Origin of the sequence: Mycobacteroides sp. H003, from assembly GCF_001440135.1 — a bacterium.
In the GTDB taxonomy this organism is placed as follows: Bacteria; Actinomycetota; Actinomycetes; order Mycobacteriales; family Mycobacteriaceae; genus Mycobacterium; species Mycobacterium gwanakae.
The window spans coordinates 286,757-342,639 of record NZ_LJYL01000034.1; the positions used below are offsets into that span (position 1 = coordinate 286,757).

The following is a 55,883-nucleotide window of genomic DNA, read 5'->3' on the forward strand; positions in this document are numbered from 1 at the left end:
GCGCCACCTCCGGCGAACCGTCGATGGTGACGGCCGCAAAACCTCTCAGGTTCAACGCGATAGGCAGCTCGGGCACCAGCGAGTGCGTACGCACGAATCGCCGCAGTGCCACAGACGCGACCGGCTCCAGCTCCTCGACCGGGCCGATCTCCGGTGCCACCAACTGGGCCGCCAGACGCTGATCCCCTACTCCGACACGCACATGGCAGTAGTCGCTGTCTCCGGGACGCCGCTCCCACATGCGGCGGCCACCGGCCAATGTCCACAGCGCGGCAGGGTCCGGGTTGTTCCAGAGCAGCGCCTTGCGCTGGGCCGCACCGGTATCGGTGACGTTCTTGCGCACCACTTCGAGGTACCGCAGGTAATCCTTGCGATCCTCGTTGATCTCGCTGGTCTTGGCTCCCTTGCCGCCGCTGTTGGACACCATGCTGACCATCGAGACCATCATCATGATCGGGAACAGCATGAACATCGGGCTGCGCATCATCCCGCCGCCTGCCCCACCACCGAAGCTTCCCGAGGTGACGAAGAAGGCGATCATGCCCACCATTGCCACGACCATGACCAGCGGCATGATCTTCGCGATGATCGGCGACGGGACCGGCCGCGGAATCTCCGGCGGCGGCTGCACATTGACCTCGCCGCCCGGGACACGAGGCACCGCAAGCCGAGGCCGACGAATGAATATTGTGGTGTTCACCCCGTGCTCACCCTGGCCCTCCGGTTCCCCCGCGTCACATCTCGTGGCAATCTGTGGCACCCACGCTACCGCCCAGCCCACGGCGGGCTACAGGATAGGGCCGTTATATCCGGTGCCGCAACGAATTCGCTCACAAGATCGCTGCAGCCGCTGGTCGCGTGGATGGCGTTCGCCCGGATGCACCGAACCGCTGGCGGCGCTCAGCAGCGTTCGGCTAGTGTGCATGCGCAAAGATCAATGACCGTGGGGGCAGGTAGGGGGCACAGCATGACACATGCGCAGTCGGGCGCCGAGCAACGTTCGGCGGTACTCGAACTGTGCCGCGTTTCCATCCAGGCTGAGCGCACCCAGGTCGACCTGGCGCTGCCGACGAGTGTTCCGCTGGCCCTTTTGGTCGGCTCGATCGTCGACATCATCAACCAACATGTAGGCGTCCCCGAGCTGACCAGCCCGGAGGACGCCGTGGAAACGCACTGGCGTTTGTCCCGGCCCGGTCAGCCACCGCTGCAGATGTCCAGCACCCTTGGTGAGCTGGAGGTCCGCGACGGTGATCAACTGATTCTGACCGCGTCCGATGTGGCCGCACCGGATCCGCTGTTCGACGACGTCTTCCTTGCTGTCTCTACCTTCCGGACCGTGTCGGCGCATCCGTGGAGCCGGACTGCCGCCCGGATACTCGGCGCCTCCGCGTGCGGCCTGGCCGCGGTGCTCGGTGCCACGGCGCTGTTACGCGCCGGAGCCACGAATCCCGGCCTGCTTCTTCCCATCATCGCCGTAGCGATCGCATTGGTGGCCATCACCGCCGCGGTGTTCGCGAACCGGGTCTATGACGATTCCCTGGCCTCGGTGATGCTGAGCCATTGCGCTGTCGGCTTCTCGGCGGTGGCCGGAGCGCTGTTCGTACCGGGAAAGTACGGCGCCCCACACGTGATGCTGGCGCTCATGGTGGCGATGGTCGTATCCATCCTCGCCATGCGTGCGACCGGCACCGGAACGATGTCCCTTGTCGCGGTCGCTTCGGCATCGCTGCTCGGGTTCGGAGCGGCCCTGGGTTATGTACTTTTCGAGCCTCCGATCTACAGCCTCGGCGCTGTGCTGGGCTCAGTCGGCATCTGCGCGGTGGCACTGTCCCCGCGCGTGGCCATGGCGCTTGCCCGACTACCCCTTCCCCCGGTACCCACGCAGGGCGCACCCTCACGTCCTGAACATTCGACGGCGCCGATAGAAGCCATCGAAGGTCTCGACGGACTCGATACCGAGGGTGATGACGTCGAGGACGCCACGGCACTGCCGCCGCTGCCCGACCTTCGTGAGAAGGCGCTGCGGGCGCACGCCGTACTGACCGGATTGGTGTGCGGCACATCCGCCGTCACCGCGGTGGGCGCCATGCTGGCCGCGCTGACCTTCCCCGGAGCCGGTGATCATCACCCCACCGGTGCGCACCGATTCAGTGGTGTGGTGCTCGCCGGATTGATCGCGCTGGCGATGATGCTGCGGGCACGCTCGCACGCCGATCTCGCACAGACCGTCGCGATCAACCTGGGCGGCTTGGCCATTCCGGCAGCGGCATTCGCGTTCATCGCGGTCGCGTACCCGACGGCGGCGGTGTTCACCACCGTGTTTGCGGCGATCGCGGCCGGTTCGGCCATTGCCCTCGGCTTCCTGGTGTCCGCTCGCAAGTACTCACCGGTGGCCCGCCGCACGGTGGAGATCATCGAATACATCGCGCTATCGCTGATCGTTCCGATCGCCGTCTGGGTGTGTGGCGTGTACAGCGCCGTGCGGGGATTGAACCTGCCATGAACCTGGGCGTGGCCCGCCGCGTCGCCACCGCTGCAGCCGTTGTGATGTTGGCGATGGCATCGCAGCTGGCGACCGGTTCGATGCACATGCTGGCGACCGCACGCGCCTTCGCACCACTTCCCGTCGATCCGAGCATGCTTCCCGGCCCGCGTCCCGCCGCTCCCATCGAGCCCACGGAGCAGAAGGAACTGTGCCGATTCCCCGGCATTGACCCCAAGCGCGACCTCAACAAGGTGCCCACGCAGCAGCGCGGGCTGGATCTGCCGTTGGTATGGCAGCTATCGCGCGGCGCGGGCCAGACGGTCGCGGTGATCGACACCGGTGTGGCGCGCAGCCCGCGGCTGCCACCACTGATCCCGGGCGGCGACTACGTCTTCGAAGGCGGCAACGGCACCCAGGACTGCGATGCGCACGGCACCATCGTGGCCGGAATCATCGCCGCTGCACCGGATCCCACGGGGGCGAGCGCGTTCAGCGGTATCGCACCCGACGTCAGCCTCATCACCATTCGCCAGTCCAGCGCCAAGTTCGCGGTGAAGAACAAGGGCGGCGGGGGCGACAGGGACGATCCCTCGAAGATCAGTGGCGTCGGAAACGTCGACACCCTGGCCATGGCGGTGCGTACCGCGGCCGACCTGGGCGCCACCGTCATCAACATCTCCGAGGTGGCGTGCGCCTCCGCCAAACAATTCCTGGATGACCGACCGCTGGGCGCCGCCCTGCAGTACGCGGTGGACGTCAAGAACGTCGTGGTGGTCGTCGCCGCGGGAAATGTCGGCGACGGCCAGTGCAAGAACCAGAACCCACCACCGGATCCGGCGCGGCCCAACACCCCGGACTGGGATGCCGTCCTGGAAACGGTGAGTCCGGCTTGGTACAACGACCTCGTCCTGACAGTGGGCTCGATCGGCCCGGATGGGCAACCCTCGAAGTTCAGTCTCGGCGGCCCCTGGGTCGACGTCTCGGCGCCCGGTGAAGACATCGTGTCGCTGGACCCCAATCGCGATGCGCTGACCAACGCCTACATGGGCGAGCAGGGCCCGGTACCCATTCAGGGCACCAGCTTCTCCGCGCCGGTGGTCAGTGGCGTTGTCGCGCTGGTGCGTTCACGCTTCCCTCAGCTCAGCGCGCGCGAAGTGATGGACCGCATCAAGAACACGGCGCACCGCCCGCCCGGCGGCTGGGACCCTTATCTGGGCTACGGCGTGGTGGACGCGCTGGCCGCCGTCAGCGACGACCTGGGTACCACCAGCGACCTCGCCCGGGCCAACGCGGCCAAGAAGCTGCAGCTGCCGCCCGCACCCGCGCCGCCCGACCCACGGCCACGCCGTGTCGCTCTGATCGGAATAGCGGTCTGCGCGGCATTTCTCGCCGCGGCATTGGCGATGCTCGCACCGGTTCGCAAGTTGCGGCAGGGCCGCGACAACTCCACCGAATAGCGGCGGTAACACGCTCTTTTAAGCAGGCGGTGTGCTCGATGTGGACGGATTGATCGCCAAACCTGTCTTGTCCGGCGGCATTCCGTCGTGCACGACGAGTGCGTCTTCCTTGCTCAGTCGAGGCCCCGGCGGCAGCAGCCCGACGACCGGCCACGGGGCCGGAACGGGTTCAACCGTGAGCCCCAAAGACTTGGCGGCCTCCAGATTCCCGATGCCGAAACGCACGCCGGTATCGAGGATGAGATAGAGCGACTCGGCACGCCCGGTATCGCCACCCAGGCCCGTGGACCGCACGAATGCGCTACGCGCGGGCGGAATGTAGGCGGTGTCGAGGTTGGGCCCCTCCTTGTCGGCCTGCGCCAGCACCACCGGTACCTGATCGGTCTTCAACGGCAGCGAGTTACCCATCAAAAGCTTGGTCGAGGCGTGCTCTTGCGTCTTCTCCTGCCCGGGCTTCCAGCTGCTGCACAGCACCGACTTCTCCGGGACGTCCACAATCTTTCCGGCACGGTCCGGAAATGTCTGTACGGCAAGCACATTGAGGCTCTGGTGTCCCGAGATCACATCCGGAGCGACGGAGACGATGTCTTGTGCGCCCTGGGAGTCGGAGAACCGGATCAGATCAGCGGTGACCTCGTTGACGCGTTGCACCCCGCCCGAGAGCACCACGTAGTACTCGGCAGAGTCCGCCCGGCTCATCTTGATGACCGACCCCACGCGAACACCACCGGTGGTGATGGGCGAAGGACCTCCGGCGTCGGGGATGGGCGGCGGAGCGATGGCCGGAACCTCGGGAATGGCGTTGAGCACGTTCATCGATATCGGCCGGGGTGTCACACCTTCGAGACGCAGCGCGCGGGTCACCGCGGGGTTCGTCAGATCCACCGCGGCGCGCTTGCCGTCGTAGAGCAGATACATCTGGCTGTTCACGGTCACCAGGGCGTACCTGTCCTTCGGCATCTCCTGGTTGCCGTTCTCGAGGGTCACCTTGCCCGCGATCACCGTGGAGGTGACGGTGGAACTCGGCGGGGGCGTCGCGACATCGCACACCGTCCAGATGGTGTCGTCCCCGGTCAACGGACCCGGAATGGAGGCCGGCGCACCGGGAATCCCCACCAGCGGGCCGCGACGCGCCTTGGCCAGCTCCGAGTCCTTGACCGGCTTGGGATTCTCGTTGTTCCCGGAGATCAACCGGGCCGATGCCAAATTGAGCGCGGGGTGAAGCGTGTCCTGGATCCGGACGTAGACGGCACCGGTGTCCTTGGCCATGACGATGGGCTGGTCGCCCAGCGGCATGTTGGGCCGAAAGAACGCCAAGATCGCACAACCGGCAACAACAACGGTGGCCAGCACGATGCCGACCATGAGCGAACTGGACTGCGACCGCATCGGGTCGTGGATCATTCGGACGTCACGGCGAACCAGTGCGTGCTCCATACGTCGCACCAGGAACCGGTACCCGCTGACCTGCAGCCGGGTTGTCGGTTGTCGCGCCATCGTCCCCCCTCCAGGAAATCTGCGAAACTCGGATCTACGACCTAACGATGCCTCTAGGCCTGCCCCCGGATCTTGTCAGATCCTACGTACCGGCCACACGGCCATGCAGCCTATTGCAATACTGGGCAACCACGATAGGTTGCGGGTGGCAACCGCGATGCCCGAGTCGGGTCGGCGCGGCATGACGGTGGGACAGAAGGGGGAACGGTGACCTCGAGCGGGGCGGCTCCGGAACAGGTGCGTCGGGCCACGATGCCCATCCAGATCATGGTGATCTCGCAGCTGCTGATCCTCGCCGCAGTCCTGGTTTCCTTGCTGTTCGGCTGGCCGTGGTGGGCCGCGTTGTTGATCGCGATCGTGGCCTTGGCGCTCGTCCTCGGCCGTTGGGGCGGTCAGACGGTCAGGCATTGGGCAGTTACCGGATTCAAGTATCTGACGGGCCGCACTTACCGAAGCTCGGGCAGCATCGCCGACACCCCCAGCAGCCAGGACAGCTGGACCGGAACTCGTTGGGAGAATGGCAAACTCATCACGGTGCTGGAAGTCAGCGCAACCCAACGCCACCCCTCCGTCATCACCCCGGACCACTGCGCCACCGACTCACTGGTGCCCCTGCGCGTACTGCGGGAGTGCATGCATCAGAACGACATCGAGCTGGAGAGCATCGACGTCATCAGCAACGGCCAACGCACCGCACAGGGCACGGTCCTGCGCGGCGGGTACGACCGGCTGGTGGGCCCGCTACCTGCCGTCGCCATCCGCACCGTCTGGGTGGTACTGAGATTCGACCCCGGCGCGAACGTCGACGCGGTCTTCCGCCGCGGAGGCAGCCGGCGCGGCGCGGAACGATGTGCCGTCATCGCCACCGCACGGGTCCGCCGGGCATTGGCGGCGGCCCACTGCGCCAGCACCATCCTGCAGGCGGGCCAGATTCACCGGATCAGCGCCGAAATGCTCCGGCAGTACGCGGGCGCACCCATGCATGAGGAGTGGGGCGGGCTCATGCTCATCGACTCCTACAACGTCGCGATGGGAATTGACCCGTGGTACATCACCGATGCCACCCTCACGGGACTGTGGGCGCGGCCCACGCTGGAGACCACCGTGACGGTTCGGCTGCGCCCGGCCGCGAAGGGCCGCACATCGGTTGGCGCACTGGTGCGGTGGGCAACCGACGAACAACTTCCGATACGCCATTCCACGGGCATGACCTCACTGAACGGGAGTCAGCGCGACGCGTTCTTCGCCGGACTTCCCGTGGGGGCCATCGGGTTGGAGTACCTGACCCGCAGCATCGAGATGAGCAACGAGGAACTCGACGGCATTCATCTGCCGACATCGGGCTGCGGACAATTGATCGGCTCGGATATGTCCGGCCGCGCGATCGCCGCACGATTGTCCGGCCAGGGCGTTCACACCGTGGTGGTCCGCGCCGAACTCTACGTATGCCAACAGGTGGTGCTCAGAGCGGTGGCGATCGGAGCACTTGTGGTCGTGTACACCGACCGTCCCCACATGTGGGATGTCATGGTGACCTCGATCGGCGACGCCAACCGCATCCAATTCGCCAGTGGCCCGGGCTTTATCGACCCTCGATGCACGCTGGCCGTGGTGGACGGCATGCAGCCGACCGCACTTCCCAGCAACTGCACGGCACTACACATCATCAGCAGTGAGTACGACGCACTTCCGGCCCGGCCGGATGTCATCATCGACCAGCCCAATGGCTACGGCGACCACATCCTCTTGACCGCCGGTGGCGAGACCATCCAGGTCCGCCTCGTGACGGTCAGCGATGAGTTGGCCTACCTGGGCCGGCCGATACAGGCTTTCGCACAGTAGGAGTTCGCGGCTTCAGGGCTCGTCGCGCATGCGCTCCCGGTAGGCGGCCACATGCTGCCGGTTACCGCAGTTTCCGGTGTCACAGAACATCCTGGATCTGTTGCGCGACAGGTCGATCAGGACGGCATCACAATCCGGGGCGGCACAGGTCTTCAAACGCCGCTGTTCGCCGGTGCGCACCAGGTCCGCGAACACCATGGCGGTCTCGGCACCGAGGCGGTCCGCGAGCGGCGCGTCGCTGGCCGCCATGTGCAGGTGCCAATCGGGTTCCTCGACATGCCGGGTGAGCCACGGCGAGGCGTGGGTATCGGCCAGCAACGCGTTGACCTGCCGAACCACGTATTCCTCGTCGTTGATATGCGCCCAGATATCGCCCAATCGGGTCCGTAGCGTCTTCACGGCCTGCAGCTCGGCCTCATCGCCGTCACGCCTGCCGGTCCAGCCGTACCGATCCAACAGCGGCGGCAGGGCGTCCGGATCAGGGAGCAGTTCCCGATCGTTGCGGGCGGTGTTGATCAGCTCAGCCGCAGATTTCAGCCCCTGCTCCGTGTCATGAGTGAAAAGCATTTGACACCTGACATCCTTCACTTATACCGTCATGACCGTATTCGATTTTACTCATGACACGCGGGAGGTGCGGTGAACGACAGGGCCACTTTCCGGGCGGGCGTGATCCTCGCCCTCGCCTCAGCCGCCACCTTCGGATTTTCCGGCCCCTTCGCCAAGTCACTCATGGCGGCAGGCTGGTCTCTGACAGCCGTCGTCACCGCGCGCCTGGCCACCGGCGCCGCGGTCATGGTCGTGGCCGCCTGCATCGCGGCACCCGGATGGTTCTCCGAAGCTAGGCGCCACACCAAAGTCGTTGTGCTGTACGGGATCATTCCCGTGGCGGGTGCCCAGTTCTGCTACTTCGGCGCCGTCCGGCACATGTCGGTCGGCGTGGCGATGCTCCTGGAGTTCCTGAGCCCCATCCTGGTTATCGCCTGGACCTGGCTGTCCACCCGGCACCGTCCACACACCCGGGTACTTGCCGGCGCGGCTCTCGCGCTAGTTGGAATGCTGTTGGTACTCAACATCTTCAGCGGATCCCGCGTAGAGCCGGTGGGGGTGCTGTGGGGATTGGGCGCGGCGGTGTGCGCTGCGTACTACTTCATCTCGTCACACCGCGCGGGCGGCAAGGCGCAAGGGCTGCAACCGATCACGCTGACCACCAGCGGGCTACTCGTCGGCACCATCGCGGTCGGCGGCTTCGGGCTCACCGGGATCATGCCGATGACCTTTTCCACTCAGGATGTGCAGGTCGCGGGCTGGCATGCACCGGTCTACGTGCCCATCCTCATTCTCGGAGTGGTCACCACCGCGATCGCCTATCTCACCGGCATCGCCGCCATCGCCCGACTCAAGCCAAGCTATGCGTCGTTGATCGCGCTCACCGAGGTACTGTGCGCGGTAATCGCGGGGTGGGTGCTGCTCGGGGAAACCATCGCACCCATCCAGTACGTGGGCGCCGCGGTCATTCTCGCGGGTCTGGTTCTGGCACATCGGGGCGCGGATACCTCGGCGGATGCCGAATCCAGCGCAGCCGGGCTCTCGGCTTCTTTACCTGCGGGATTGAAATCACATGGCAGTGACAGCGAATTATCCGTAACCTCAGTGTGTGACGCTAGAGCCGAATCCACGCCCAGCCAGTAAGTTGTTCGCCGCCGCCGCACGCGCGGCGGTTGTTTCGGTTGCGGCAATCATGATGACCACGGGTCTCGCGGTCATCCTCCCCGCCACCGCTTCGGCGGCCTGTCCCAACGTCGAGGTCTCCTTCGCCCGTGGGCGTTCCCAGCCGCCAGGCGTCGGAAACATCGGCGACGGATTCATCAGCGCGCTGCGCAACCGCGTCAAAGACGTTGGTGTGTACGCGGTCCGGTACGACGCCAACACTGACGTCAGCGGCGGAGCGAACGACCTGAGTGCCCACCTGCAATCGGTGGCCAACTCATGCCCCAACACCAAGCTGGTGGTGGGCGGTTACTCCCTCGGCGCCGGTGTCGTCGACACCGCGCTGGGTTTCCAGGGTCCCGTCTCGATCGGGGACTTCTTCAACTTCACCAATCCGGTGCCCCCGGAGGTCGGTGACCGCATTCGGGCGATCGTCACCTTCGGCAACATCGTCAACCGCTTCGCCCCGATCCAGAACCTTGCGGGCGCCTACTCCGATCGCGTCCTTGACCTGTGCAATGACGGCGACCCGGTCTGCATGGCGGGCGACAACGAGAGCTGGAAGTCCCACACCACATACCCGCCGGCACTCTTTGCGCAGGCTGCGGACTTCGCCGCCGCCCGGGTGAACTAGCCTCGCCTGGGTGACTGTTTCCCAGATCACCCACCGTCAGCTGTCGGTCAATGGAATCGACATGCACGTCGCCGAACAGGGCGAAGGCCCGGCGGTTGTTCTGTGCCATGGCTTTCCCGGGCTTTGGTACACCTGGCGCCACCAGCTGGCCGCGCTGTCTGCAGCCGGATATCGGGCCATCGCGCCGGATATGCGCGGATATGGACGCACCGCGGCGCCGCGGGACGTAACCGCTTATGACCGCAGCACCACGGTCAACGACCTCGTCGGCCTGTTGGACGCGCTCGATCTGCACGATGCGGTGTTCTCCGGACACGATTTCGGGGCACATCTGGTGTGGGACATGCCCGCCTGGGCGGGCGATCGAGTTCGCGCACTGATCCAGCTGTCGGTACCGCGCACCCGGCGACTCCCGGTAACACCGAGCGTTGGATTCAATTACCTTGCCTCTCAGCACTTCACACATCTGGAGTACTTCCAGGAGCCGGGCGTGGCCGAGTCCGAGCTGGATGCGCAGCCAAAGACATTCCTGGCCACGCTGTTCCACGCTCTCAGCGGGGCCAATCGCTATCTGGATTGTTGGGACCACCCGGCACGCGTGGGCGACAAACGTAACGGCTACCTAGATGTCCTTCCGAGTCCCCCTCCCCTGCCATGGAATTGGCTTTCCGAGCAGGATCTCGACTACTACGCGGCCGAATTCACGCGCACGGGATTCACTGGTGGCCTCAACTGGTACCGGGCCGAGGATCTGGTGTGGTCCCAGAATGAGCACCTGCACGACAGACCCATCGGCGTACCGGTGACCTTCATCGCCGGATCGGCTGATCCGGTCCTGGAAATGCTCGGCCGCGACCCCATGACGGCCATGGCCGATCTCGTTCCCGGTTTGCGGTCGGTGCTGATCGTCGAGGGGGCCGGACACTTCGTGCAGATGGAGCGGCCTGACGCGGTCAACACCGCGATGATTGAGTTCCTGGGGTCGCTTCCGCCCAGGTGACATGGCCCATACCGCACCGATATGACAACTAGATTGACTTACCCGTAGCATTCCCGTGTGACGACGTACAGTGCTGTTTCACCTGCAATCGCGCACGTCCGCCGGTGGGGATTTCCGCTCGCCGCTCTGCTCATGTTCATCAGCCTGGTGACCATCTCGCAGCCGGTGACCGCGACCGCCGACCCGTGCGCCGCCGTGGACGTCTCCTTCGCTCGCGGCCGTGATGAGCCGCCCGGCCTCGGCCGCGTGGGTCAGGCATTCGTTGACACCCTCGGCCCCAAGGTTGGCAGCATGAACGTCTACCCCGTCAACTACAGCGCCGGACTGCTCTCCACTGGAGAAGGCGCCGATGACCTGCGCGCACACCTCAGCGACGTCGCATCATCCTGCCCGAACACCAAGCTGGTGATCGGCGGATACTCGATGGGCGCGACCGTCGTGGACGACGTCGCCAACAACCCGCCGCCGGACGTCGCCGGCCGGATCAGGGGAATCGCGACCTTCGGAAACATCGACCGGCGCGGCGGTGGCATGACCGGTCCCCTCGCCGGACGGTGGATCGATCAGTGCAATCCCGGCGACCCGGTCTGCCAGGAGGGCGGCCGCTCGTGGACCGCGCACCAGACCTACGAGCAGACAAATCTGCCCGCTCAAGCTGCGTCTTTCGTGGCGGGCAAGCTCTAGAGAAAGGGCACACAAGACCTCGCTGACCCGTAGCATCGTGGTGTGACCACGCATCAGCGGGGCACGAGGGTCGGCGTTGTCCTGAGTTATCTTGTCGCCCTGACGGTGTTCGCGCTGTCGGCGGTGAATGTTGTCGGGCTTGTCTATGCGGTGCCTCACGCGTCGGCAGATCCGTGTTCGGACGTAGACGTCTCATTTGCACGGGGTCGCAAGGAGCCAGTCGGGTTGGGCCGCGTGGGCGGTGAGTTCGTGGACTCCCTGACCCCGCGCATCGAGGCAACCGGGGCCAGCATGAACGTCTACCCCGTCAACTACGACGCCGGCATCTTTTCGGCCGGCGGCGGGGCCAATGATCTGAGCAATCACCTGCAAGCTGTGGCAGCCAGTTGCCCCCGGACCAAGCTCGTCATCGGCGGGTACTCGATGGGTGCGGAGGTAATCGACACGATCATCGGTGTTCCGAACGTGGGCATCGGGTTCAACCGCCCCCTACCCCCCGCAGTGGGCGACCGCATCGCGGCTATCGCGACGTTCGGCAACGCCACCCACCGTACGGGCGGCCCGCTGAGCGGTATCGCCGGCGTATTCGGCTCGCGGGCAATCGATCTCTGCAATCAAGGAGACCCGATCTGCATGGCCGGTCCCAACAACAGCTGGGACGCCCACACCTCGTATGAACGCACCGGACTTCCCGCCGAGGCCGCGGCGTTCGTTGCCTCGAAACTCAACCGCCACGGCGAAGCCGAGCCCAGCCAGTAGTCAGTCCTTCCGGACTCGAACATCACGCGTGATCAACACGCGAGCCGCCATCTCGTCATCGGGCGGATAGTCCACACCGACCAGTGTCAGACCACGCGCCGGTGCAGCCGCGAAATCGCTTGAACGCCTTTCCTTCTTGAGCAGGTCCGCGCACCACTGCACCGGCCGCCTGCCCTCCCCCACTACCAGCACCGCACCCACCAACGACCGCACCATCGACCAGCAGAACGCGTCGGCGCTCACGTGCGCGGACACCTGATGTCCATCGACCGTCCAGTCGAACCGCTGCAATTCACGGATCGTTGTGGCGCCGTCACGATGGCGGCAGAAGGCCGCGAAATCATTCAGCCCCAATAGTTTCCGCGAAGCCTCGGCCATCGCCCCGACGTCCAGCGGGCGATGCCATCCGACGACATCGTGCCGCTCTAGAGGCAGCACTCCGAACGGCGCCGTGGAGAACCGGTATTCGTAGTGCCGCCGCAGGGCCGAGAACCGCGCGTCGAAATGCTGGGGGGCACGCCGTATATCGAGCACGCGCACGTCTTTGGGCAGGAAACGCGACAGCCGCCGGATCAGCCTGCCGAACTCAGGCGCATCCGCGGAGCGGGATCTACCGAGGATTTCTGGGAGCCGAGCATGCGGGATGTCGAGATGCGCTACCTGGCCCGTGGCATGTACGCCCGCGTCGGTGCGCCCGGCGGCGTACAGCGAGACCGGCTCGCCCACGATCGTCGTGAATGCCGCACCCAGCACCCCGGCGACCGTACGTTGGTTGACTTGAGTGGCCCATCCCGCGAAATCGGTTCCGTCATAGGCAATATCGAGCCGTAAACGAACCAGCCCGCCACCGTCTCCGGTAGCGGGCTGGTTCTCAGGTGTGACCAAAGGTCATTCCTTCTTGTCTGCGTCCTCGGCCTCGGGAGCCTCAGCCGTGTCGGCTGCGGCATCCGCCGCGCCTTCCGCCTCGGCAGCCGCATCGTCTGCAGTGTCGGTCTCGACCTCGACGACATCCTCAGCAGGAGTCTCCTCGACCTTCGCCTCTTCGGCCTTCTTGGTCGAAGCGACCCGGCGAGCGCGGTCGGCCTCAGAGGTGACCGTCTTCTCCTTCACCAGCTCGATGACCGCCATGGGCGCGTTGTCGCCCTTACGGTTCTCGACCTTGATGATGCGGGTGTAACCACCATTGCGATCGGCGTAGAACGGACCGATCTCCTCGAAAAGGGCGTGGATGACGTCCTTGTCGCGGATCTTCTTGAGCACCTCGCGCCGGTTATGCAGACCACCCTTCTTGGCGTGGGTGATCAGCTTCTCGGCGTAGGGCCGCAGCACGCGGGCCTTGGTCTCGGTGGTCTTGATCCGGCCGTGCTCGAACAGCGCGGTGGCCAGGTTGGCCAGCAGCGCCTTCTGGTGCGAAGACGACCCGCCGAGACGGGCACCCTTGGTGGGCTTTGGCATTGCGACTATCTCCTATTCGGGGCCGGCCCCCGTATCAGGTAGGACCGGGACGGATTGTGTTTAGAGCTGTTCGGTTTCGGCGAAGTCCTGATCGCCATCGAAGTCGTACGAGCCGGTGTCCGACCATGTGCCGGTGGCAACGTCGTATCCGGCGACCTCGGACGGATCGAAGCTGGTCGGGCTGTCCTTGAGCGACAGGCCGAGCTGATGCAGCTTGATCTTCACCTCGTCGATGGACTTCTGACCGAAGTTGCGGATGTCCAGCAGATCCGACTCGGTGCGGGCAACCAGCTCACCGACGGTGTGCACACCCTCGCGCTTAAGGCAGTTGTACGACCGGACGGTCAGGTCCAGGTCCTCGATGGGCAGCGCGAACGAGGCGATGTGGTCTGCCTCGGCCGGCGACGGCCCGATCTCGATGCCCTCGGCCTCGACGTTGAGTTCACGTGCCAGACCGAACAGCTCAACCAGCGTCTTGCCGGCCGAGGCCAGGGCGTCACGCGGGGTGATCGAGTTCTTGGTCTCGACATCCAGCACCAGCTTGTCGAAGTCGGTGCGCTGCTCGACGCGGGTGGCGTCGACGTTGTACGTGACCTTGAGCACCGGCGAGTAGATGGAATCGACGGGAATACGACCGATCTCGGCACCCGAGGCCTTGTTCTGCACGGCCGGGACGTAGCCGCGACCGCGCTCGACGACGAGCTCGATCTCCAGCTTGCCCTTGTCGTTCAGGGTCGCGATGTGCATGTCGGGGTTGTGCACGGTCACGCCGGCGGGCGGAACGATGTCACCGGCGGTGACGGCACCCGGTCCCTGCTTGCGCAGGTACATGGTGACCGGCTCATCCTCCTCCGAGGACACCACGAGGCTCTTGAGGTTGAGGATGATGTCGGTGACGTCTTCCTTCACCCCGGGAACGGTGGTGAACTCGTGCAGCACACCGTCGATGCGGATGCTGGTGACGGCCGCGCCCGGGATGGACGACAGCAGGGTGCGCCGCAGCGAGTTGCCCAGGGTGTAGCCGAATCCCGGCTCCAGAGGCTCGATGACGAAGCGCGACCGGTTCTCGGCCAGCGTCTCCTCGGACAGGGTGGGTCGCTGAGAAATCAGCATTCTTTTCTATCTCCTTCTCGGCACCCGCTATTTGATGCCGGTCAGTGGGCCTGTAGCAGGATCGCTACCGGCGATTACTTCGAGTAGAACTCGACGATCAGCTGCTCGGTGAGCGGCACGTCGATCTGCGCGCGCTCGGGGAGCTGGTGCACCAGGATGCGCTGGCGCTCGCCGACAACCTGCAGCCAGCCCGGGATGGGCCGCTCGCCGGCGGTCTCGCGTGCAACCTCGAACGGCAAGGTGTTCAGCGACTTTTCCTTGACGTCGATGATGTCGTACTGCGACACCCGGTAGCTGGGCACGTCGACCTTCACGTTGTTGACCGTGAAGTGACCGTGCGAGACCAGCTGACGCGCCTGACGGCGAGTCCGGGCCAGGCCGGCGCGGTACACGACGTTGTCGAGACGGCTTTCCAGGATCTGCAGCAGCTGCTCACCGGTCTTGCCGGAGGACCGCACGGCCTCGGCGTAGTAACGGCGGAACTGCTTCTCCATGACGCCGTAGGTGAAGCGGGCCTTCTGCTTCTCCTGCAGCTGCTGACGGTATTCGCTCTCCTTGATCCGCGCGCGGCCGTGCTGGCCGGGAGGGTAAGGACGCTTCTCGTACGCGCTGGAGCCACCGACGAGGTCGACGCCCAGACGACGGGACTTGCGAGTGACGGGTCCGGTATAACGAGCCATTAGTTCAAGCCTCCCTTAGACCCGGCGCCGCTTGGGCGGACGGCAACCGTTGTGCGGCTGCGGAGTGACATCGGAAATCGCGCCCACTTCGAGGCCGGCGGCCTGCAGCGAGCGGATGGCGGTCTCGCGGCCGGAGCCGGGACCCTTAACGAACACGTCGACCTTCTTGACGCCGTGCTCCTGTGCCTTGCGGGCGGCGTTCTCGGCAGCCAGCTGCGCGGCGAACGGAGTCGACTTACGCGAGCCCTTGAAGCCGACGTGGCCCGAGGACGCCCACGCGATCACGTTGCCCTGCGGGTCGGTGATCGAAACGATGGTGTTGTTGAACGTGCTCTTGATGTGCGCGGCGCCGAGGGGAATGTTCTTCTTTTCCCGGCGGCGGGTCTTCTGCGCCTTCTTGGGGCCGGAACCGGCGCCCTTCTTCGGTGGTGCCATCGGGGTTACCTAGCCTTCTTCTTGCCGGCGATGGTGCGCTTCGGGCCCTTGCGGGTGCGCGCATTGGTCTTGGTCCGCTGACCGCGCACCGGCAGGCCGCGACGGTGGCGCAGGCCCTGGTAGCAGCCGATCTCGATCTTGCGGCGGATGTCGGCCTGCACCTCGCGGCGCAGGTCACCCTCCACCTTGAGAGAGGCTTCGATGTATTCACGCAGCTGCGTCACCTGATCATCGGTCAGGTCCTTGCTGCGCTGCTCGGGGCTGATGCCCGTGGCGGCCAGGATCTCCTTGGAGCGGGTCCGGCCAATGCCATAGATATAGGTGAGCGCGATTTCCATACGCTTATCGCGCGGTAGGTCGACGCCTACTAGACGTGCCATGCGGCAGTTCCTCTTTCATTCAACGAAGGTCTGTTCCCAGTCCGCCCCCTCTAGGTTGGGGCCCCGGCCTCCGTTCCGGGGGTGTCTGTCCGGCGTACCCGGTCAGTGGTTCTGGGAGGTCTTCATTCAGTTATGTAGCTGGTCAGCTAGGTCCTTGCGGACGTTCTGACTAGCCTTGCCTCTGCTTGTGGCGGGGGTCCTGGCAGATCACCATGACCCGCCCGTGCCGGCGAATGACGCGGCACTTGTCGCAGATCGGCTTGACGCTCGGGTTGACCTTCACGTTCCCAATCCTGTTCTTGTCGTTACTTGTACCGGTAAACGATCCGACCGCGGGACAGGTCATAGGGAGATAACTCCACTACCACTCTGTCCTCAGGCAGGATGCGGATGTAGTGCTGCCGCATCTTGCCGCTGATGTGGGCAAGTACCTTGTGTCCGTTCTCCAGCTCAATGCGAAACATCGCATTGGGCAGGGGTTCGACTACCCGGCCCTCGACCTCGATGGCTCCGTCTTTCTTAGCCATATCCTCCGCGATTCTTATTGCCTGCTCCGGCTATCGCCGGCATGGACACGGCAACACTCACCGACCTCGAACGTGAGCCGGTGACAGGAAAATCCAGGACAGGGCACGCAGACAGTCGGCACGTAAGCCGCACCGTTGGTCAAGGATACCCGCGTAACGCCCCCAAACCAAACCGGCGAACGGGCCGTCAGAACCGCCCGGAGGTCTTACGACCAGGTGACTCCCGACCTGCTGATATGCGGAATCGCCGTGGGTCGCACCAGACCCGCCGTCAGCCAGGCGCCGGCGATCCAGATATGGGGTGCGGATTTGGCGGCCATCGTCCGCCTGGCCCGCATCGAAACGTCCGAACCATCCAGGACTCGCTGCGCCCGCACGGACAGTATCCGGTTACGCACACCCGAGCGCCGCCGCTCGCGAGCGCTGCGGTTGATCGCCAGCCAGGCGGCGGCGAGATCGCTGGGCTCCCCCAGCGCCTCCGCAATGGCCTCGGCGGCCGCGGCAGCGTCGGCCACGCCCGAGTTGAGACTGCGGCCCCCCAGCGGGGCGAACTGATGGGCGGCCTCACCCGCGAGCAGCACCCGACGGTTCACGTCGGTGTAGCTGCTGGCCACGCCCTGCACGGTCTGATGCACCTCGACCGACCTGATGTGGTCGGCGTACCAGGTATCCCCGGTGAGCGCCGTGACCCAGGAACGCACCAGTTCGGTCGACGGCGTGGCCTCATCGTGGGGCAGGAACTGAACGTCAAGGCGCAGACCGTCCGGGTAGGGCAGCCGGATGGCGTGACGTCCGCCCAGATCGGGATGGTGGTACTGGATCTGCACCGGCAGATCGAGCGTGACACCGTCAGGATGCGGTTCGACGTCGATCACCGCGGAAGGGGGCGACGGCGGGCGCTCGGACATGCCGATGCCCAGCGCCTGCCGAATGGCCGACCTGGAGCCGTCGGCGGCGATGACGTAGCTCGCGCGCAGCCGATCGCCGCTGGAAAGCGTCAACCGAGCGCCGGTGTGGTCGGTGCTGATGTCGGTGACGGCAATCCCGCAGTGATACTCCACGCCCAAATTCAGCGCCTCGGCCAGGCTCTCTTCTTCAATGGTGCGCTGCGACAAGCTCATTCCCCATGCCGCGGGGTTCCACGGACCGGGTATCCGCGAGGGGGCGTATGAGGACATGACGAACACCGGGCGGCCCTGGTAGAAGGTCTGGACACCATGGACCGCGAGCGCGGACTGGCGCAGACGGGCACCCAACTCGGGTGCCACCCGGTCGTATCGCCGCAATGTCGAGTGCCCGACGAACGTCGCGCAGTTCCGGTGGCGCTGGCGATCTTTCGAGCCGGCCGCCTCCAGCACAACAACGCGAATTCCCCGGCGCGCCAAAAGCGTGGCAGCCAGCAACCCCACGGGACCGCCGCCGACGATCACGACCGCGTCATCGGTGATGTCCCGATGCGCGTCCGTCGACACTGCCGCGAGGTGAGCCACCCACTGACGGTACCGCGCCAGGGCACACGAGCGCCTGTTCAGCCCGGCAACACATAGCCAGCGGGGCGGATACATGGTACCTATGTCGGTAGTGGCGAACATCGCCGTCGGCAACGGGGAGAGGGTCGAGTGGACGGTCTGACAGTCGGATATCTGGCGGCCTTCGCGGTCGGTGGAATCGCCGTGCTCTCGGCTCTGCTGCTTACCGACATCGGCCATGGCGACGGGATGCCGTTTCTGAGCCTGACCTCGGTTTCCGCCGCCCTGACCGGCGCGGGCGCCGGTGGATTCATCGGCTCGGCCCTGGGCATCGCAACGCTGCCGACAGCAATCATTGCAGCCGTGTGCGCGGTTGCGCTGGTGTCGATCCTGCAACTTTTCTTGACGTACCTGCGGCGTCAGCAGGCGAATTCGCATTCGGGGCGCGTGTCCTACATCGGACGGCTCGGCACCATCACCCTGGAGGTGCCTTCCGGCGGCGGCTGGGGCGAGGTCGCGTTCACCGATGCCGATGGCAACCGGGTGCGCTCGCGCGCGATCACCGATGAACCCGGCGGACTGGCCAAGAACGCCACGGTCTACATCGCTGACGTGGACCACGAATACCTGCACGTCGTTGGCATTCCAAACCAAACCTCTAAGGACCCCGCATGAGCTCACTTCTGATCATCGTCATCATCGCCGTCGCGGCGCTGGTGCTCTTCGTGGCGCTGCCGCTGGTCTACGTGCGCAACTACGTCAAGGTGCCGCCGAATGAGGTCGCGGTGTTCACGGGCCGTGGCCAGCCCAAGGTGGTGCGCGGTGGCGCGCGGTTCAAGATGCCCGGCATCGAGCGGGTGGACATCATGTCGCTCGAACCGTTCAACGTGAACATCAACCTGCAGAATGCGTTGTCCAACAACGGTGTTCCCGTTAACGTCGAGGCCGTCGGGCTGGTGCGCATCGGTTCCAACGACGAGGCAGTGCAGACCGCGGTGCAACGCTTCCTGACCTCCGACCTCTCGGAGTTGCAGCGCCAGATCAACGAGATCCTGGCCGGTAGCCTGCGCGGCATCACTGCCACCATGACCGTCGAGGACCTGAACTCCAACCGTGACTCGCTGGCACGCAGCGTCGTCGAGGAGGCAGGCGGTGACCTCGCCCGCATCGGCATGGAGGTCGACGTCCTGAAGATCGCGGGCATCTCCGACCGCAACGGGTACCTGGAATCGCTCGGCCAGCGCCGGATCGCCGAGGTCCGCCGCGATGCGACGGTCGGCACCGCCGAAGCCGAACGGGACGCGCAGATCCAGTCCGCGCAGGCCCGCCAGGCGGGTGCCATCGCACAGGCCGAAGCCGATACCGCCATCGCCACCGCGACCCAGAAGCGCGATGTGGAGCTGGCCCGTCTGCGCGCGCAGACGGAGGCCGAGAACGCTCAGGCGGACCAGGCCGGTCCGCTCGCCCAGGCCCGCGCCGAAAAAGATGTCGGTATCGCCCGCGAGCAGGCGGAAGCCGCGCGTGTGCAGGCCCGCACCGAGGTGGAGCAGCGTCGTACCGAGCAAGCCCAGGCCGCGTTGCAAGCCGATGTCATCGCCCCGGCCGAGGCACGTCGTCAGGCCGATATCGCGATCGCCGAAGGTAGCCGACAGGCCGCGATCCTGAAGGCGCAGGCTGATGCCGAGGCCGAGCGGCAGAAGGGTTCCGCCGAAGCCGACGCCCGCAAGGCAGCTGCCGACGCCTACCGCATCGAACAGCAGGCGGCCGCCGACGGCACCAAGGCCAAGCTGATCGCCGAAGCCGACGGCACGAAGGCCAAGCTGATCGCCGAGGCCGACGGCGTCAAGGCCAAGCTGTTAGCCGAGGCCGACGGTAAGAAGGAGGTCGCCGCAGCACTCAACGCCTACACGCCAGAGGCCGCCCGGCTGTTGACCCTGCCGGACATCCTGGCGTCGGTGGTGCAGGCAACGGAGGCCGCGTCGAAACCGATCGGCGAGATTGAAAGGCTGTCCATCATCGGGGGCTCCGGTGACGCCCAGGACGCGCTGGGCACTCTTTTCGGGGTGAGTCCGCAGGCAGTGGCCAAAGTGATTGAAAGCCTCAAGGTTTCGGGTATCGATGTGCCGGAGCTACTGAACCGCACACAGCAGGCCAAGGAATACACGCCCGCTGCCCCGGCACCCGCGGCGCATCCGGAAGAATCGGTGGAGGAATAGCGACACCTCCTGCGAAGTTGGGACGCAGCATGGGCGAATCGAACCTCACCAAGTACGGGATATGGAAGGGCGGCCCGGTCACCCCGGAGCAGGCCAAGGCCATCGAGGATCTCGGCTACGGATCGGTGTGGATCGGGGGTGTGTTCACCTCGGATCTCGCGTACGTAGAGCCGCTGCTGGAGGCGACCGAGAATCTCACGGTCGCCAGCGGCATCGTGAACATCTGGACCTCTCCCGTCGACGAGATAGCGGCTTCGTTCCACCGGATCGAGGCCGCCTATCCGGGGCGGTTCCTCCTGGGAGTGGGTGCCGGGCATCCGGAGGCCTCGGCCGAGTACCGCAAGCCGTACGACGCCCTTGTCGAGTACCTCGACGGGCTGGATGCCGCGGGCGTACCCAAGCAGCGCCGGGCATTGGCCGCGCTCGGCCCCAAGGTGCTCAGGCTCTCGGCCGATCGCACCGCGGGCGCACACCCCTATCTGACGACGCCCGAGCACACCCGGGAAGCCCGGCAGATCATCGGCCCGGACGCACTGCTCATTCCCGAGCACAAGGTGGTGCTCAGCACCGACGCCCAGAGCGCACGCGAGATCGGCCGCCGCACCGTCGACTTCTATCTTCAGTTGAGCAACTACGTAAACAACTGGAAGAGACTTGGTTTCAGCGACGAGGACGTCACCTCGCCGGGAAGTGACGCCTTCATCGACGCCGTAGTGGCGCACGGAACGGCCGAGGAAATCGCCGCACGATTGCACGAACACCTCGACGCCGGCGCGAACCAGGTACTCATTCAGGTCCTGGGCGATAAGGGGTTGGTCGACACATTGACCTCGTTGGCGGACACGCTTCGGTAATCCCCCACTAGGGTTAGTGCATGCGAATCTTGGTGACCGGCGGCGCCGGTTTCATCGGAGCCAACTTCGTACATGCGACCGTCCGTGAGCGCCCCGATGTCTCGGTGACCGTTCTCGACGCGCTGACTTACGCCGGTACCCGCGAGTCGTTGACTCCGGTCACCGCGTCGGTCGAGCTGGTACAGGGCGATATCTGCGATGCCGAGACAGTGGATCGGCTGGTCTCCACTCACGATGTGGTGGTGCATTTCGCCGCAGAGACGCACAACGACAACTCGCTCGCGGACCCGTCACCGTTCTTGCACAGCAACATCATTGGCACCTACACATTGCTGGAAGCAGTGCGCCGCCATGATGTGCGGCTGCACCACATCTCCACCGACGAGGTGTTCGGCGATCTCGAGCTCGATGACCCGAATCGGTTCACCGACACCACTCCATACAACCCGTCGAGCCCGTACTCGGCGACCAAGGCCTCGGCGGATCTGCTGGTGCGCGCCTGGATGAGATCGTTTGGAGTGCGCGCGACGATCTCCAACTGTTCCAACAACTACGGGCCGTATCAGCATGTGGAGAAGTTCATTCCGCGGCAGATCACCAACATCCTGACGGGCCGCCGTCCGCGCCTATACGGGGCCGGGGCGAACGTCCGGGACTGGATCCACGTCGACGATCACAACAGTGCGGTGTGGCGCATCATCGAGGACGGCGCCATCGGACGCACCTATCTCATCGGGGCTGACGGAGAACGGGACAACCTGTCGGTGTTGCGCACCATTCTGGAACTCATGGGCAAGTCGCCGGACGACTTCGATCATGTCACCGACCGCGCGGGCCACGACCTGCGTTACGCCATTGATCCCACCCCGCTGCGAGATGAATTGGGCTGGACACCAAAACATCTCGACTTCACCAGCGGGCTGGCCGAGACAATCTCGTGGTATCAGGACAACGAGGATTGGTGGCGTCCCATCAAGGATGGCGTGGAAGCTCGCTACGCGAAACAGGGGCAGTGACGTGCAGATTCGTGAGTTATCGGTGCCCGGCACCTTCGAGATCACTCCGGTGCAGCATCACGACAGCCGTGGAGTGTTCCTCGAATTGTTCAAGGGCGCAGCGCTTGCCGAGGCCATCGGCCACCCGTTCGACCTACAGCAGGCCAACTGCTCGGTCTCGGCAGCCGGTTCGCTGCGCGGGATCCACTTCGCCGACGTGCCACCCGGGCAAGCCAAATACGTCACCTGTCTGACCGGTTCCGTATATGACGTGGTGGTCGATATCCGTGTTGGTTCACCGACATTCGGCGCGTGGGACGCTGTGCTGCTGGACCCTCGAGACCGCCGGGCGGTCTACGTGCCCGAGGGTGTCGGCCACGGGTTCCTCGCTCTCGAGGACGCCTCGACGGTGGTCTACCTATGCTCCGCCGGGTATGCCCCGGGCCGCGAACATGGCATCAATCCGCTGGATCCCACGATCGCGATCCAATGGCCGACCAGCCGACCCGACGGCACCGAGCTTTCGCTAGTTGTCTCCGAAAAGGACAGTGCTGCACCATCATTAATCGATGCCCAGGAGTCAGGTCTGCTTCCTGTCGCATCCGAGGTGCAGGCCTTCCTGGCGAAGCTTTCCGGCTGATCGGCGAATCTTCCCACGCCACCGCGTGTTTGCTAAAGTCCGTACATGACGCAACCGCCTTCGGGGCCGCCGCCCTCGGATCCCGGGCCACCGGATTTTCCGCCGTATCCGACTCCGACAGGCCCCGGGTACCCGCCGGTCGGACCACCCCCAACGGGTGGATATCCGCCCGTTCCCCCGGCAGGGCCTGCGGGTGTCGAGCCTTATCCGCCCTATCCCCCGGCGAACCCGGCGGGCGGGTACCCACCGCCACCTCCGGGATACCCATCGGCGCCCTACGGTTATCCCGCGGCGGGCGCCTATCCCCCCGTGGAAAGTGCACGGAGCACCAATGGATTTGCCATCACGGCGCTGATTTTCGGCATCATCCCCTGCCTCGGCGGAATCCTGGGCATCATCTTCGGCATCCTGGGCCTGAACCAGATCAAGCGAACCGGTCAGAACGGCCGCGGGTTGGCCATCGCGGGCATCGCGCTCGGCTCCCTGTGGGTGATCGCGTCGATTATCGTGATCGCGGCGGGCATCAACGACAAGCCCAAGCGTGACGATTCCGGACACGTCACCCAGTCCGGCGATATGGATGTCACCCAATTGCGCGTAGGCGACTGCGTGGCCGATCTGGGCGACAAAGACTTCTACACGACGACCAAGGCGATTCCGTGTGCGCAGCCGCACAAGGCAGAGGTGTACGCACTGTTGCCGCTCTCCGGGAGCTCCGTGCCCCCACAGTCCGTGCTGGACGAGAAGGGTAATGAGGGCTGCAGCACCGCGCTGGAAAGCTACTCCCCCAGCGCATTCGAGGACGACGGGGTCGAGATCACCTACCTCTACCCGACCAAACGTTCGTGGGCGCAGGGTGACCACTCGATCGCCTGCGTGGCCGTCTTCAGCACGGAGCGCACGGCGTCCATCAAGGGCAAGTAGCTACGGGCGCAGCGTCAGGATGCGGGGGCCGTCCTCGGTGACGGCCACCGTGTGCTCCCAGTGCGCGGCCCGCGATCCGTCGGTGGTGACCACGGTCCAATCGTCGGCCAGCACCCGGGTCTGAGTGGTGCCCAGCGTGAGCATCGGTTCAATGGCGAGCACCGACCCCACCGCGAGGAGTGGCCCCTTGCCGGGGGCTCCCTCATTGGGCAGGAACGGGTCAAGATGCATCGAGCGACCGATACCGTGGCCGCCGTAGCCATCCACGATTCCGAATGCCCGGTCGAACTGCTTCTCAGCCGCCCGGGTGCCCAGCTCGATCGCATGGGATACGTCAGTCAGCCGATTTCCCGGAATCATCGCCGCGATACCGGCCTCCATGGACAGGCGGGTGGCTTCCGACAGCGCCTCGTCGACAGGGATGACCGTGCCCACCGCAAAGGTCCACGCGGAATCCCCGTGCCATCCATCCAGGATCGCGCCACAGTCGATGGAGACCAGGTCACCGTCGGCCAAGACCGCTGTCGCCGAAGGTATTCCGTGGACCACCTGGTCGTTGACCGAGGAGCAGATCGAGGCTGGGAAGCCGTGATAACCCAGGAACGACGGCACCGCGCCGGCGTCCCGGATCACCGACTCGGCGACCTGATCCAGCTCCAGCGTCGAAATGCCCGGCTTCGCGGCGTCACGAACGGCGACCAATGCGGCGCCCACGATGGCGCCCGCGGCGGCCATGGCATCGAGTTCTCCGGCGGTGCGCTGCTCCACCGTCTTCTTGCGGCCGAAGAGACCCACTAACGACCCACTACCGACTCGCCGCTACCGGCCCAGAGCCTGCGATGTCCGCGCGAACACTTCGTCCACGGTGCCGACGGCATCGATGGTCTGCAGCACGCTCTGGTAGTACTCCAGCAGCGGTGCGGTCTCGGCGCGGTACACGTTGAGCCGGTTGCGGATGATGTCCTCGGTGTCGTCGGCGCGGCCGCGGCCCAGCAGCCGCTGCACCAGCTCTTCCACCGGCACCCGGAACTCCAGCACGGCGTCGATCTTGACCCCGCGAGCCTCTTCCATCGCGGCCAGCGCATCAGCCTGATCCACGGTGCGCGGGAACCCGTCGAGGATGAAGCCGTCGGCGGCGTCGGCCTCGTCGAGGCGCGCTTCGACCATCTTGTTGGTGACCTCGCTGGGCACCAGGTCGCCGGCGTCCAGGTACTGCTTGGCCTGGATTCCCAGCTCGGTGCCTTCGCTGATGTTCGACCGGAAAAGGTCTCCGGTGGAGATCTGCGGAATGCCGAACTTCTCCGAAATCAGTTGCGCCTGCGTGCCTTTGCCTGCCCCGGGCGGGCCGAGTAACACCACTCTCACTTCAGGAACCCTTCGTAGTTACGCTGCATCAACTGGCTTTCGATCTGCTTCACGGTATCGAGGCCGACGCCGATCATGATCAGTACCGCAGTTCCACCAAACGGCAGGTTCTGCATACCACCGGAGTTCCCGATCTGCAGGAACAAGTTCGGCAAGATCGCGATGACACCCAGGTAGATCGAGCCCGGCCACGTGATGCGGTTGAGCACGTAGCGCAGGTAGTCAGCGGTCGCACGGCCGGGGCGAATACCGGGGATGAAGCCACCGAACTTGTTCATCTCGTCGGCACGCTCGTCGGGGTTGAAGGTGATCGACACGTAGAAGAACGTGAAGAACACGATCAGCGTGAAGTAAATCGCGATGTACCAGTAGTTGCTGGGATCGGTCAGGTAGGTGCTGACGAATCGATCCCACCAGCCGGTCTTGTCCTTCCCACCGCTGCGCACGAGCTGAGTGATCAGACCCGGGATGTACAGCAGCGAGGAGGCGAAGATGACCGGGATAACACCGGCCTGGTTGACCTTCAGCGGCAAGTAGGTGGAGGTACCGCCGTACATGCGCCGACCGACCATGCGCTTGGCGTACTGGACGGGAATGCGGCGCTGGCCCTGTTCGACGAATACGACACCGACCACGATGAGCAGCGCAGCCACACAGACGGCGGCAAAGGTGACACCACCGCGGCTGTCGAGGATGGTCTTGCCCTCGGCAGGGATCCGGGCCGCGATGCCGGCGAAGATCAGCAGCGACATACCGTTGCCGACTCCGCGTTCGGTGACCATCTCACCGAGCCACATCACCAGGGTGGATCCGGCAGTCATCACCAGAACCATCACGCTCAGCGAGAAGATCGACTGGTCCGAGACGATCTCGTCCTTGCGGTCACAGCCCTGCAGCAGGTTTCCGCTGGCACCGAGCGCGACGATCGAGGTGGACTGCAGCAGCGCCAGCGCGACCGACAGGTAGCGGGTGTACTGCGTCATCTTCGCCTGGCCGGACTGGCCTTCCTTGCGCAGCTGCTCGAACCGGGGAATGACCACGGTGAGCAGCTGAACGATGATGCTGGCGGTGATGTACGGCATGACGCCGACCGCGAAAACCGACAGCTGCAGCAGCGCGCCACCCGAGAAGAGGTTGATCAGCGAGTAGATCTGCGCCGAGTCGCCACTGCTGACCTGTTCGACGCAGTACTTGACGTTGGCGTAGTTCACGCCGGGAGACGGCAGGGTCGCACCCAGCCGATAAATGATCACGATCCCGATCGTGAAGAGGATCTTCCGCCTCAGGTCAGCTGTCCTGAGAGCAGAGACAAAAGCGGAAAGCACACATCCTCCTGCGCATCCTGCAGCTCGCCATGTGATCTGCTAGATGAATCAGCTGGTGATCCCAGCGTTGGGTAACCGTTTCGGCGGCCGTCAGGGCACGCCCGGGCCGGATACGAGACTAACAGTTCGCTACATACCGGTGGAGAAGACGGTGTCCTTCTGGTCGGGGATGACGGTGCCATCGGTACGCAGCAGCGGCCCCGTACTGCCATCCGGGTTGGTCCGGCCGTCTGTCGCGCATAGGTACGGCTCCATACGCTGGGGATAGGGGTCGATGAACATCGGATTGATCAACCATTTGCCGTCGGCGTTGTCATAGGCCCGGCACATGAGTTCGGTCTTGTTCCGGTTGATGACGAGGTGGGCAGCGGTGGCGTCGTCGACGAAGGTGACATCGGTGGTCGAGTCGCCGGCGGCAAGAATCTGCCGTTTGTTGACGTCGTAGGGCTCGAAGGCGGCGGGGCCCTGCACACCGAAGACCACCTGGTTGGCCCAGCAGCGTTTGCCGTCGACGTAGGTGATCACCGTGTCGGCACCATCGGGTTGTCCGCCGCAGCCCTTGACGTGCGGGGTCTGCCTTCCGTTGGCGTCATAGACGCTGCGCACTCCGATCACCTGATTTGTCGGAATCCCGATTTCCGGTGACCACACCTTGGCCACCACCTCCGAGGACGCCGAGATCACCCAGGTACTGACGCCATGGGCCTGCAAGGTGGCAATGAGGTCCTTGATCTGCGGGTAGACCCGCACATACCCCGGCACGGTGGTGGTGCCGATGGTCTGAGTGGCTCCGATCGGCGCATCCAGGTTCTCGCGCTTGGCCGCCTGCGCGAATTGCGCGACCTCGTCGGCGGTGTAGCCGGCGGTCAGTGCGACTGTCCACACGTACGCGCCGTTGCTCCAGCGCTGGTTGTATCCGGTGAAGGCTTCCTGTTCGTCATGGGTCTTGCCTTCGCGGATCGCCAGGATCTCGTCGGCGCATGCCGCGTTGGTCGAGGTGGGCAGCGGCCGGCCGGCGGGGGTTGCGGTGCCACATGCCTCACGCAGCGCGGTGGCCGCCACCTCGGTGATGTGACGGCTGGTGGAGTGCCAGTCTCCCGGTTGGCGGATCTTGTCGTGCCGCAGCATCCAGGCCAGGGTCGCATCGGAGATGTCGTTCTTGACTTCGGTGTTGTCCCAGTCGAAGAGCGCGATCGCCTTGGTGGGGCGCTTCCAGGTCCCGGTGCACGTGCTGTTGGCGTCGATCGCGGCCTGGAGCCGTTCCCTGACCTCGCCGTACCAGGGCAAGGTGGGGTCCAGCTGGCGGCATCCCGGCGCCGCGGACGCGGCGGGAGCACCCACATTGCATGCCGCAACGGACAATACGACGGCAGCAATCCACCTCATGGCATTCACCGGCCGAAATTACCACCGCGCGTCCGTGATTCGGGGCTGGTCACCGAACGTTCACCGGTATTTCCCGTGTGGCGAGACCGAATCTGCGCGGCTCGCTGCCAAATGCGTTCTCGCAGTTGCTCGATATCGGCCGGATGCGGCGCCGACAGAACGTCGGCTCGTGCCTGTTTCGCGATGGCGACCTCACGGCGATAGTTCAGGAAGATCTGAATCTCGCCGTCGCGGTCGGCCAGATACTCGTAGTCCGTGTGCCATGGCTCCGTGATGCGCATCAGTTCGGCGTAGGTGGCCCACTGCCGCAATGTCTGCGGCCCGCCCGCCAACACCAGCACTCCACCCATTCGTCCGGCGCTCTCCCACCCGGTCGGTGCCGGCGTGTACGGGTACTCCCGTTGCCCGGCGGGCAGCTGCCGCCACGCCCGGAACTCAGCGGCCCGGCTGTCGAGTCCATGGGTGCGCCAGCGCACGGTTCCGTCGGGCGTGGTCGGCGGCCGCCGACGCAACGCCCTGGCCGCCTGCCGGGTGAGCACGGTCAGATGCGACGGCAGCAGCACAATCGGGTCCGCGGGCTCGGCATCGAACGGATTCGGATCGAGATGTGCACGGTCGATGAGCACCAGCGTGCCGGGTTGCCGCTGATAGGCCAGACCCCACAGCAGCCGTGCCAGCATCTTGGCGCCGGGCTCATCGGATAACACGTGCCAAGTTTCATGAAACCGGTTGGTGGAGAGGCGCACATCGGCCTCAGCGCGCAGCGTGATGATCGTGTAGGACCTTCCGTCGAGCAGCACGGAATGCCGGTGCAGCTTCATCACGCTGCCCGGTGCCGCGGCCGCGCGTGGCCGCACCGCTGTATCGGCCACGTTCACCTCCTGATCTCTCGGCCGCCCACTGTGCCGGAACAGCAAACACCCCGATCCGGGGCGCACGCAACCGAATTTGCGCAGGCCACGGGCCCGGGGGTGCGCAATCCCGGAGCGCGGCGCACTATGGTCGGGGCACCCCGACAACCTCTAAGGAGCCTCGATGACGCGGACCGATGACGACAGCTGGGATCTGGCCTCGAGCGTCGGGGCGACGGCGACGATGGTGGCAGCCCAACGAGCGCTGGCCAGTCGCGTACCCAATGCGCTGATCAACGATCCCTACGCGGAGCCGCTGGTGCGCGCCGTCGGCATCGAGTACTTCACCAAGCTGGCCTCGGGTGATTTCGACCCCGAGCAGATGGCCGGTTTGGTGCAGCTGGGCATCACCGTGGACGGCATGGCCAACGGAATGGCAAGTCGCACCTGGTATTACGACACCGCCTTCAAGTCCGCGACGGCGGCCGGAGTGCGCCAGGCCGTCATCCTGGCGTCCGGACTCGACACCCGGGCCTACCGCCTGAATTGGCCGGCGGGCACCACGGTGTACGAGCTCGATCAGCCAGATGTGATCGCGTTCAAGACCGACAACCTGGCAGCACTGGGAGCATCGCCCAGCGCCGAGCGCCGGACTGTAGCGATCGACCTGCGCGACGACTGGCCATCGGCCTTGAAGGCGGCCGGCTTCGACCCCGAGCAGCCGACGGTGTGGTCTGCCGAGGGACTGCTGATCTACCTGCCGCCGGAGGCACAGGATCGGTTGTTCGCGTCGATCACCGAGCTCAGCGCGCCGGGTAGCCGCCTCGTGTGTGAGCAGGTGCCCGGCCTGGAGACCGCCGATTTTTCCAAGGCACGCGAGCTGACTCGTCAATTTGCCGGAGACACACTGGATCTGGATATGGAATCGCTCGTCTACGCCGAAGAACGTCAAATGGCGGCGGACTGGCTGGCCGAACACGGATGGTCGGTGGTCACCGAGGAGAACGAGGCACTGTACGCACGGCTCAACTTGGAGCCGCCGAACCCATTGCTGCGCACCATATTCCCGAACATCGTGTACGTCGACGCGACGCTGGGCTAGCTCGCCACCCGCGAACGCAACCGTGTCCACCAGGCCCGCCTCGGCGCCTCGGGTTCGTCGGCATCGGAGCTCTCAAACGGAACCCCTTTATAGACGGCCAGATACACGTCGATCGTGGTCACGATGACGATCATCAGCACCGGGCCCAGCATGATTCCCCAGAAGCTGAAGGCCGCGATACCCGAGAAGACCGCCAGCAGCATCAGGGCGGGATCCAGACGTGCTCCGCGCGGTACCAGGAAGGGGCGCAGCACATTGTCGATGTTGGAGACCACCAGCAGGTGCCAGGCGATGACGAACAGTCCGCCGACCGGGTGGCCGAAGAAGATCATGCCGATACCGAACGGAATCGTCACGATACCTCCCCCGAGCGGGATGATCGACAACGCGGTCAGCAGTATCGCGAAGAAGAAGAAACCCTGCCGGAACCCGGCGACATAAATCGACGCGGCACCGGCTACACCCTGCGCCATCGCAATCACAAACTGCCCCTTGACCGTTCCGCGCACCATCGCACCGATCTTGTCGAGGTACAGGTCGGTGATCTCCTCCCCCAGCGGATTGAGCTGCCGCAGCAGGTTAAGCACCTTGTCCTGCTTGACCAGGAGTGAGACGAACACGTACAGGAAGATGATGCACGCCGCGACCGCCGATGCGACGCTGCCGACCGCGCTCTGCAGCACCTGCAGCACCCCTTGCCCGACGTTCTCCGCCAGCGATGCGATCGACTGCCGCAGGCTGTCCGGGGTCAACTGCACGTGCACGAATGGGATCCGGGCCAGGACGTCGTTGACCACCGCGAACGCCCGTTGCCCGAGTGCGGTCATATCGGTGTCGTCCACCCAGTTGGAGACACTGTCGACCATGCGGGTGATCTGTACGGTCGCAACGTAAACCAGCCCACCGACCGGGATCACCACCGATCCCAGCGCGCACAGCAGCGTCAGGGTCGCGGCCACACCCGAGCCGAATCGCCGGCCCAGGCGCCGGTACACCGGCGTGAACAGATACGCGGCTACCCCGGCGACCACGATCAGGATGAAATAGCCGCGCAGAAAATAGATACCCACTGCGATGCCCACCGCGGTGAGGACAGCGAGCACACGTCTCTGAAATACGGTCAGTTCGGTGTTCACACCACGCCCTTCCGCCGGCAGCTGCACTCGACACGTTAGTCGGTGTCAGCCCCCGTCCCGGCGAAACATGCTGGTGCGGTGCGACTAGAAGCGGTAGTCGCCCAACATCATGGTCTGGGCGCCGCCAATGGATCGCTGGGCGCGCTGCACCGTTTCCAAGGCCAATTGCGCCACCCGCCCGAGCACCGCATCGGTGACGGCCGCGGCGGCAGGCTGCGAGGACGCCCGCTGCCGCAGCATCGCCGTCAGCGGTGAACTCGGGAAGCTCGCGATCCGCACGTCGTCATCGGGATCTATGTCCGCGAGCTTCTTGGCCTTGGCCACCGCCTCGCGGAACCCGCCGAGTTCATCGACCAGGCCATGTGCCAGCGCATCCCTGCCCGACCAGATCCGGCCCTGCGCAACCGCTTTCACGGCGTCGACACTGAGGTTTCGCCCGTCCGCGACCCGCTGCACGAAATCTTCGTAATGCATGTCGATCTCGGCCTCGACGAGATCGCGCTGCTCGTCGGTGAACGGTTCGTTACTCGACCACGCATCAGCGTTGGCGTTGGTGCGCAAGGTGTCCGAGGCAACCCCGAGCTTCTCCTTGAGCCCACGGGTGATGAACTTTCCGGTGATCACCCCGATGGATCCGGTGATGGTGCCCGGATTGGCGAGGATCGCGTCTGCACCCATGGCCACGTAGTAACCGCCGGATCCGGCGACCGCACCCATGGACGCCACCACTGGCTTGCCCGCCTCACGCGCCCGGATCACTTCTCGCCAAATGGTTTCCGAGCCGTTGACCGAGCCGCCGGGGCTGTCCACACGCAACACGATGGCGGCCACCGAATCGTCGGCGGCCGCGTCGCGCAGCGCCTCGGCGATCACGTCACCTCCGCTGGCCGGTCCGGGCGGAAAGAGCCGTGGCCCGCTGCGGCCACTCACGATCGGTCCCGCCAGGGTGACCACGCCGATGGTCCGCCGCGACGGCCGCCCGGGCAGGGCGGGCAGGCTCGGCACCTGTGGCCGGGTGGCCCGGGCGTAGCGCGCCAGATACAGCAGCGGGGGTTCCTTATCGGCGTGCACACCGGTCAATTCACCGATGCGCGCATACGCCTCATCGCGATATCCGATGCGGTCGACCAGGCCTGCGGTCACCGCATCGGTGCGCCGCAGCGGCGCCCGGTCTGCCAGGGCGTCCACCTCTGCCGGGTCGAGCTTGCGCGATGCGGCGACACCGTCGCGAACCTGTTCGGACAGGCTTTCCAACAGCCGCCCGTCGGCTTCCCGCTGCGCCTCGGTGTAGCCGTCCTCGGTGAACAGGTTGGCCGCCGATTTGTACTGACCGCGCGTGAGGAACTGCGCCTCAACCCCGGCCTTGTCGAGTGCACCGCGCAGGAAGGTTCCGCTGGCCGCGAATCCGATGAGTCCCACGGTGCCGGATGGTTGCATCCACACCTCGCCGAAGGCCGACGCCAAGTAATAGGCCAGGGTGCCCGGGTAGGTTTCGGACCACGCCACGCTCGGCTTGACCGCGCTGAACGCCTCGATGGCGGCCCGAAGCTCTTGGACGGCTCCGGCAGCGGCGGGCGGGATCTGCACCCGGGCGATGAGACCGGCCACCCGCGGATCGTCGATCGCACGGTGGATGGCGGCAATGGTGTGCCGCAACGACAGCGGCCTGCTCGCTCCGGAGAAGACCAGGCCCAGCGGATCGAAGTTGGCGGTTTCCGGCGGCACCTCGAGCAGATCGAGTTCCAGGATGCAGTCCCGGGGTACTCCCCGGTGACGTGCGGTGTCGACCTTGGCCAGCAGGTCGTTGACGTCCGTGGGCGTGGTAAAGGCGAACATGCTTTGAGCGTACCGACGAATGCGGCAACGCTCGCGGCTACAAATCCGTGCTGCTGTTCTGCTCGGCGCGTAGGGTCTGAACCATTCGCTGGCGGAGGGGCAACGATGACACGTGTACAGAAGACAACGGCCAAGAAGCTGTTGGCTCAGGTCGCTGCGGTACTCGCGGTCACCACGGTATCGGGGTGTATCGACACGTCCGGGTCGCGCGAACTGACCCCATCGCAATCGACATCATCGACGACGGCCGCCCCCGCCCGCAGCTATCCGGGTTTGTTTCCCGAGTATCGCGGCAAGTTTCACCCCAACCACACCGATCTGGGTGGGCGGAACAATGCCGAGCTTGCCGGTCTACTGCCTGTGGCCGCGGACTTTCCTGGACAAGGGGACACTCGCCCACCGGATATCGCCGCCGATGACGGCTCCGGACTGGGCATGCATGGCCAGACGGACGGTGAAACCCGCCCGCCCGAATGCCTCTACACACCGTTCGGTAAATCCTTCTCGAGGACACCGGACGGCTCGGACTGGAACCTTTACTACGCGGCATCGACGCTGCACGAAACAGATCCAGCCGGTGGCCGCATCGTCGTCACGGTGAATCGTGAACGCGAAAACACCGACGTATTCGCACTGACCACCGACTGGATCAAGAAATGCGGCCAGTACGACAGGGCGTTTCCGACCTTCGCCAAGCCGGAGGTGCGTAATCGGCACGTCACCGACACCTTCGCGCCCGGACCGATCGTCGAGGGAGTGCAGACCCACGTCTACACCAGCACCAGCACCGACCTTGATGACACCTCCGCCGATAAACAGTCGTCGGGGGTGCGCGGACAACGTGTGCTGCTCGCCAGGGTGCGCTCGGTGGTGTTCGAGGTGGAAGGCACCGATCCGGTGGACGCGGGCCTGCTGGATCAGCTGATGGCCACCACCATCGCCAACGCCAAGCATGCGCCGCCGCCCGCCGATCAGAACGCCGGACGATTGGCGGCGCTGCCGGCCTGTGACACCGTCGCGGCCCAACCCGGAAATCCACAACCGGATCCAGCGCTGGATTGCACAATTCGCACCTCGGACGGCAGCGGGGTGATCTTCGAGGTGCTGGGCACTCCCACGGGAACCATCCGCGTGTTCAACGGCAGTGGTGCACAGCTGCAATCCATTCGCGTCCCCAATTCGATCTTCCAGCAGCGCGTGCCCTTCCTGCAGGACCTGGATCAGGACAAGCGCGAGGAGCTGCTGGTGGTCAGGGCAACCGGCGACCCGGCGGGCGACCTTATGGATGTGTGGCGGTCGCGGCCCAACTCCGATCAATTCGACATGACCGGAACGATTTTCGGCGTCCCGAGATTCTGGCTGACATCCGACCGATTCGTCGGAATCTTCTCGCGCAACGGCGCCGACGCCGGAGTGGCAGCGCTGTTCCGGTTCGTCGACAACAAGCTGGCGGTGCTGGCGCTGCTGGATACCGAAAGACGCGTCGACAACAAGCCTCTCGACGATCCGAAGTGGCGCCTGAACGCCAACGTCAAATGCGCGATGAACGTGTCCGATGACCCGCCGGGAGCGCTGGAGTCACGGATGGATGCGTTACGCGCAGCCGGCGTCGACCCGGCCACAGCCGCGGAACATTTCTGCCTGCAGCCGTGGGTACCAACGCTGTACCGGCAGGGCACGCGGTGAGGTGCGCATGACAAAGTGGCACGCCACCGTACTTCTCGGCGCAGGATTGACGCTCGCGGCATGCACACATGGCGGCATCCACCACTCCGGAACACCGACGAGCTCGGCGCCGAGTCGGCTCGACGCTCTACCGCTGTGCTCGTCGATCAAGCCACAGGCCGTCGAACCCGACCCAGACCCGGCGCTGGACTGCGTGCTGCGGTCCAAGGATTCGGCGAAGCTGACATTCGAGGTGCTGGGCACGCCACCGATCACCGTCAAGGTCTACGAGCCCAACGGAACTGAGCGACAGACCTTTACCGTTCCCGTCAACAAACCGGAACGAACTCCCCCGTTCCTCGCCGACCTGGATCGCGACGGCCGCGATGAGCTGATCGTGGTGGACACCGTCGGCTCCGATGGCGATGTCCTGAATGTGTGGCGGGCCAACAAGGATTCGGGGAAGTTCGCCCAAGCGGGACAGGTGATCGGCTATCCGGACTTCCGGACTACCGATGAACACTTCACCGCGTTCTACGCCAGCACCGGGGCTGGATCGGGCAGGATTACCCTCTACCGGTTCGTCAACGACAAGGTCGTGGGACTCGGCTCGCTCTTCGTACAGGCAGCGGACTGGCCGGATCCACCCGATCCCGCCCGCACCTGGTACACCAACGGAAACACGCTGTGTTCCTTCAACTACGACGACGTTCCCCCGGGGCAAGCCGAGAAGACCAATCAGGCCCTGACGGACGCGGGCGTGGACCCGCCCGCCGCCCAGGACCGATTCTGCAAACAGGCCTGGGTCGCCGACATCTACCGGAAACGCTAACCGCACGTAGCCAACGCGGGTGCGGAGATGATCCTGACCTAGACGACTGAATCACCGTCCGGCCCGCGTGCCCGATGGTATGACTGTCGAATGACGCTCAAGATGACGGTGTCACCCGCTCTGATCGGCGGCGATGCCGATGAAGGGTACGGCAAGATCGCCGATGCATTCCGCGCCAACTTCGCGCGCGGAGACGAAATCGGTGCCGCCTTCTCCGTATACCGCGACGGTGTGAAGGTCGTCGACCTATGGGGTGGTTACCGCAACGGCCTCACCAAGGACCCGTGGCGTGAAGACACCATAGTCAACATGTTTTCCACCACCAAAGGTGTTGCATCCCTTGCTGTCTCCGTCGCCGCATCGCGCGGGCTGCTCGACTACGACGCAAAGGTCGCGGACTACTGGCCCGAGTTCGCGCAGGCCGGGAAAGCCAATGTCACGGTGCGTCAACTGCTGTCCCACCAGGCCGGGTTGCCCGCACTCGACGCGCCGCTGAAGCTGGCAGACCTGACCGACCCGACCAAGGTCTCCGCGGTGCTTGCCGCCCAAAAACCAGCATGGACGCCGGGCACCCGACATGGCTACCACGCACTCACCCTGGGGTGGTACGAATCCGAGCTCATCCGTCGCACCGACCCTGCCGGCCGCACCATAGGACGCTTCTTCGCCGACGAGATCGCCGCTCCGCTGAGCCTGGATCTGCACATCGGATTGCCCGCCTCGGTGGACCGCGGCCGAGTGGCCGAACTACATGGCTGGAAGCGGCACGAAGCACTGCTGCACCTCAACACCATGCCGCCCCGATTTGTACTGGGACTTCTGAATCCTCGCGGCCTCACCGGCCGAAGTGCCAACCTGCCCAACGATATCGATGCGATGACCGACTTCAACCAAGAGAAGGTGCGCACCGTGGAGATGCCCGCCGCCAACGGAATCGGCTCGGCCCGCTCGGTGGCTCGCGCATATGGTTGCGCGGCAACCGGCGGGGCCGAACTCGGTCTGACACCGGCCACTCTCGAAACGGTGACAGAGCCCGCCGTCCCTCCTAGCGGAGGCATTCGCGACAAGGTGCTGCATGTCGACTCGGTATTCTCACTGGGGTATTGCAAACCGTTTCGGGACTGCGTCTTTGGGTCGTCCGGGAAGGCATTCGGAACCCCCGGGCTCGGTGGATCGTTCGGCTTTGCCGACCCCGACACCGGTATCGGATTCGCCTACGTGATGAACCGATTGGGCTTTCACCTGTTCAGCGATCCCCGCGAACTGGCGCTACGTCAGGCACTGTTTCGGGATGTGCTGGGCACACGTCCGCAGATATAAGCCTCTGCTTCACCGAGCGCATACCGCACGCAGGCAGTTCCCGCGATAGCTCTGCTCCTGGTACGCGCTCGGCGAAACAGAAAGGGCGCCCACCCGAAGGTGGACGCCCTTTCTGGAAAGCGGTTACTAGGCCTCGTTGACCGATCCGCCTGCGGCGGTGATCTTCTCGCGAGCCGAGTCGCTGAACTTGTTGGCAGTCACCGACACCTTGACCTTGAGGTCTCCGTTGCCGAGCACCTTCACCAGCTCGTTCTTGCGCACCGCACCCTTGGCAACCAGGGCCTCGATGGTGACGTCGCCACCCTCGGGGAACAGCCGCTCGATGTCGGCCACGTTCACCACCTGGTATTCGGTGCGGAAGCGGTTCTTGAAGCCCTTGAGCTTCGGGAGCCGCATGTGGATGGGCATCTGCCCACCCTCGAAGGTCACCGGCACGTTCTTACGTGCCTTGGTGCCCTTGGTACCGCGACCCGCGGTCTTACCCTTGGACCCCTCACCACGGCCGACGCGGGTGCGCTCGGTCTTGGAGCCCGGGGCCGGGCGTAGGTGATGCAGTTTGATGGTCATTGCTTACTTCACATCCTCGACGGTGACCAGGTGGCGAACCACCTGGAGCAGGCCGCGGGTCTGCGCGTTGTCCTCACGGACAACGGTCTGGCGAATCTTGCGCAGACCCAGTGTCTTCAGACTTTCGCGCTGCTTCCATCGGGCTCCGATGGTGCTGCGCACCTGGGTGATCTTCACGTCAGCCATGGCTGCCTCCCTGTGCTGCCGCAGCTGCGAACTCGGCGCGGGCCCGGAGCATGCCGGCCGGCGCCACGTCCTCGATGGGCAGACCACGCCGGGCCGCAACCTCTTCGGGGCGCTGCAGCTGCTTGAGCGCCGCGACGGTTGCGTGGACCACGTTGATGGCGTTGTCGCTACCCAGCGACTTGGCCAGGATGTCGTGCACGCCGGCGCATTCAAGCACCGCGCGGGCAGCGCCACCGGCGATCACACCGGTACCGGCCGAGGCCGGACGCAGCATGACGACACCGGCGGAATCCTCGCCCTGAACCGGGTGGACGATGGTGCCACCGATGAGCGGAACGCGGAAGAAGTTCTTGCGAGCCTCGTCCACACCCTTGGCGATGGCGGCCGGAACTTCCTTGGCCTTGCCGTAGCCGACGCCCACCAGACCGTTGCCGTCTCCGACGATCACCAGTGCGGTGAAGCTGAACCGGCGACCACCCTTGACGACCTTGGAGACGCGGTTGATGGTGACCACGCGCTCCAGGTAGTTGCTCTTCTCGGCGTTGTCACGCCCACCACGACGGTCGTCGCGGTTGTCACGGCGTCCACGGCCGCCGTCGCGACCCTCGTTGGCGCCGCCCGCATTGTCGGGAGCGCCCGAATTGCGCTGCGCCATCATGCATTCCTTCCGTTGAAAGTCACGAACATCAGAACACCAACCCGTTCTCGCGGGCGGCGTCGGCGAGTGCGGCGATCCGGCCACCGTAGGTGTAGCCACCGCGGTCGAACACCACGGTGTCCACGCCGGCAGCCTTCGCACGCTCGGCGATCAGCTGACCGACCCGAGCACTGCGCGCCTTCTTGTCGCCGTCCACTGCCTGCACGTCGGGCTCGATGGACGAGGCCGCCGCCAGGGTGGTGCCGGTGAGATCGTTGACCAGCTGCACGTGGATGTGGCGGGCCGAACGGTTGACGACCAGACGCGGCCGTGCGTCCGTGCCGGACACCTTCTTGCGCAGACGTGCGTGGCGGCGCAGACGCGAGGTGCGGCGCACCTCCGAGACACTCTTGCCGACGGGCTCGTGCTGCTTCGCTTCTGTCTTCGTTTGAGCCATGGTCACTTACCTGTCTTTCCGACCTTGCGGCGGATCTGCTCACCCTCGTAGCGAATGCCCTTGCCCTTGTAGGGGTCGGGGCGACGCAGGCGGCGGATGTTGGCCGAGATCTGGCCAACCTTCTGCTTGTCGATTCCGCTGACCGAGAACTTGGTGGGGGTCTCGACCGCGAACGTGATGCCCTCAGGCGCCTCGATCAGCACCGGGTGGCTGTAACCGAGCGCGAACTCCAGGTTCGATCCCTTGGCGACGACGCGGTAACCCACGCCGAAGATCTCCATCTTGGTGGTGTAACCCTGTGTCACACCGGTCACCAGGTTGGCGATCAGGGTGCGGGACAACCCGTGCAGCGAGCGGTTGCGCCGCTCGTCATCGGGACGGGTCACCACGATGGCGCCATCGTCGTTGCGCGAGACCGCAATCGGCTCGCTCACTGTCAGTTCCAGAGTGCCCTTGGAACCCTTGACGGAGATGTTCTGGCCGTCGATGTTGACGTCCACTCCGGCGGGAACCAGCACTGGCTGCTTTCCAATACGCGACATGTTTTTAGTCCTCCCCTACCAGACGTACGCGAGGACTTCGCCGCCCACGCCCTGTCGGGCCGCCTGGCGGTCGGTGAGCAGACCAGTGGACGTGGAGATGATCGCCACGCCGAGGCCACCGAGAACCTTGGGCAGATTGGTGGATTTTGCGTACACACGCAGACCGGGCTTCGACACGCGGCGCAGTCCGGCGATGCTGCGCTCACGGCTGGGGCCGTACTTGAGCGAGACAACCAGGCTCTTGCCCACGCGGGCGTCCTCGGTGCGGTAATCGGTGATGTAGCCCTCGCGCTTGAGGATCTCGGCGATGTTGGCCTTGATCTTCGAGTGCGGAAGGGTCACCTCATCGTGGTATGCCGAGTTGGCATTGCGCAGACGTGTCAGAAAGTCTGCGATCGGATCAGTCATAGTCATGACAGAGTCCATCAACCTTTCTCGCCGCGGTTCCCATACAGCACGCTCGTACTGGTTCCCGTAAAGGGCCTGGTACATCCCGTGGTGGGCCTACTGCGAAGTGATCTTCCGTATCTGACCGGGTTCGGTCAGGGGTCGTGCATCGATAGTGCGATCCATGGCGTCTGAAAGCACATACCGACCGGCCATAGGCGAAACACAGCCCAGGCAACCGGTCAAGTGTAGGTGACCTGGACGTACCGACCAAATCGACGGCGGCAGGTCAGCCGGTCGGTGTCAGCGTGAACGGCAGCCAGTAGGTGCCCGGTCCGTCGTCGGGGCATCCCGGCTCCCCCACGGTGAACGTGCGCTCGCCCGAAAAGCTGCCATCGCCGTTCGGGACCAGGAAGTCGGACCGGGCCGCGATCACCGCGCCGCCATCGCCGCAGTGGAACGGATAGTCCGAGGCCGATTCCCATCGATCGTCATTCCACCGGTAGTCGAACAGTGCGGGCGCATCGGGATTGTCGGCAAGCTCGGCCAGCCGCACCCAATGCGCGACACAGCCCTGCGCGCCGCAGGTGGTGGTGAAGCTCGCAGCCTGGGTCGAGGGCTCCGAGGCATCGGGCCTGCCCTCGAATGTCTGCCGCGAATGGTCCAGGTAGGTGTCGTAAGTGCCGTACAGCGGCACCGGCTCGGGCCGGTCGGCATGCGCCACCGCGGCACCGCCCAATGCCGTAACGACCGCGAGCGCCAGCACGCTGTACCTGCGCATATGTCACTGATAACACAGCACATGCACGGCCGGGGCCGAACCGCCGAACACGGTTTCTCAGATGACGCCCAGGGCCACCATCGCATCGGCGACGCGGGTGTATCCGGCGAGGTTGGCGCCTGTCACATAGTTTCCGGGGTCGCCGTAGTGATCCGCCGTTTCCACGCAGGTGCTGTGGATGGACCGCATGATCGACTGCAGGCGGCTTTCAGTCTGCTCGAACGACCACGAGTCACGGCTGGCGTTCTGCTGCATTTCCAGTGCACTCGTCGCCACCCCGCCGGCGTTCGAGGCCTTGCCGGGGGCGTACAGCACCGCCGCGTCCTGGAAGTACTTCACCGCCTCGGGAGTGCACGGCATGTTGGCACCCTCGGCAACCAGCTGCACGCCGTTCTCGATGAGCCTGCGGGCGTCCTTGCCGTCGAGCTCGTTCTGCGTGGCGCACGGCAGCGCGACCTGGCAGGGCACCTCCCAGATCGTGCCGTCGGTGACCTGACGCGCTCCGCCACCGCGCTCCTGGACGTACTCGGAGAGCCGGCCCCGCCGGACCTCTTTGATCTCCTTGAGCAGTTCGAGATTCAGGCCGCGTTCGTCGACAAGGTAGCCGTCGCTGTCGGAACAGGCGACGACCTTCGCGCCCAGCTGCTGGGCCTTCTCGACGGCATAGATCGCGACGTTCCCCGCGCCGGACACCACGACCGTCTTGTCGGCCAGAGATTGCGCACGCATCGCGAGCATCTCCTGCGCGAAAAGTACGACGCCGTAACCGGTGGCCTCGGTACGCACCTGAGATCCGCCCCAGGGCAGCCCCTTACCGGTCAGCACGCCCGATTCGTAGCGATTGGTGATGCGCTTGTACTGCCCGAACAGATACCCGATCTCACGCTGACCCACGCCGATATCACCGGCAGGCACGTCCGTGTATTCGCCGATGTGCCGGTACAGCTCGGTCATGAAGGACTGACAGAAGCGCATGATCTCGGCGTCGGAACGCCCCTTGGGATCGAAATCGGATCCGCCCTTGCCGCCGCCGATCGGGAGGCCGGTGAGCGCGTTCTTGAACATCTGCTCGAAGCCGAGGAATTTGACGATCGACAGGTTCACGCTCGGATGAAAACGCAGACCGCCCTTGTACGGGCCCAGCGCGGAGTTGAACTCCACCCGATAGCCGCGGTTGATCTCGACAGCACCGTCGTCCCTGATCCATGGGACCCGAAAGATGATCTGCCGCTCGGGTTCGCAGATGCGTTCCAGGATCGACCAGCGGTCATAGTCCGGCGTCTTGCCGACCAACGGGGTAAGACTGGCCATCACCTCGTAGACAGCCTGCTGAAATTCCGCCTCCCCCGGGTTACGTGCGAGGACGGTCTGGAAACGCGGCTGGAAGACGGGGTGCAGAGCCTCAGGCATACCTAATAGAGTGCACCACAGCGCATTTGGCTAACCAAGCGGCATAAGACCGCGAGGCTAGGCCGCAGGTGCGGGCGCGGTGGCCAGTGCGTTGCCCTTGATCGTGTAGAAGAACGTGCCCTGTTCGGTCTGCGTCCTGATCAGGCCCGGTCCGGCAGCCTCGGGATGCCCGTCGACCACTCCGACACGCGACAACTTGGGGTTGGTGCCGACCGCGTGCCAGATCGCCCATTTTCCGTCCTTGACGCGCGCATCCACCTGAACCAGCAGATCGTCACGCCCGTCCTGGTCGATGTCGAGCAGCTCGACATCGGCGTTGCCGAGGAAGCCCTTGAAGGGCTCGGAGATCGTCTGCACGACCTTCCCATCCGCAGCACGCACTGTGACGGTGGTGGTTGCCCCTTCGGGCTGAGGTGTGCTGCTCGTCTCGAAGCGCAGCCCCAGCTGATCAGTGGACTGCAGCACCCCGGGATCCGCGCTGGCCACACCGGGAAGCACCACAAGCGCCAGCGCTGCGAGCGCCGCGACGCCGGTGGTGCGCAACCGCGCCTTGCTGATTTCTCGTCGACCCTGCGAGACCTGCATCGGTGTGTCCATTCGTCATATTTGCTCAGACATGATTTCTTCGACCCCTCTCGCTAACCAACCCTCCAGATCAGCGAGTTTGTCGAGCCACTGCCGGACTATCAGCAATGTGGCCTCACAAAGGTATACCAGCTGGACCGCCGCCGCTAACTCAGCCATTCGTTGCGAGATGCGCAACACTGCGCAGAGAACTCCAGCACAGGCCACAGCCCCGCAACGTTCCTGGCCTGCTGACACACACCAGGCGCTGAATCGATAGCAAAGTGTCCGACTACCCGGGCCGCATTCGACAGAGGCGCGAGCGCCGGTTCACCGGAACTCGCTGGCACAGCGGCGAAGGTTGCTGAGTCAGAATCGGACGAGCCGCCGAAGGTGTGCCGGGACACCACCGGTGACGGCGCGCGTGTCGACTCACGGGCGGGCGCGTTCAGCGATGAGACGCGCGAATTCCGGCTGCAGCCGTTGAGCTTCGCCCACGGTGATGTGTCCGCCGTCGCGCGCCACCCACCGAGAATCGATGTTGGTGCGACATACGCCATCAGGACAGACCACCGGCCCCAGGTCGATGGTGGACACCCCGACGAGCCCCTGGGCGGCACGCTGCTCGGCAGCCGAGGCCGTGTTCTGCCGGCGCTGAACTTCTGCCAGCGCCTCGGAGCGACCGCACCGGGAGGGCGACAGCCAGACCTCGTACCCCGGGCACTTGTACAGATCCCAGTTCACGAAGTGCGGCAAGGTACGCACCACCACGACGGGAACACGCGCCTCCGATAGCTTCTGCAACACCGTGGCCATGCCCAGCTGCCACAACCGGCCCTTACCGGCGTCATCAGTGATCCATTCCTGCGTATCTGGAAGCCGGAACCGCACATGTTGATCGGCCAGGAAGTAGTCACTGGAGGCGGAAGCGATCACCACGAGGCCCGGCTGGACGTCTGCCAACGCACTCGTCCAACGCTGTACGAAGTCGGTGCAGCCGGGCGGCGACGGATCCAGCACGAGCTCCACGAAAGGGCAGGCGGCGTTTGTCGCGAGAAGCATCGACCGGTTTTGCTGCGTCGCCGCCGGGACGAGCGCCTCGGCGAACTGTCCGGCATTGGAATCGCCGACGAGGACGACCGACCGCGAATCGACATCCGCGCCTTGGGGCCACAGACAGTCCAGACGGGTCTTTTCGGCATCCGGCATGTTGCCGACGCACCCTCTGCCGACATCCAGATGGGCTGCCCGCTGCGCACGCGCGTCGCGAATCTCCGGTGTGGCTATCTGCGCGGCACCGAATGTCACAGCCGAAACGAAGACCGCCACGCCGACCGACGCCGCCGCGAGTCGCGGCGCGCGAAGATCGGCCAGTTTCCGTCCCGTCCGGATCGGGTCCTCGACATACCGTTTGGACAACCAGGCCGGAAGCAACGAGAGCACGCCCACGCAGGGCACTAGCCATCGGTGCTCGGCGCCGAGCAGATTGTTGGCGAAAACGATGAGCGGCCAGTGCCACAGGTACCAGCTGTAGGACAGATCCCCGATCCATTGCATCGGCGCCGACGACAGCGACCAGCCGACAGGCTGGCGCGACGGTACGGTCCCAGCGATGATCAGCAGGCCCGCGCCCAGCACCGGGACCAGCGCATTAATTCCCGGAAAGGGGTCTGCCGGGGATATCGCAACGGCGCCCCAGGTGACGCCGGCCGCGCCGAGCGCCGCTAGCGGTAACGCGACTCGGGTATCCCATCGGCGTATCCGGCTCTCCCCCAAGGCGATCAGCGCACCAACCCCGAACTCCCATGCGCGCGTAGGCGAGCTGTAGAACGAGAAGGCCGCATTGTGCGCATGGAACGGGAGACCATCGCTGGCCGTCAGGTAGACCGCGAGCAGCAGCGATGCCACCGACAGCGCCAGAAGCAGTGAGAAGGTGACAACCAAGCGACTTGCCCGCCGACGGGCCGCCACGTAGGCGGCCAACGCCATCGTGGCCGGGAAGATGAGATAGAACTGCTCCTCGACCGCCAGCGACCAGGTGTGCAGGAACGGATTCATCGCCGCCGGCGCCGCGAAGTATCCAGAGGGCTCCAGGAAAAGCACCGCGTTCGAGACGAATAGGGCTGCGGCGGCGGCGGTTCGTGCCGCGACCTGCATTGACCCCAGCGGACTTTGGATGACTGCGGCGATCGGCAGCACCACGACGATCAACAGGGCGAGCGCGGGCAGCAGACGGCGTACCCGGCGCGCATAGAAGCGACGCAGATCGATGTGGCCCGTCCGGTCGGTCTCGCGCAGCAACAGACGGGTGATCACAAATCCGGAGATGACGAAGAAGACATCGACGCCGATGAATCCCCCGGGAATCGGCAGACCGCTGTGATAGGCGACCACCAGCAGAACGGCTACCGCCCGCAAACCTTGGATATCTCGCCGGCGGTCAACCACCGGCTGAGTCTAGATGACGAGCGTTCCCAGATCGGCCTGCAGCGGCGGCTACCGCCAGTACCCGCACTGATGGCTGTCGGCGAAGCCCGCCATCGGCTTGGGTGCCGGTGGCGCCAGACGCAAGAACGCACCTCCAGGCACATATTTGGGCCATTCCGGCTGACCGCTGCCGTTGGGATTCCCGGTCTTCACGAACTGTGCCCAGTAGGTGATCATCTGCGTGGACAGGGCCGCCGATTCCTGACTCAACGATCTGGACAGATCGAACAGGTAACCCAATTCCGAACCGTGCGAGGCGCCCAACGGCAACGGCGCGCCTTGATACTGCTGCTCTACCGGTGCGGCGGGGTCAGCGAATTCGTAGGCGTACACCGGCGCCTTCCTGACCAGGGCCTCGGCCATATCGAGGGTCGGGCACGCGTAGCTGTTGTCGGTGTCGATCGCCGCCAGCGCGGCGAGTACGTTCCCGCCGTAGGCAGACAAGGGATATCGCCGTCCGAGTTCGGTGGCGCGGTCCGCGTACTTGCTTTCCAGCGCACGTTGATACTCCTCGGCGCCGGGCACGGGCTTGTGCTGATACTGCTGGGCCTCGAACACCGTCGCCTCGTTGGCGTTACTGCCGATGAGGACGGGGACGGGAGACGACAGGCCGCTGGTGAACGCGTCCAGTGGCGGCGCGGGAAGCTCCGGTGTCCCGGTCACCGGGCTCACCGGCAGTCCGATGCCGGTGAACTGTGGCGAATCCCGCAGCGCATCAACCGATAACGCGCGCAAGCACCCGGCAGCACCGGGCCCGGCCGGGCAACCCACCTCGGCCGCATAGGCGATGCTGTCACGGACGGCGGACGAGACGGGGGCTTGCGCCTGGCACGGGGCACTCTCCATGATGACCGACCGGAACAGCCCGAAGGCCTTCGGCGCCACCATCAGATCGCACACCGATACGCCGCCCGCCGATTGGCCACCGATGGTTACCTGACCGGGATCACCACCGAACGCGGCGATGTTGTCACGCACCCAGCGCAGCGCCGCCTCCTGATCCAGCAATCCGTAGTTGCCGATCACCTCGGACAAGCCCGGTGCGGCCAGGAATCCCAGCGTCCCCAGCCGGTAATTGATGGTGACGACGGCAATCCCGCCCTGGGCGGCCAGTTTTCGCGCGTTGTAGCCGACACCGTTACCGGCGATGAAGGCACCGCCGTGAATCCACACCAGCACCGGCACCTTCCCCTGGGTGTGGCGCGGCATCGTGACGTTGAGGACCAGGCAGTCCTCGCTCTGGGTCAGATCGCTCTCGGCCCCAGGCTGCGGGCATTCGACGCCCGGGCCCGTCGCATCGCGGGTGTCCGACCACGGCTCGACGGGTTCTGGCTCGGTGAACCGTCGCGGGCCGACCGGCGGCGCCGCGTATGGAATAGCGGTGAAGACACGCACCTCGTCGTCGATGTGGCCGCGCACCGCGCCTGCACGGGTGTTGACGATCGTCGGGTCCGCGGCTGTGGTGGGACTGCATGCCACGACGGCTGCCAGGAGCATCAGCACAGCCAATAGCAACCGCGTCATGTCTCGCTTCTCGGGCACGGGCGCAAGCGTAATGGCCTGAAGGTCCGGACCGCTGGAGAGACGACAATAGGCCGGGACTCGATGAGTCCCGGCCTATTGATCAGTGGCTTACCAGCTGCTCTTGTGAATGCCTGGCAGCTCGCCGGCGTGTGCCATCTCCCGCAGGCAGATTCGGCACAGGCCGAACTTGCGGAACACGGCATGCGGACGGCCACACCGGTTGCACCGGGTGTACGCGCGCACGGCGAACTTGGGCTTCTTGGCGGCCTTGTTGACCAGAGCCTTCTTTGCCATATCAGTTCTCCTTGAAGGGGAAGCCGAGCTGGCGCAGCAGGGCCCGTCCCTCGTCGTCGTTGGTCGCCGAGGTGACGACGGTGATGTCCATGCCCCGCGGGCGGTCGATGGAGTCCACGTCGATCTCGTGGAACATCGACTGCTCGGTGAGACCGAAGGTGTAGTTGCCCTTGCCGTCGAACTGCTTGGGCGACAGACCGCGGAAGTCGCGGATACGCGGCAGTGCGATGGACACGAGACGGTCCAGGAACTCCCACATGCGGTCGCCGCGCAGCGTGACGCGGGCACCGATCGGCATGCCTTCACGCAGCTTGAACTGTGCGATGGACTTGCGAGCCTTGCGGATCTCCGGCTTCTGGCCGGTGATCGCGGCCAGGTCGGTGACGGCGCCGTTGATGAGCTTGGCGTCACGCGCAGCGTCGCCGACACCCATGTTGACGACAACCTTCACGACGCCCGGGATCTGCATCACATTGGCGTACTTGAACTCGTCGTTCAGCGCGGTCTTGATCTCTTCGCGGTAGCGAGTCTTCAGACGGGGCTGTGCGTTTTCGGTAGTGGTCATCAGATGTCCTTCCCGTTGCGGCGGGAGATGCGGACCTTCTTGCCGGTCTCTTCGTCGATGCGGTAGCCGATACGAGTGGGCTTGCCGTCGGAGTCGATCACCATCACGTTCGACACGTGGATGGCGGCCTCCTGGGTGACAATCCCACCGGACTGCGCGCCACGCTCATTTGCCGACTGTGCGGTGTGCTTCTTGATACGGTTCACGCCCTCGACGAGGACACGGTTGCGCTCCGGGTAGGCCGCGATGACCTTGCCCTTGGCGCCCTTGTCCTTGCCTGCGATGACGAGAACGGTGTCGCCCTTGTGCACCTTCATTTACAGCACCTCCGGGGCGAGCGAAACGATCTTCATGAACTTCTTGTCGCGAAGCTCGCGACCGACGGGCCCGAAGATGCGGGTACCACGCGGGTCATTGTCGGCCTTGATGATGACGGCGGCGTTCTCATCGAACTTGATGTAGCTGCCATCCGGGCGGCGACGCTCTTTGACGGTACGGACTACGACGGCCTTGACGACGTCACCACGCTTGACGGTGCCTCCGGGGATGGCGTCCTTGACGGTCGCCACAATGATGTCCCCGATCCCGGCATAGCGTCGCGACGAGCCACCGAGCACGCGGATGCACAAGATTTCCTTGGCACCGGTGTTGTCGGCGACCTTCAGCCGTGACTCCTGCTGAATCACTGGTCTCTCCTACGTGACCTGGAAGTGGATGTGTGCCGGATTCCGACCCGACACACGCGGTCATGTTGTCTTCAGGGCGCGCGCCATCCCCGGGTTTTCACCTGGTGGGAATGCCTACCTGCCCCAGGGCGCCAAGCACCCACAAGACAACCGCCCTAGTGTAGGTGAACCCGCAGGTCGGATACAAATCCGAGCCACCGCACCCGCTCCCCTCCCCGACTCCCCTCTCCGAAACCTTGGTTCTGGCGGATTCGTCTCGCACATTCTCGCCACAACCTCGGTCTCGACGGGGTGCTACCGATTGAATGCCGAGCCCTGCTCGCGGTCCAGATAGGTATCGCCCTTGTTCTTCAGGAAGACCAGGTACACCACCAGCGATATCGCGATGCACACCGTGACGTAGGCGATGAACAGCGGCACCTGACCGTGCTCCTTGAGCGCCTGATAGATCAGTGGCGCTGTCCCGCCGAACACCGAATTCGCCAGCGCATAGCCGACCCCTACCCCGAGCGCGCGCACATGAGACGGAAAAAGCTCGGATTTCACCAGCGCATTGATCGAGGTGTATCCGGTCAGGATGACGTAAGCCCCGGCCACCAACAGAAACGATGCGATCGGCGACCGCGTCTGCGGCAGATACGTGATGAGGACATACGTGTAGACCACTCCCCCAAAGCCGAACCACAGCAGCAGCGGCTTGCGGCCCACCTTGTCGCTGATGAGTCCGCCGATGGGTTGCAGCAGCATGAGGAAGATCAGCCCCGCCAGATTGATCCAGGTGGCAGTCATGGCCTGGTCCTTATAGGCGGTCTTGACGATTGCCGGTGCGTTGACGCTGTACGTGTAGAACGCGAGAGTGCCGCCCATGGTGATGAGGAAGCACAGCAGCAGCGGTTTCCAGTACCGGGTGAGCAGCTCGCGCATCGACCCGGAGCTGGTGTCGGCACCGGCCTTGATGGCCGCGAGCTGCTCCTCGCTGAGCGATTCGTCCATGGTGCGCCGCAGCCAGTACACGACGATCGCGGCCACACCTCCTACGGCAAAGGCTATGCGCCAACCGAATTCGTGAACCTGATCCTTGTCGAAGACGGTCAGGATGATCAGCAGCGTGAACTGGGCAAGCACATGGCCGCCGACCAATGTCACGTATTGGAACGACGAGAAGAACCCGCGCCGTTCGCGGGTGGCCGCCTCGGACATGTAGGTGGCTGAGGTGCCGTACTCGCCTCCCGTCGCGAAGCCCTGGACGAGCCTGCACAGGATCAGCACGATCGGTGCGGCCATTCCGATGCTGGTACGCGAAGGCACCAGGGCGATCACCATGGAGCACGCCGCCATCAGCGAGACGCTGATGGTCAGCGCGGCACGGCGGCCGTGCCGGTCGGCGAACCTGCCGAAGAACCACGACCCCAGGGGCCGCGTGATGAAGGTGACCGCGAAGATCGCGTACACGTAGACCGTTGAGTTCTCGTCGGTCTCATCGAAGAACTGCTTCTCGAAGTACATCGCGAAGACGGTGTAGACGTAGACGTCGTACCACTCGACGAGATTCCCGGAGGATCCTCTGATGGTGTTCCAGATGGCGCGGCGAGTGTCGGCCCGGCCCGATGGAGTTGGCGTGTGGGTACTCGAAACAGTCATGCAGGCTTACTGACCACCGGATGCCGGACCCGGCGGAGGGCCGTGCCGGGCAGGGTCGGGCGCGGTGATGCTGCTGGTCGACGCCACCGCGGCGGGAGCGTCGGCTGCCGGACCATCGGTCGACGGCATCATCCACGCCGGCGCCTTGCGCGTCGGCGATGCCGCCACCGGCTTCGGCGTGGACGATGAGGGTTGCGGTGCCGATGTGGTGGGCGATGGCGTCGTGGCAGCGGGCGAGGTCGTCGCGCTCAACGGATTGGCGCTCTTGGAGGTCGACGCCGGGCCGCTCGTCGAACTGCTGCTGGGTGTCGTGGCGCTACTGCTGGCGGCCACCGCGTTGAGCCGGCCGATGACGAAATCGGCGGCCCGGTCGGCCGATCCGTCGGATTTGTACTGCATGTGCGGGCCGAGTCCGCCGCCTGCCGGATCACAGATCCCGTCACCGGGGTTGCAGATGTCGATGACCTTGCTGCGCAGATCGTCCCGGATCTCCAGGTCCAGATTCATGCCGGCAACCTGCCAATTTTTCGGATTCCCGATCAATACGATTGCGGGGACGCGCTTTTCGAGGTCGGCCGGGAGCGGGTTGTTGAAGGTGAGACCTGTTCCGTTCTTGCCGAACAGCACATCGACGACGGCTGCGCCCTGAGAGAAACCGCCAAGCACGAACTGAGTGTTCGGGCAGTTTCGCGCGACTTCCTGGACGTGGAAACTCATGTCATTGGCGCCGTCGCCGGCACGGACCCAATCGAAACTGGCCGGGTAATTGACCGCATAGATGTCGACACTCTTGCCCGGGAGCCGCTCGACGATCTCGTCGGTGACGGCCTTGCCGACATCGCCGAGGCCCGGCGAATCGTTGGTCCCGCGCGCGAAGGACACATCCACATCCGGACAGCCCGCCGCTCTGGCGGTGGGAGAGCTCTCCGTTTGTGCGGTGAGCACCGCGGCGGCTGCCGCGGATACCGCGAATATCGAAACCCCGACCGATCCACGCTTGACGTATCGGTTCATTCGTCCAGCGTAGACAGGTCAGCCCACACATTTACAGAGGTTGGCACCATCCGAAATGACTCTTACCGGGCCCTTACTCACTCCTGATCCGCGCCCGAACGGCACGTGCGCGGATCACCCACTCAGCGGGCACCGCCGTCACCGGAAACTGAAACACGTTCTACTCTTATGTCGTGGACGTGACATACGAGGGCACCAAAAAGGAACTGGCCACCGATGAGGGTGTGCTGCGCTACCACGAGGCCGGGGAGGGCGAGCCGCTGATCCTGCTGCACGGCTCGGGGCCCGGCGTGACCGGGTGGCGCAATTACCGCGGGAACCTCGAGGTTTTCGCGAAGCATTTCCACACCTACGTCTTGGAGTTCCCCGGGTTCGGCGTCAGCGACGCCGTGCAGGGGCACCCGGTCCTGACGGCCGGCGCCTCGGTCATCCGGTTCATGGACGGCCTCGGCATCGAATCCGCCGCCATCGTCGGGAACTCGATGGGCGGGGTCGTCGGCATCAACCTGGCGATCAAGCACCCCGATCGCATCACCAAACTCGTCACCATCGGCGGCGTAGGACCGAACATCTTCAGCCCGAGCCCCAGCGAGGGCCTGCGCCTGCTGCAGGAGTTCACCGACAACCCCGATCGCGACAAGTTGGTCCGCTGGCTCAACTCGATGGTGTGGAATCCCGCCGTGGTCACCGAGGAACTCATCGAGGAGCGTTGGGAAGCGGCGATCAACCCGGACGCGCACAAAACCGCGCAGCTGATGTACGGCTCCAAAGCCTTTGCCATGCAACAGCAGTTCCTCGCGAACGCCGACATCGCGCCGTACTGGGCGATGATGCACAAGATCAAGTGCCCGACCCTGCTCACCTGGGGCCGCGACGACAGGGTCAGCCCGCCGGACATGGCGATCGTGCCGATGCGGCTCATCCCCAACGCCGAACTGCACATCTTCCCCAACAGCGGCCACTGGGTGATGATCGAAGCCAAGCAGGCCTTCGAGCAGACGGTCGTGGACTTCCTGCGGCGCTAGTCGTCGAACGCATACCGCACGCAGACAAATCGCCGGATGCATCTGCGTGCGGTATGCACTCGGCGCAATGCACGCCCAACGCAAAAGCGCGCCGCCCCTTTTCGGGAACGGCGCGCTTTATGCGTATCTGCTTACTTGGCCTTCTCGAGAACCTCGACCAGGCGCCACCGCTTGGTGGCCGAGGTCGGACGGGTCTCCATCAGCGAGACGCGGTCGCCGACACCGGCGTCACCGTTCTCGTCGTGGGCCTTGACCTTCGACGTGGTGCGGATGATCTTGCCGTACAGCGAGTGCCGGTTACGGGACTCGAGCTCGACCACGATGGTCTTCTGCATCTTGTCCGACACGACGTAGCCGATGGCGGTCTTACGACGCCCACGCGGCTGCTCGGTGGCCGGGGTGTGCTTAGGCCCGGCGGCCTTCTTGGTCTCGCTCACTTGCTGTCCTCGCTATCGGGTCCTGCGGCCAATCCGAGCTCGCGCTCACGCATCACCGTGTAGATGCGCGCGATCTCCTGGCGCACCGCACGCAGCCGACGGTTGTTGGCGAGCTGACCGGTGGCCATCTGGAAGCGCAGGTTGAACAGCTCTTCCTTGGACTCACGCAGCTTGGTGATCAGCTCGTCTTCGGTGCTTTCCCGCAGTTCGCCAGCGGAAATTCCCACTGCCATCAGAACTGCTCCTCTCGTGTGATGATGCGCGCCTTGATCGGCAGCTTGTGGATCGCGCGCGTCAGGGCCTCGCGCGCGGTCTCCTCGTTCGGGTAGCTCAACTCGAACAGCACACGACCGGGCTTGACGTTCGCAACCCACCACTCCGGCGAACCCTTACCGGAACCCATGCGGGTTTCGGCGGGCTTCTTGGTCAGCGGGCGGTCCGGGAAGATGTTGATCCACACCTTGCCGCCACGCTTGATGTGCCGGTTGATGGCGATACGAGCGGACTCGATCTGCCGGTTCGTGATGTATGCGTGGCCCAGCGCCTGGATGCCGTAGTCACCGAAGGCAACAGTGGTACCGCCCGAGGCGGTGCCCTTCTTCTTCGGGTGATGCTGCTTGCGGTGCTTGACCTTACGGGGAATCAGCATGTTCAGCTCTCCGTGCTTGTCTCGGCCGGAGCATCTCCGGCCGGGGTTTCAGCGGCGGCACGGCCGGCCTCGGTGCTCGTCGCGGTGGTACCCGAGGCGCCGCTACGACGCGGACGGGCACCGGCCGGACGCTCACGGCGCGGACGGTCACCGGCAGGCGCGGCCACCGAGGCGGCGAGCTCGCGCTTGCCACCGACGATGTCGCCCTTGTAGATCCAGACCTTCACACCGATACGGCCGAAGGTCGTCTTGGCCTCGTACAGGCCGTAGTCGATGTCGGCGCGCAGCGTGTGCAGTGGCACCCGGCCTTCGCGGTAGAACTCCGAGCGGCTCATCTCAGCACCGCCAAGACGGCCGGAGCACTGCACCCGGATGCCCTTGACGTTCGGCTGACGCATGGCCGACTGGATGGCCTTGCGCATCGCGCGACGGAACGCCACACGATTCGAGAGCTGCTCGGCGACACCCTGGGCAACCAGCTGCGCCTCGGCCTCGGGGTTCTTCACCTCGAGGATGTTCAGCTGCACCTGCTTCTTGGTCAGCTTCTCCAGGTCGGCGCGGATGCGGTCGGCCTCGGTGCCACGACGGCCGATGACGATGCCGGGACGTGCGGTGTGGATGTCAACGCGAACCCGGTCACGGGTGCGCTCGATCTCCACCTTGGCAATGCCAGCGCGCTCCAGGCCAGTGGCCAGGAGGCGGCGGATCGCCACGTCTTCCTTCACGTAGTCCGCGTACTGCTTGTCGGCGTACCAGCGGGACTTCCAGTCGGTGGTGATACCGAGACGGAAACCGTGCGGATTGATCTTCTGGCCCACTAGCGCGAGCCTCCCTTCGCCTCAGCGGTGGTCTTGTTGGCGGCAGCCTTCGAGCCCTCGGCCCGGCGGGCGCGAGCGGCGGCCTGTGAGGTTCCGCCCTTACCACCCTTCTCGGACTTGGGACGGCTCTCCACCACCACGGTGATGTGGCTGGTGCGCTTGCGGATCCGGAATGCACGACCCTGCGCGCGGGGACGGATGCGCTTAGCGGTCGGGCCCTCGTCGGCGAAGATCTCCGTCACCACAAGGGTGGAGGGATCCAGGCCGTCGTTGTTCTGCGCGTTGGCAGCAGCGCTGGCGATGACCTTGGAAACCGGCTCGCTGGCTGCCTGCGGTGCCCACCGCAGGATGTCGATGGCGTCGGTTACCGACTTGCCGCGCACCAGGTCGATGACCCGGCGTGCCTTGGTCGGCGAGACCCGCACGAACCGTGCAACGGCCTTGGCCGATGGGTATTCAGTCGTTGTAGTCATTAGCGCCGCTTGCTCTTTCGGTCGTCCTTGATGTGACCCTTGAAGGTCCGCGTCGGGGCGAACTCACCCAGCTTGTGACCGACCATTGCTTCGGTGACGAAGACGGGGACGTGCTTGCGCCCGTCGTGCACCGCGAAGGTGTGGCCGATGAAGTCGGGGATGATGGTCGACCGACGCGACCAGGTCTTGATGACCTGCTTGGTGTTCTTCTCGTTCTGTACGTCGACCTTCTTGAGCAGATGGTCGTCGATGAACGGGCCCTTCTTGAGGCTGCGTGGCATCGCTTACTCCTAGCGCTTCTTGCCGGTGCGCCGGCGACGGACGATGAGCTTGTCGCTCGCCTTGTTGGGCTTGCGGGTGCGGCCTTCGGGCTTGCCCCACGGGCTCACCGGGTGACGACCACCGGAGGTCTTACCTTCACCACCACCGTGCGGGTGGTCGACCGGGTTCATCACGACACCACGGACGGTGGGGCGCTTGCCCTTCCACCGCATACGGCCGGCCTTACCCCAGTTGATGTTGGCCTGCTCGGCGTTGCCGACCTCGCCGACGGTGGCGCGGCAGCGCACGTCGACACGGCGGATCTCACCGCTGGGCATACGCAGGGAGGCGTAAGCGCCTTCCTTGCCCAGCAGCTGGATTCCGGCACCGGCAGAGCGGGCCATCTTGGCTCCACCACCGGGACGCAGCTCCACGGCGTGCACGGTGGTACCCGTCGGGATGTTGCGCAGCGGCAGGTTGTTGCCGGGCTTGATGTCGGCGTTGGCGCCCGACTCCACCACGTCGCCCTGCGACAGCCCGACCGGCGCGATGATGTAACGCTTCTCGCCGTCCAGGAAGTGCAGCAGCGCGATACGCGCGGTGCGGTTGGGGTCGTACTCGATGTGCGCGACCTTGGCGTTGACGCCGTCCTTGTCGTGGCGACGGAAATCAATCAACCGGTAGGCACGCTTGTGGCCGCCACCCTTGTGACGAGTGGTGATGCGGCCGTGGGCGTTACGGCCACCGGTGCCGTGCAGCGGGCGAACCAGCGACTTCTCGGGAGTCGAGCGAGTGATCTCCGAGAAATCGGCGACGCTCGAGCCGCGGCGACCGGGGGTCGTCGGCTTGTACTTGCGAATAGCCATGTCTTCTCTAGTCCTCTACTCCCCGACTACGCGGGGGCTCCAAACAGGTCGATCGGCTTGCTACCCGGTGCCAGGGTGACGATGGCGCGCTTGGTGCTCTTGCGCTGTCCGAAACCGGTGCGGGTGCGCTTGCGCTTGCCCTGCCGGTTGGCGGTGTTCACCGAGGAGACCTTGACGCTGAAGATCTGCTCGATGGCGATCTTGATCTGCGTCTTGTTCGAGTCCGGGTGGACGATGAAGGTGTACACGTTGTCTTCGATCAACGAGTACGACTTCTCCGAGATCACCGGGGCCAGGATGATGTCGCGGGGGTCAGCGATGGTTGCCATCAGGCCGACACCTCCTCTTTCTTCTTGGCGTTGATGAAGCCGTTGAGGGCCTCGACGCTGAACACCACGTCATCGGCCTTCAGCACGTCATAGGTATTGAGCTGGTCGTAGGCCAGCACATGCACGTTCGGCAGGTTCCGGACGCTCTTGACCGAAGTCAGATCGTCGCGGCCCAGCACCACCAGTACCTGCTTGCGGTCGCTGATCTCGGCCAGGAACGACTTGGCGCTCTTGGTCGAGGGCTCTTGTCCGGCAACCAGTTCGGTGATCGCGTGGATCCGGCCGTTGCGAGCCCGGTCAGACAGCGCACCGCGCAGGGCGGCGGCGATCATCTTCTTGGGCGTGCGCTGGCTGTAGTCACGCGGCTGCGGGCCGTGGACGATGCCACCACCGGTGAACTGCGGGGCGCGGGTCGAACCCTGACGGGCACGGCCGGTTCCCTTCTGGCGGTAAGGCTTCTTGCCACCACCGGACACCAGGCCACGCGTCTTGGTGGAGTGGGTGCCCTGACGGCCTGCGGCCAACTGAGCGGTCACCACCTGGTGCAGCAGCGCGATATTGGCTGGGGCGTCGAACAATTCGGCCGGCAGCTCGATGGAGCCGTCCGTCTTGCCGCCCGGAGCCTTGACTGCGATCTTCAAAAAATCCTCAGACACTACTTCTCACCTCGCTTGACAGCGGTGCGGACCACAACCAGGCCACCCTTACG

The 55,883-nt window shown here is 65.0% G+C and carries 65 protein-coding genes (2 of these 65 running past the window's edge); 19 read left to right on the forward strand and 46 right to left on the reverse strand.

Annotated elements, in window-relative coordinates; translation table 11 throughout:
- Positions 1-700, reverse strand: partial view of a type VII secretion protein EccCa gene (gene eccCa / locus AOT87_RS21460; RefSeq protein ID WP_057967490.1) — the start only. 3,287 nt of this gene lie to the left of the window's left edge; the window shows 700 of its 3,987 coding nt (coding positions 1-700); its start codon is at positions 698-700; its stop codon lies beyond the left edge, outside the window.
- Positions 701-967: 267 nt separating this feature from the next.
- Between eccCa and eccD the strand changes: the two genes are divergently transcribed.
- Together eccD and mycP are read left to right on the forward strand one after the other, a co-directional pair.
- Positions 968-2,503 (forward strand): type VII secretion integral membrane protein EccD, encoded by a 1,536-nt coding sequence (eccD, locus tag AOT87_RS21465; protein WP_057967489.1) that lies wholly within the window; start codon positions 968-970, stop codon positions 2,501-2,503.
- Positions 2,500-3,942, forward strand: a complete 1,443-nt coding sequence (gene mycP / locus AOT87_RS21470) for a type VII secretion-associated serine protease mycosin (protein WP_046254628.1) — start codon at positions 2,500-2,502, stop codon at positions 3,940-3,942. Before eccD ends, mycP begins: the two co-directional genes overlap by 4 nt.
- Positions 3,943-3,960: 18 nt before the next feature.
- Here the strand turns inward: mycP and eccB are convergent, their stop codons facing one another.
- A complete protein-coding gene (gene eccB / locus AOT87_RS21475) occupies positions 3,961-5,439 on the reverse strand; it encodes a type VII secretion protein EccB (RefSeq protein WP_057967488.1) in 1,479 nt (492 codons plus the stop codon).
- A 207-nt stretch (positions 5,440-5,646) separates the two neighbouring features.
- Here eccB and eccE point away from each other — a divergent pair, with 207 nt between their 5' ends.
- Entirely contained in the window at positions 5,647-7,281 is a 1,635-nt protein-coding gene (gene eccE / locus AOT87_RS21480; protein WP_030096748.1) for a type VII secretion protein EccE, read from the forward strand.
- Between the two features lie 12 nt (positions 7,282-7,293).
- Here the strand turns inward: eccE and AOT87_RS21485 are convergent, their stop codons facing one another.
- Entirely contained in the window at positions 7,294-7,848 is a 555-nt protein-coding gene (locus AOT87_RS21485) for a CGNR zinc finger domain-containing protein (RefSeq protein WP_030096747.1), read from the reverse strand.
- 72 nt (positions 7,849-7,920) lie between these two features.
- Between AOT87_RS21485 and AOT87_RS21490 the strand changes: the two genes are divergently transcribed.
- The 5 genes from AOT87_RS21490 (at position 7,921) to AOT87_RS21510 (ending at position 12,068) form a co-directional block, all read left to right on the forward strand.
- On the forward strand, positions 7,921-8,973 hold the full coding sequence (locus AOT87_RS21490; RefSeq protein WP_057967487.1) for an EamA family transporter: 1,053 nt from the start codon (positions 7,921-7,923) through the stop codon (positions 8,971-8,973).
- Position 8,974: 1 nt separating this feature from the next.
- On the forward strand, positions 8,975-9,625 hold the full coding sequence (locus AOT87_RS21495) for a cutinase family protein (RefSeq protein WP_162269722.1): 651 nt from the start codon (positions 8,975-8,977) through the stop codon (positions 9,623-9,625).
- A gap of 10 nt (positions 9,626-9,635) precedes the next feature.
- A complete protein-coding gene (locus tag AOT87_RS21500; protein WP_057967486.1) occupies positions 9,636-10,625 on the forward strand; it encodes an alpha/beta hydrolase in 990 nt (329 codons plus the stop codon).
- Between the two features lie 132 nt (positions 10,626-10,757).
- The gene (locus tag AOT87_RS21505; RefSeq protein ID WP_057967525.1) at positions 10,758-11,309 is read left to right on the forward strand and encodes a cutinase family protein; all 552 of its coding nucleotides are present in this window, start codon (positions 10,758-10,760) and stop codon (positions 11,307-11,309) included.
- 42 nt (positions 11,310-11,351) lie between these two features.
- Positions 11,352-12,068 carry a cutinase family protein gene (locus tag AOT87_RS21510; RefSeq protein WP_057967485.1) on the forward strand — a complete coding sequence of 239 codons (717 nt, stop codon included), beginning with the start codon at positions 11,352-11,354 and terminating at the stop codon, positions 12,066-12,068.
- On the opposite strand, the gene truA is transcribed toward AOT87_RS21510, so the two are convergent.
- The 9 genes from truA to AOT87_RS21550 all read right to left on the reverse strand — a co-directional run bounded on the left by truA (position 12,069) and on the right by AOT87_RS21550 (position 18,148).
- On the reverse strand, positions 12,069-12,953 hold the full coding sequence (truA, locus tag AOT87_RS21515) for a tRNA pseudouridine(38-40) synthase TruA (protein ID WP_057967484.1): 885 nt from the start codon (positions 12,951-12,953) through the stop codon (positions 12,069-12,071).
- A 3-nt stretch (positions 12,954-12,956) separates the two neighbouring features.
- Positions 12,957-13,523, reverse strand: a complete 567-nt coding sequence (gene rplQ, locus AOT87_RS21520) for a 50S ribosomal protein L17 (RefSeq protein WP_030096740.1) — start codon at positions 13,521-13,523, stop codon at positions 12,957-12,959.
- Between the two features lie 60 nt (positions 13,524-13,583).
- Positions 13,584-14,636, reverse strand: coding sequence for a DNA-directed RNA polymerase subunit alpha (locus AOT87_RS21525; protein WP_030096739.1), 1,053 nt, complete (start codon positions 14,634-14,636; stop codon positions 13,584-13,586).
- 74 nt (positions 14,637-14,710) lie between these two features.
- Positions 14,711-15,316 carry a 30S ribosomal protein S4 gene (gene rpsD, locus AOT87_RS21530; protein WP_030096738.1) on the reverse strand — a complete coding sequence of 202 codons (606 nt, stop codon included), beginning with the start codon at positions 15,314-15,316 and terminating at the stop codon, positions 14,711-14,713.
- A 15-nt stretch (positions 15,317-15,331) separates the two neighbouring features.
- Positions 15,332-15,751: a 30S ribosomal protein S11 gene (rpsK, locus tag AOT87_RS21535; protein WP_030096737.1), complete on the reverse strand. Its 420-nt coding sequence runs from the start codon at positions 15,749-15,751 to the stop codon at positions 15,332-15,334.
- A gap of 5 nt (positions 15,752-15,756) precedes the next feature.
- Positions 15,757-16,131, reverse strand: coding sequence for a 30S ribosomal protein S13 (rpsM, locus tag AOT87_RS21540; RefSeq protein WP_030096736.1), 375 nt, complete (start codon positions 16,129-16,131; stop codon positions 15,757-15,759).
- Positions 16,132-16,300: 169 nt separating this feature from the next.
- Positions 16,301-16,414, reverse strand: a complete 114-nt coding sequence (gene rpmJ, locus AOT87_RS28065) for a 50S ribosomal protein L36 (RefSeq protein ID WP_003886927.1) — start codon at positions 16,412-16,414, stop codon at positions 16,301-16,303.
- A 22-nt stretch (positions 16,415-16,436) separates the two neighbouring features.
- A complete protein-coding gene (gene infA, locus AOT87_RS21545) occupies positions 16,437-16,658 on the reverse strand; it encodes a translation initiation factor IF-1 (protein ID WP_003418601.1) in 222 nt (73 codons plus the stop codon).
- Between the two features lie 206 nt (positions 16,659-16,864).
- A complete protein-coding gene (locus AOT87_RS21550; RefSeq protein WP_057967524.1) occupies positions 16,865-18,148 on the reverse strand; it encodes an NAD(P)/FAD-dependent oxidoreductase in 1,284 nt (427 codons plus the stop codon).
- Positions 18,149-18,277: 129 nt separating this feature from the next.
- Between AOT87_RS21550 and AOT87_RS21555 the strand changes: the two genes are divergently transcribed.
- From AOT87_RS21555 to AOT87_RS21580, 6 genes are read left to right on the forward strand one after another with little or no spacing between them, the layout of a single operon-like run.
- Positions 18,278-18,802 carry a hypothetical protein gene (locus tag AOT87_RS21555; RefSeq protein WP_057967483.1) on the forward strand — a complete coding sequence of 175 codons (525 nt, stop codon included), beginning with the start codon at positions 18,278-18,280 and terminating at the stop codon, positions 18,800-18,802.
- A complete protein-coding gene (locus AOT87_RS21560; RefSeq protein WP_057967482.1) occupies positions 18,799-20,343 on the forward strand; it encodes a flotillin family protein in 1,545 nt (514 codons plus the stop codon). Before AOT87_RS21555 ends, AOT87_RS21560 begins: the two co-directional genes overlap by 4 nt.
- A 29-nt stretch (positions 20,344-20,372) precedes the next feature.
- Entirely contained in the window at positions 20,373-21,197 is an 825-nt protein-coding gene (locus tag AOT87_RS21565) for an LLM class F420-dependent oxidoreductase (RefSeq protein WP_057967481.1), read from the forward strand.
- Positions 21,198-21,217: 20 nt separating this feature from the next.
- The gene (gene rfbB, locus AOT87_RS21570) at positions 21,218-22,213 is read left to right on the forward strand and encodes a dTDP-glucose 4,6-dehydratase (protein ID WP_057967480.1); all 996 of its coding nucleotides are present in this window, start codon (positions 21,218-21,220) and stop codon (positions 22,211-22,213) included.
- Position 22,214: 1 nt separating this feature from the next.
- On the forward strand, positions 22,215-22,832 hold the full coding sequence (rfbC, locus tag AOT87_RS21575; protein WP_057967479.1) for a dTDP-4-dehydrorhamnose 3,5-epimerase: 618 nt from the start codon (positions 22,215-22,217) through the stop codon (positions 22,830-22,832).
- A gap of 45 nt (positions 22,833-22,877) precedes the next feature.
- Positions 22,878-23,756 (forward strand): DUF4190 domain-containing protein, encoded by an 879-nt coding sequence (locus tag AOT87_RS21580; RefSeq protein ID WP_057967478.1) that lies wholly within the window; start codon positions 22,878-22,880, stop codon positions 23,754-23,756.
- Here AOT87_RS21580 and map read toward each other — a convergent pair whose 3' ends face one another.
- The 5 genes from map to AOT87_RS21605 all read right to left on the reverse strand — a co-directional run bounded on the left by map (position 23,757) and on the right by AOT87_RS21605 (position 28,704).
- Positions 23,757-24,551, reverse strand: coding sequence for a type I methionyl aminopeptidase (gene map, locus AOT87_RS21585; protein WP_030096728.1), 795 nt, complete (start codon positions 24,549-24,551; stop codon positions 23,757-23,759). It lies immediately after the preceding gene.
- 24 nt (positions 24,552-24,575) lie between these two features.
- Entirely contained in the window at positions 24,576-25,121 is a 546-nt protein-coding gene (locus AOT87_RS21590) for an adenylate kinase (RefSeq protein WP_030096727.1), read from the reverse strand.
- Positions 25,118-26,446: a preprotein translocase subunit SecY gene (gene secY, locus AOT87_RS21595; protein WP_030096726.1), complete on the reverse strand. Its 1,329-nt coding sequence runs from the start codon at positions 26,444-26,446 to the stop codon at positions 25,118-25,120. The genes AOT87_RS21590 and secY overlap by 4 nt, the downstream gene beginning before the upstream one ends.
- A 129-nt stretch (positions 26,447-26,575) precedes the next feature.
- Positions 26,576-27,832, reverse strand: coding sequence for a haloacid dehalogenase-like hydrolase (locus tag AOT87_RS21600; protein WP_057967523.1), 1,257 nt, complete (start codon positions 27,830-27,832; stop codon positions 26,576-26,578).
- A gap of 5 nt (positions 27,833-27,837) precedes the next feature.
- Positions 27,838-28,704, reverse strand: a complete 867-nt coding sequence (locus AOT87_RS21605; protein ID WP_057967522.1) for a hypothetical protein — start codon at positions 28,702-28,704, stop codon at positions 27,838-27,840.
- 163 nt (positions 28,705-28,867) lie between these two features.
- Here AOT87_RS21605 and AOT87_RS21610 point away from each other — a divergent pair, with 163 nt between their 5' ends.
- Positions 28,868-29,785 (forward strand): class I SAM-dependent methyltransferase, encoded by a 918-nt coding sequence (locus AOT87_RS21610; RefSeq protein ID WP_057967477.1) that lies wholly within the window; start codon positions 28,868-28,870, stop codon positions 29,783-29,785.
- Here AOT87_RS21610 and AOT87_RS21615 read toward each other — a convergent pair.
- Together AOT87_RS21615 and sppA are read right to left on the reverse strand one after the other, a co-directional pair.
- Positions 29,782-30,921, reverse strand: coding sequence for an AI-2E family transporter (locus AOT87_RS21615; RefSeq protein ID WP_057967521.1), 1,140 nt, complete (start codon positions 30,919-30,921; stop codon positions 29,782-29,784). The two genes, AOT87_RS21610 and AOT87_RS21615, sit on opposite strands and share 4 nt — an antisense overlap.
- Positions 30,922-31,005: 84 nt before the next feature.
- Positions 31,006-32,757 carry a signal peptide peptidase SppA gene (gene sppA, locus AOT87_RS21620; RefSeq protein WP_057967476.1) on the reverse strand — a complete coding sequence of 584 codons (1,752 nt, stop codon included), beginning with the start codon at positions 32,755-32,757 and terminating at the stop codon, positions 31,006-31,008.
- 105 nt (positions 32,758-32,862) lie between these two features.
- Between sppA and AOT87_RS21625 the strand changes: the two genes are divergently transcribed.
- From AOT87_RS21625 to AOT87_RS21635, 3 genes are all read left to right on the forward strand, one after another.
- Positions 32,863-34,443, forward strand: coding sequence for a hypothetical protein (locus AOT87_RS21625; protein WP_057967475.1), 1,581 nt, complete (start codon positions 32,863-32,865; stop codon positions 34,441-34,443).
- Between the two features lie 7 nt (positions 34,444-34,450).
- Positions 34,451-35,254, forward strand: coding sequence for a hypothetical protein (locus AOT87_RS21630; protein ID WP_057967520.1), 804 nt, complete (start codon positions 34,451-34,453; stop codon positions 35,252-35,254).
- 90 nt (positions 35,255-35,344) lie between these two features.
- Positions 35,345-36,574 (forward strand): serine hydrolase domain-containing protein, encoded by a 1,230-nt coding sequence (locus AOT87_RS21635; RefSeq protein ID WP_057967474.1) that lies wholly within the window; start codon positions 35,345-35,347, stop codon positions 36,572-36,574.
- A 126-nt stretch (positions 36,575-36,700) separates the two neighbouring features.
- Here the strand turns inward: AOT87_RS21635 and rplO are convergent, their stop codons facing one another.
- The 17 genes from rplO to AOT87_RS21720 all read right to left on the reverse strand — a co-directional run bounded on the left by rplO (position 36,701) and on the right by AOT87_RS21720 (position 50,316).
- A complete protein-coding gene (rplO, locus tag AOT87_RS21640) occupies positions 36,701-37,141 on the reverse strand; it encodes a 50S ribosomal protein L15 (RefSeq protein ID WP_030096716.1) in 441 nt (146 codons plus the stop codon).
- Between the two features lie 3 nt (positions 37,142-37,144).
- The gene (rpmD, locus tag AOT87_RS21645; protein WP_005055719.1) at positions 37,145-37,327 is read right to left on the reverse strand and encodes a 50S ribosomal protein L30; all 183 of its coding nucleotides are present in this window, start codon (positions 37,325-37,327) and stop codon (positions 37,145-37,147) included.
- Positions 37,320-37,985 (reverse strand): 30S ribosomal protein S5, encoded by a 666-nt coding sequence (gene rpsE, locus AOT87_RS21650; protein WP_030096715.1) that lies wholly within the window; start codon positions 37,983-37,985, stop codon positions 37,320-37,322. Before rpsE ends, rpmD begins: the two co-directional genes overlap by 8 nt.
- Positions 37,986-38,013: 28 nt before the next feature.
- The gene (gene rplR, locus AOT87_RS21655; protein ID WP_030096714.1) at positions 38,014-38,421 is read right to left on the reverse strand and encodes a 50S ribosomal protein L18; all 408 of its coding nucleotides are present in this window, start codon (positions 38,419-38,421) and stop codon (positions 38,014-38,016) included.
- 2 nt (positions 38,422-38,423) lie between these two features.
- The gene (gene rplF, locus AOT87_RS21660; protein ID WP_030096713.1) at positions 38,424-38,963 is read right to left on the reverse strand and encodes a 50S ribosomal protein L6; all 540 of its coding nucleotides are present in this window, start codon (positions 38,961-38,963) and stop codon (positions 38,424-38,426) included.
- 15 nt (positions 38,964-38,978) lie between these two features.
- Positions 38,979-39,377: a 30S ribosomal protein S8 gene (rpsH, locus tag AOT87_RS21665; RefSeq protein ID WP_030096712.1), complete on the reverse strand. Its 399-nt coding sequence runs from the start codon at positions 39,375-39,377 to the stop codon at positions 38,979-38,981.
- 262 nt (positions 39,378-39,639) lie between these two features.
- Entirely contained in the window at positions 39,640-40,131 is a 492-nt protein-coding gene (locus tag AOT87_RS21670) for a hypothetical protein (protein WP_057967473.1), read from the reverse strand.
- A gap of 57 nt (positions 40,132-40,188) precedes the next feature.
- Positions 40,189-41,541, reverse strand: a complete 1,353-nt coding sequence (gene gdhA / locus AOT87_RS21675; protein ID WP_057967472.1) for an NADP-specific glutamate dehydrogenase — start codon at positions 41,539-41,541, stop codon at positions 40,189-40,191.
- 57 nt (positions 41,542-41,598) lie between these two features.
- Positions 41,599-42,126, reverse strand: a complete 528-nt coding sequence (locus AOT87_RS21680; RefSeq protein ID WP_057967519.1) for a hypothetical protein — start codon at positions 42,124-42,126, stop codon at positions 41,599-41,601.
- A gap of 411 nt (positions 42,127-42,537) precedes the next feature.
- Entirely contained in the window at positions 42,538-44,553 is a 2,016-nt protein-coding gene (locus AOT87_RS21685) for an acyltransferase family protein (RefSeq protein ID WP_057967471.1), read from the reverse strand.
- Between the two features lie 48 nt (positions 44,554-44,601).
- The gene (locus AOT87_RS21690) at positions 44,602-46,116 is read right to left on the reverse strand and encodes a carboxylesterase family protein (protein WP_057967518.1); all 1,515 of its coding nucleotides are present in this window, start codon (positions 46,114-46,116) and stop codon (positions 44,602-44,604) included.
- A gap of 108 nt (positions 46,117-46,224) precedes the next feature.
- Positions 46,225-46,410 carry a type Z 30S ribosomal protein S14 gene (locus tag AOT87_RS21695; RefSeq protein ID WP_005055692.1) on the reverse strand — a complete coding sequence of 62 codons (186 nt, stop codon included), beginning with the start codon at positions 46,408-46,410 and terminating at the stop codon, positions 46,225-46,227.
- A 1-nt stretch (position 46,411) separates the two neighbouring features.
- Positions 46,412-46,975 carry a 50S ribosomal protein L5 gene (rplE, locus tag AOT87_RS21700; protein ID WP_030096706.1) on the reverse strand — a complete coding sequence of 188 codons (564 nt, stop codon included), beginning with the start codon at positions 46,973-46,975 and terminating at the stop codon, positions 46,412-46,414.
- Positions 46,975-47,292: a 50S ribosomal protein L24 gene (gene rplX, locus AOT87_RS21705; RefSeq protein WP_030096705.1), complete on the reverse strand. Its 318-nt coding sequence runs from the start codon at positions 47,290-47,292 to the stop codon at positions 46,975-46,977. Before rplX ends, rplE begins: the two co-directional genes overlap by 1 nt.
- The gene (gene rplN / locus AOT87_RS21710; protein ID WP_005055680.1) at positions 47,293-47,661 is read right to left on the reverse strand and encodes a 50S ribosomal protein L14; all 369 of its coding nucleotides are present in this window, start codon (positions 47,659-47,661) and stop codon (positions 47,293-47,295) included. It abuts the gene before it with no gap.
- Positions 47,662-47,955: 294 nt separating this feature from the next.
- Positions 47,956-49,302 carry an MFS transporter gene (locus AOT87_RS21715; RefSeq protein ID WP_057967470.1) on the reverse strand — a complete coding sequence of 449 codons (1,347 nt, stop codon included), beginning with the start codon at positions 49,300-49,302 and terminating at the stop codon, positions 47,956-47,958.
- Between the two features lie 6 nt (positions 49,303-49,308).
- On the reverse strand, positions 49,309-50,316 hold the full coding sequence (locus tag AOT87_RS21720) for a cutinase family protein (protein WP_057967469.1): 1,008 nt from the start codon (positions 50,314-50,316) through the stop codon (positions 49,309-49,311).
- Between the two features lie 173 nt (positions 50,317-50,489).
- Between AOT87_RS21720 and AOT87_RS21725 the strand changes: the two genes are divergently transcribed.
- Entirely contained in the window at positions 50,490-51,341 is an 852-nt protein-coding gene (locus AOT87_RS21725) for an alpha/beta fold hydrolase (protein WP_030096702.1), read from the forward strand.
- 131 nt (positions 51,342-51,472) lie between these two features.
- Here the strand turns inward: AOT87_RS21725 and rpsQ are convergent, their stop codons facing one another.
- The 10 genes in view from rpsQ to rplC are tightly spaced (at most 26 nt apart) and all read right to left on the reverse strand, a layout consistent with a single transcriptional unit that may run on beyond the window.
- Complete coding sequence (gene rpsQ / locus AOT87_RS21730; protein WP_030096701.1) at positions 51,473-51,778, reverse strand: 30S ribosomal protein S17; 306 nt, start codon at positions 51,776-51,778, stop codon at positions 51,473-51,475.
- Complete coding sequence (gene rpmC, locus AOT87_RS21735) at positions 51,775-52,011, reverse strand: 50S ribosomal protein L29 (RefSeq protein ID WP_030096700.1); 237 nt, start codon at positions 52,009-52,011, stop codon at positions 51,775-51,777. The genes rpsQ and rpmC overlap by 4 nt, the downstream gene beginning before the upstream one ends.
- Entirely contained in the window at positions 52,011-52,427 is a 417-nt protein-coding gene (gene rplP / locus AOT87_RS21740) for a 50S ribosomal protein L16 (RefSeq protein ID WP_030096699.1), read from the reverse strand. The genes rpmC and rplP overlap by 1 nt, the downstream gene beginning before the upstream one ends.
- 2 nt (positions 52,428-52,429) lie before the next feature.
- Positions 52,430-53,245 (reverse strand): 30S ribosomal protein S3, encoded by an 816-nt coding sequence (rpsC, locus tag AOT87_RS21745; RefSeq protein WP_030096698.1) that lies wholly within the window; start codon positions 53,243-53,245, stop codon positions 52,430-52,432.
- Positions 53,245-53,718: a 50S ribosomal protein L22 gene (gene rplV, locus AOT87_RS21750; RefSeq protein ID WP_030096697.1), complete on the reverse strand. Its 474-nt coding sequence runs from the start codon at positions 53,716-53,718 to the stop codon at positions 53,245-53,247. The genes rpsC and rplV overlap by 1 nt, the downstream gene beginning before the upstream one ends.
- A complete protein-coding gene (rpsS, locus tag AOT87_RS21755; protein WP_030096696.1) occupies positions 53,718-53,999 on the reverse strand; it encodes a 30S ribosomal protein S19 in 282 nt (93 codons plus the stop codon). Before rpsS ends, rplV begins: the two co-directional genes overlap by 1 nt.
- A gap of 9 nt (positions 54,000-54,008) precedes the next feature.
- On the reverse strand, positions 54,009-54,845 hold the full coding sequence (rplB, locus tag AOT87_RS21760; protein WP_030096695.1) for a 50S ribosomal protein L2: 837 nt from the start codon (positions 54,843-54,845) through the stop codon (positions 54,009-54,011).
- A 26-nt stretch (positions 54,846-54,871) separates the two neighbouring features.
- Positions 54,872-55,174, reverse strand: a complete 303-nt coding sequence (gene rplW / locus AOT87_RS21765) for a 50S ribosomal protein L23 (RefSeq protein ID WP_005055645.1) — start codon at positions 55,172-55,174, stop codon at positions 54,872-54,874.
- Complete coding sequence (gene rplD, locus AOT87_RS21770; protein WP_030096694.1) at positions 55,174-55,815, reverse strand: 50S ribosomal protein L4; 642 nt, start codon at positions 55,813-55,815, stop codon at positions 55,174-55,176. Before rplD ends, rplW begins: the two co-directional genes overlap by 1 nt.
- A gap of 14 nt (positions 55,816-55,829) precedes the next feature.
- Positions 55,830-55,883 carry the 3' end of a 50S ribosomal protein L3 gene (gene rplC / locus AOT87_RS21775; protein ID WP_030096693.1) on the reverse strand. 600 nt of this gene lie beyond the right edge of the window, so only the last 54 of its 654 coding nucleotides appear in the window; its start codon lies off the right edge, out of view; the stop codon is at positions 55,830-55,832.

Bases quoted from the DNA above. Each gene is read 5' to 3' on its own strand.
- rpsE (WP_030096715.1), bottom strand. From the start codon at position 37,985: ATGATGGCGCAGCGCAATTCGGGCGCTCCCGACAATGCGGGCGGCGCC.
- rplR (WP_030096714.1), bottom strand. From the start codon at position 38,421: ATGGCTCAAACGAAGACAGAAGCGAAGCAGCACGAGCCCGTCGGCAAG.
- AOT87_RS21600 (WP_057967523.1), bottom strand. From the start codon at position 27,832: ATGAGGTGGATTGCTGCCGTCGTATTGTCCGTTGCGGCATGCAATGTG.
- AOT87_RS21505 (WP_057967525.1), top strand. From the start codon at position 10,758: ATGTTCATCAGCCTGGTGACCATCTCGCAGCCGGTGACCGCGACCGCC.
- infA (WP_003418601.1), bottom strand. From the start codon at position 16,658: ATGGCTAAGAAAGACGGAGCCATCGAGGTCGAGGGCCGGGTAGTCGAA.
- rplE (WP_030096706.1), bottom strand. From the start codon at position 46,975: ATGACCACTACCGAAAACGCACAGCCCCGTCTGAAGACTCGCTACCGC.
- AOT87_RS21560 (WP_057967482.1), top strand. From the start codon at position 18,799: ATGAGCTCACTTCTGATCATCGTCATCATCGCCGTCGCGGCGCTGGTG.
- AOT87_RS21610 (WP_057967477.1), top strand. From the start codon at position 28,868: ATGACGCGGACCGATGACGACAGCTGGGATCTGGCCTCGAGCGTCGGG.
- AOT87_RS21485 (WP_030096747.1), bottom strand. From the start codon at position 7,848: ATGCTTTTCACTCATGACACGGAGCAGGGGCTGAAATCTGCGGCTGAG.
- rfbB (WP_057967480.1), top strand. From the start codon at position 21,218: ATGCGAATCTTGGTGACCGGCGGCGCCGGTTTCATCGGAGCCAACTTC.
- rplB (WP_030096695.1), bottom strand. From the start codon at position 54,845: ATGGCTATTCGCAAGTACAAGCCGACGACCCCCGGTCGCCGCGGCTCG.
- AOT87_RS21635 (WP_057967474.1), top strand. From the start codon at position 35,345: ATGACGCTCAAGATGACGGTGTCACCCGCTCTGATCGGCGGCGATGCC.
- AOT87_RS21565 (WP_057967481.1), top strand. From the start codon at position 20,373: ATGGGCGAATCGAACCTCACCAAGTACGGGATATGGAAGGGCGGCCCG.
- AOT87_RS21695 (WP_005055692.1), bottom strand. From the start codon at position 46,410: ATGGCAAAGAAGGCTCTGGTCAACAAGGCCGCCAAGAAGCCCAAGTTC.
- AOT87_RS21580 (WP_057967478.1), top strand. From the start codon at position 22,878: ATGACGCAACCGCCTTCGGGGCCGCCGCCCTCGGATCCCGGGCCACCG.
- AOT87_RS21715 (WP_057967470.1), bottom strand. From the start codon at position 49,302: ATGACTGTTTCGAGTACCCACACGCCAACTCCATCGGGCCGGGCCGAC.
- rplP (WP_030096699.1), bottom strand. From the start codon at position 52,427: ATGCTGATTCCCCGTAAGGTCAAGCACCGCAAGCAGCATCACCCGAAG.
- rplV (WP_030096697.1), bottom strand. From the start codon at position 53,718: ATGACTACAACGACTGAATACCCATCGGCCAAGGCCGTTGCACGGTTC.
- rpsK (WP_030096737.1), bottom strand. From the start codon at position 15,751: ATGGCACCACCGAAGAAGGGCGCCGGTTCCGGCCCCAAGAAGGCGCAG.
- rpsD (WP_030096738.1), bottom strand. From the start codon at position 15,316: ATGGCTCGTTATACCGGACCCGTCACTCGCAAGTCCCGTCGTCTGGGC.
- rpsM (WP_030096736.1), bottom strand. From the start codon at position 16,131: ATGGCACGTCTAGTAGGCGTCGACCTACCGCGCGATAAGCGTATGGAA.
- rpmC (WP_030096700.1), bottom strand. From the start codon at position 52,011: ATGGCAGTGGGAATTTCCGCTGGCGAACTGCGGGAAAGCACCGAAGAC.
- gdhA (WP_057967472.1), bottom strand. From the start codon at position 41,541: ATGCCTGAGGCTCTGCACCCCGTCTTCCAGCCGCGTTTCCAGACCGTC.
- rpsH (WP_030096712.1), bottom strand. From the start codon at position 39,377: ATGACTATGACTGATCCGATCGCAGACTTTCTGACACGTCTGCGCAAT.
- rplX (WP_030096705.1), bottom strand. From the start codon at position 47,292: ATGAAGGTGCACAAGGGCGACACCGTTCTCGTCATCGCAGGCAAGGAC.
- rplQ (WP_030096740.1), bottom strand. From the start codon at position 13,523: ATGCCAAAGCCCACCAAGGGTGCCCGTCTCGGCGGGTCGTCTTCGCAC.
- AOT87_RS21630 (WP_057967520.1), top strand. From the start codon at position 34,451: ATGACAAAGTGGCACGCCACCGTACTTCTCGGCGCAGGATTGACGCTC.
- rplF (WP_030096713.1), bottom strand. From the start codon at position 38,963: ATGTCGCGTATTGGAAAGCAGCCAGTGCTGGTTCCCGCCGGAGTGGAC.
- rplW (WP_005055645.1), bottom strand. From the start codon at position 55,174: ATGGCAACCATCGCTGACCCCCGCGACATCATCCTGGCCCCGGTGATC.
- AOT87_RS21670 (WP_057967473.1), bottom strand. From the start codon at position 40,131: ATGCGCAGGTACAGCGTGCTGGCGCTCGCGGTCGTTACGGCATTGGGC.
- rpsS (WP_030096696.1), bottom strand. From the start codon at position 53,999: ATGCCACGCAGCCTCAAGAAGGGCCCGTTCATCGACGACCATCTGCTC.
- mycP (WP_046254628.1), top strand. From the start codon at position 2,500: ATGAACCTGGGCGTGGCCCGCCGCGTCGCCACCGCTGCAGCCGTTGTG.
- rpmD (WP_005055719.1), bottom strand. From the start codon at position 37,327: ATGGCTGACGTGAAGATCACCCAGGTGCGCAGCACCATCGGAGCCCGA.
- rplO (WP_030096716.1), bottom strand. From the start codon at position 37,141: ATGACCATCAAACTGCATCACCTACGCCCGGCCCCGGGCTCCAAGACC.
- eccB (WP_057967488.1), bottom strand. From the start codon at position 5,439: ATGGCGCGACAACCGACAACCCGGCTGCAGGTCAGCGGGTACCGGTTC.
- eccD (WP_057967489.1), top strand. From the start codon at position 968: ATGACACATGCGCAGTCGGGCGCCGAGCAACGTTCGGCGGTACTCGAA.
- AOT87_RS21525 (WP_030096739.1), bottom strand. From the start codon at position 14,636: ATGCTGATTTCTCAGCGACCCACCCTGTCCGAGGAGACGCTGGCCGAG.
- AOT87_RS21720 (WP_057967469.1), bottom strand. From the start codon at position 50,316: ATGAACCGATACGTCAAGCGTGGATCGGTCGGGGTTTCGATATTCGCG.
- sppA (WP_057967476.1), bottom strand. From the start codon at position 32,757: ATGTTCGCCTTTACCACGCCCACGGACGTCAACGACCTGCTGGCCAAG.
- AOT87_RS21680 (WP_057967519.1), bottom strand. From the start codon at position 42,126: ATGCAGGTCTCGCAGGGTCGACGAGAAATCAGCAAGGCGCGGTTGCGC.
- AOT87_RS21690 (WP_057967518.1), bottom strand. From the start codon at position 46,116: ATGACGCGGTTGCTATTGGCTGTGCTGATGCTCCTGGCAGCCGTCGTG.
- AOT87_RS21625 (WP_057967475.1), top strand. From the start codon at position 32,863: ATGACACGTGTACAGAAGACAACGGCCAAGAAGCTGTTGGCTCAGGTC.